Annotated in this window: 50 protein-coding genes and 2 tRNA genes (1 of these 52 running past the window's edge); 28 read left to right on the top strand and 24 right to left on the bottom strand. The window is 47.1% G+C overall.

Going from position 1 to position 57,671, the window contains the following annotated elements:
• Nucleotide 1: a 1-nt sliver of a small ribosomal subunit biogenesis GTPase RsgA gene (rsgA, locus tag LJ740_RS20715; RefSeq protein ID WP_229531042.1), read on the bottom strand. It extends 1,037 nt beyond the left edge of the window; only 1 of the gene's 1,038 nt is visible here; its start codon straddles the left edge of the window (only 1 of its three bases is visible, at nt 1); its stop codon lies off the left edge, out of view.
• Between the two features lie 155 nt (nt 2–156).
• On the opposite strand from rsgA, the gene orn reads away from it, so the two are divergent.
• The 8 genes from orn (at nt 157) to LJ740_RS20675 (ending at nt 8,870) form a co-directional block, all read left to right on the top strand.
• Nucleotides 157–702, top strand: coding sequence for an oligoribonuclease (orn, locus tag LJ740_RS20710; RefSeq protein ID WP_229531041.1), 546 nt, complete (start codon nt 157–159; stop codon nt 700–702).
• A 124-nt stretch (nt 703–826) separates the two neighbouring features.
• Nucleotides 827–902 (top strand) — tRNA-Gly (locus tag LJ740_RS20705).
• A 175-nt stretch (nt 903–1,077) separates the two neighbouring features.
• Nucleotides 1,078–1,153, top strand: a tRNA-Gly gene (locus LJ740_RS20700).
• A 612-nt stretch (nt 1,154–1,765) separates the two neighbouring features.
• Nucleotides 1,766–5,170, top strand: a complete 3,405-nt coding sequence (locus LJ740_RS20695; RefSeq protein ID WP_229531040.1) for a TonB-dependent receptor domain-containing protein — start codon at nt 1,766–1,768, stop codon at nt 5,168–5,170.
• 198 nt (nt 5,171–5,368) lie between these two features.
• Nucleotides 5,369–5,749 carry a DUF413 domain-containing protein gene (gene maoP, locus LJ740_RS20690; protein WP_229531039.1) on the top strand — a complete coding sequence of 127 codons (381 nt, stop codon included), beginning with the start codon at nt 5,369–5,371 and terminating at the stop codon, nt 5,747–5,749.
• Nucleotides 5,750–5,950: 201 nt separating this feature from the next.
• Entirely contained in the window at nt 5,951–7,663 is a 1,713-nt protein-coding gene (locus LJ740_RS20685; protein ID WP_229531038.1) for an acetolactate synthase 3 large subunit, read from the top strand.
• Nucleotides 7,664–8,161, top strand: a complete 498-nt coding sequence (gene ilvN / locus LJ740_RS20680; RefSeq protein ID WP_229531037.1) for an acetolactate synthase small subunit — start codon at nt 7,664–7,666, stop codon at nt 8,159–8,161. It begins immediately after the preceding gene.
• 379 nt (nt 8,162–8,540) lie between these two features.
• Nucleotides 8,541–8,870 (top strand): hypothetical protein, encoded by a 330-nt coding sequence (locus tag LJ740_RS20675; protein WP_229531036.1) that lies wholly within the window; start codon nt 8,541–8,543, stop codon nt 8,868–8,870.
• Nucleotides 8,871–8,956: 86 nt separating this feature from the next.
• Here LJ740_RS20675 and LJ740_RS20670 read toward each other — a convergent pair whose 3' ends face one another.
• Entirely contained in the window at nt 8,957–10,096 is a 1,140-nt protein-coding gene (locus LJ740_RS20670; protein ID WP_229531035.1) for an esterase-like activity of phytase family protein, read from the bottom strand.
• Between the two features lie 168 nt (nt 10,097–10,264).
• Here LJ740_RS20670 and LJ740_RS20665 point away from each other — a divergent pair, with 168 nt between their 5' ends.
• The 3 genes from LJ740_RS20665 to LJ740_RS20655 all read left to right on the top strand — a co-directional run bounded on the left by LJ740_RS20665 (nt 10,265) and on the right by LJ740_RS20655 (nt 14,410).
• The gene (locus LJ740_RS20665) at nt 10,265–11,599 is read left to right on the top strand and encodes a DUF2252 family protein (protein WP_229531034.1); all 1,335 of its coding nucleotides are present in this window, start codon (nt 10,265–10,267) and stop codon (nt 11,597–11,599) included.
• Nucleotides 11,592–13,475 (top strand): metallophosphoesterase family protein, encoded by a 1,884-nt coding sequence (locus LJ740_RS20660; RefSeq protein WP_229531033.1) that lies wholly within the window; start codon nt 11,592–11,594, stop codon nt 13,473–13,475. The genes LJ740_RS20665 and LJ740_RS20660 overlap by 8 nt, the downstream gene beginning before the upstream one ends.
• Nucleotides 13,476–13,558: 83 nt before the next feature.
• A complete protein-coding gene (locus tag LJ740_RS20655; RefSeq protein ID WP_229531032.1) occupies nt 13,559–14,410 on the top strand; it encodes a sensor histidine kinase in 852 nt (283 codons plus the stop codon).
• Here the strand turns inward: LJ740_RS20655 and LJ740_RS20650 are convergent.
• From LJ740_RS20650 to LJ740_RS20640, 3 genes are read right to left on the bottom strand one after another with little or no spacing between them, the layout of a single operon-like run.
• Nucleotides 14,382–14,780: a VOC family protein gene (locus LJ740_RS20650; RefSeq protein WP_229531031.1), complete on the bottom strand. Its 399-nt coding sequence runs from the start codon at nt 14,778–14,780 to the stop codon at nt 14,382–14,384. The two genes, LJ740_RS20655 and LJ740_RS20650, sit on opposite strands and share 29 nt — an antisense overlap.
• A 38-nt stretch (nt 14,781–14,818) precedes the next feature.
• The gene (locus LJ740_RS20645; RefSeq protein ID WP_229531030.1) at nt 14,819–15,337 is read right to left on the bottom strand and encodes a GNAT family N-acetyltransferase; all 519 of its coding nucleotides are present in this window, start codon (nt 15,335–15,337) and stop codon (nt 14,819–14,821) included.
• Nucleotides 15,337–15,978, bottom strand: coding sequence for a hypothetical protein (locus LJ740_RS20640; protein WP_229531029.1), 642 nt, complete (start codon nt 15,976–15,978; stop codon nt 15,337–15,339). The genes LJ740_RS20645 and LJ740_RS20640 overlap by 1 nt, the downstream gene beginning before the upstream one ends.
• Nucleotides 15,979–16,041: 63 nt before the next feature.
• Between LJ740_RS20640 and prmA the strand changes: the two genes are divergently transcribed.
• From prmA to purH, 4 genes are all read left to right on the top strand, one after another.
• Entirely contained in the window at nt 16,042–16,920 is an 879-nt protein-coding gene (gene prmA / locus LJ740_RS20635) for a 50S ribosomal protein L11 methyltransferase (RefSeq protein WP_229531028.1), read from the top strand.
• A gap of 143 nt (nt 16,921–17,063) precedes the next feature.
• Nucleotides 17,064–18,074: a tRNA dihydrouridine synthase DusB gene (gene dusB, locus LJ740_RS20630; protein ID WP_229531027.1), complete on the top strand. Its 1,011-nt coding sequence runs from the start codon at nt 17,064–17,066 to the stop codon at nt 18,072–18,074.
• A 28-nt stretch (nt 18,075–18,102) separates the two neighbouring features.
• Nucleotides 18,103–18,396, top strand: coding sequence for a DNA-binding transcriptional regulator Fis (fis, locus tag LJ740_RS20625; RefSeq protein ID WP_229531026.1), 294 nt, complete (start codon nt 18,103–18,105; stop codon nt 18,394–18,396).
• 113 nt (nt 18,397–18,509) lie between these two features.
• Nucleotides 18,510–20,087: a bifunctional phosphoribosylaminoimidazolecarboxamide formyltransferase/IMP cyclohydrolase gene (gene purH / locus LJ740_RS20620; protein WP_229531025.1), complete on the top strand. Its 1,578-nt coding sequence runs from the start codon at nt 18,510–18,512 to the stop codon at nt 20,085–20,087.
• 72 nt (nt 20,088–20,159) lie between these two features.
• Here purH and LJ740_RS20615 read toward each other — a convergent pair whose 3' ends face one another.
• Nucleotides 20,160–20,375: a hypothetical protein gene (locus tag LJ740_RS20615; protein ID WP_229531024.1), complete on the bottom strand. Its 216-nt coding sequence runs from the start codon at nt 20,373–20,375 to the stop codon at nt 20,160–20,162.
• An 83-nt stretch (nt 20,376–20,458) separates the two neighbouring features.
• Nucleotides 20,459–21,130 carry an alpha/beta hydrolase gene (locus LJ740_RS20610; RefSeq protein ID WP_229531023.1) on the bottom strand — a complete coding sequence of 224 codons (672 nt, stop codon included), beginning with the start codon at nt 21,128–21,130 and terminating at the stop codon, nt 20,459–20,461.
• A 178-nt stretch (nt 21,131–21,308) separates the two neighbouring features.
• Between LJ740_RS20610 and gmk the strand changes: the two genes are divergently transcribed.
• The 5 genes from gmk (at nt 21,309) to trmH (ending at nt 25,784) form a co-directional block, all read left to right on the top strand.
• Complete coding sequence (gmk, locus tag LJ740_RS20605; RefSeq protein WP_229531022.1) at nt 21,309–21,950, top strand: guanylate kinase; 642 nt, start codon at nt 21,309–21,311, stop codon at nt 21,948–21,950.
• 158 nt (nt 21,951–22,108) lie between these two features.
• Nucleotides 22,109–22,384 (top strand): DNA-directed RNA polymerase subunit omega, encoded by a 276-nt coding sequence (gene rpoZ / locus LJ740_RS20600; RefSeq protein WP_229531021.1) that lies wholly within the window; start codon nt 22,109–22,111, stop codon nt 22,382–22,384.
• 109 nt (nt 22,385–22,493) lie between these two features.
• Nucleotides 22,494–24,620 (top strand): bifunctional GTP diphosphokinase/guanosine-3',5'-bis pyrophosphate 3'-pyrophosphohydrolase, encoded by a 2,127-nt coding sequence (gene spoT / locus LJ740_RS20595; RefSeq protein WP_229531020.1) that lies wholly within the window; start codon nt 22,494–22,496, stop codon nt 24,618–24,620.
• A gap of 14 nt (nt 24,621–24,634) precedes the next feature.
• The gene (locus tag LJ740_RS20590; protein WP_229531019.1) at nt 24,635–25,021 is read left to right on the top strand and encodes a RidA family protein; all 387 of its coding nucleotides are present in this window, start codon (nt 24,635–24,637) and stop codon (nt 25,019–25,021) included.
• Between the two features lie 13 nt (nt 25,022–25,034).
• On the top strand, nt 25,035–25,784 hold the full coding sequence (gene trmH, locus LJ740_RS20585; protein ID WP_229531018.1) for a tRNA (guanosine(18)-2'-O)-methyltransferase TrmH: 750 nt from the start codon (nt 25,035–25,037) through the stop codon (nt 25,782–25,784).
• 50 nt (nt 25,785–25,834) lie between these two features.
• Here trmH and LJ740_RS20580 read toward each other — a convergent pair whose 3' ends face one another.
• Nucleotides 25,835–26,659 carry a DUF4437 domain-containing protein gene (locus LJ740_RS20580; RefSeq protein ID WP_377307015.1) on the bottom strand — a complete coding sequence of 275 codons (825 nt, stop codon included), beginning with the start codon at nt 26,657–26,659 and terminating at the stop codon, nt 25,835–25,837.
• Between the two features lie 195 nt (nt 26,660–26,854).
• Here LJ740_RS20580 and LJ740_RS20575 point away from each other — a divergent pair, with 195 nt between their 5' ends.
• Complete coding sequence (locus LJ740_RS20575) at nt 26,855–27,493, top strand: peroxiredoxin-like family protein (RefSeq protein WP_229531017.1); 639 nt, start codon at nt 26,855–26,857, stop codon at nt 27,491–27,493.
• A gap of 12 nt (nt 27,494–27,505) precedes the next feature.
• Here LJ740_RS20575 and LJ740_RS20570 read toward each other — a convergent pair whose 3' ends face one another.
• A complete protein-coding gene (locus tag LJ740_RS20570) occupies nt 27,506–28,300 on the bottom strand; it encodes a substrate-binding periplasmic protein (protein WP_229531016.1) in 795 nt (264 codons plus the stop codon).
• A gap of 172 nt (nt 28,301–28,472) precedes the next feature.
• On the opposite strand from LJ740_RS20570, the gene recG reads away from it, so the two are divergent.
• From recG to LJ740_RS20545, 5 genes are all read left to right on the top strand, one after another.
• Nucleotides 28,473–30,548 (top strand): ATP-dependent DNA helicase RecG, encoded by a 2,076-nt coding sequence (gene recG, locus LJ740_RS20565; RefSeq protein ID WP_229531015.1) that lies wholly within the window; start codon nt 28,473–28,475, stop codon nt 30,546–30,548.
• Between the two features lie 69 nt (nt 30,549–30,617).
• The gene (locus tag LJ740_RS20560; protein WP_229531014.1) at nt 30,618–31,364 is read left to right on the top strand and encodes a class I SAM-dependent methyltransferase; all 747 of its coding nucleotides are present in this window, start codon (nt 30,618–30,620) and stop codon (nt 31,362–31,364) included.
• Nucleotides 31,365–31,527: 163 nt separating this feature from the next.
• The gene (locus tag LJ740_RS20555; RefSeq protein WP_229531013.1) at nt 31,528–31,854 is read left to right on the top strand and encodes a hypothetical protein; all 327 of its coding nucleotides are present in this window, start codon (nt 31,528–31,530) and stop codon (nt 31,852–31,854) included.
• A gap of 61 nt (nt 31,855–31,915) precedes the next feature.
• Complete coding sequence (locus LJ740_RS20550; protein ID WP_229531012.1) at nt 31,916–32,485, top strand: CBS domain-containing protein; 570 nt, start codon at nt 31,916–31,918, stop codon at nt 32,483–32,485.
• Between the two features lie 153 nt (nt 32,486–32,638).
• Nucleotides 32,639–33,412, top strand: coding sequence for a substrate-binding periplasmic protein (locus LJ740_RS20545; RefSeq protein WP_229531011.1), 774 nt, complete (start codon nt 32,639–32,641; stop codon nt 33,410–33,412).
• Between the two features lie 6 nt (nt 33,413–33,418).
• Here the strand turns inward: LJ740_RS20545 and LJ740_RS20540 are convergent, their stop codons facing one another.
• On the bottom strand, nt 33,419–37,102 hold the full coding sequence (locus LJ740_RS20540) for a chromate transporter (RefSeq protein ID WP_229531010.1): 3,684 nt from the start codon (nt 37,100–37,102) through the stop codon (nt 33,419–33,421).
• A 94-nt stretch (nt 37,103–37,196) separates the two neighbouring features.
• Nucleotides 37,197–38,423, bottom strand: a complete 1,227-nt coding sequence (locus tag LJ740_RS20535; RefSeq protein WP_229531009.1) for a hypothetical protein — start codon at nt 38,421–38,423, stop codon at nt 37,197–37,199.
• Nucleotides 38,424–38,649: 226 nt separating this feature from the next.
• Here LJ740_RS20535 and LJ740_RS20530 point away from each other — a divergent pair, with 226 nt between their 5' ends.
• Nucleotides 38,650–39,123, top strand: coding sequence for a peroxiredoxin (locus tag LJ740_RS20530; protein ID WP_229531008.1), 474 nt, complete (start codon nt 38,650–38,652; stop codon nt 39,121–39,123).
• Between the two features lie 42 nt (nt 39,124–39,165).
• Here the strand turns inward: LJ740_RS20530 and LJ740_RS20525 are convergent, their stop codons facing one another.
• Complete coding sequence (locus LJ740_RS20525) at nt 39,166–40,263, bottom strand: RNA polymerase sigma factor (protein ID WP_229531007.1); 1,098 nt, start codon at nt 40,261–40,263, stop codon at nt 39,166–39,168.
• A gap of 113 nt (nt 40,264–40,376) precedes the next feature.
• Between LJ740_RS20525 and LJ740_RS20520 the strand changes: the two genes are divergently transcribed.
• Nucleotides 40,377–41,558 (top strand): BaiN/RdsA family NAD(P)/FAD-dependent oxidoreductase, encoded by a 1,182-nt coding sequence (locus tag LJ740_RS20520; RefSeq protein ID WP_229531006.1) that lies wholly within the window; start codon nt 40,377–40,379, stop codon nt 41,556–41,558.
• Nucleotides 41,559–41,817: 259 nt separating this feature from the next.
• On the opposite strand, the gene LJ740_RS20515 is transcribed toward LJ740_RS20520, so the two are convergent.
• The 12 genes from LJ740_RS20515 to LJ740_RS20460 all read right to left on the bottom strand — a co-directional run bounded on the left by LJ740_RS20515 (nt 41,818) and on the right by LJ740_RS20460 (nt 57,654).
• Nucleotides 41,818–43,227: a hypothetical protein gene (locus LJ740_RS20515; protein WP_229531005.1), complete on the bottom strand. Its 1,410-nt coding sequence runs from the start codon at nt 43,225–43,227 to the stop codon at nt 41,818–41,820.
• A 126-nt stretch (nt 43,228–43,353) separates the two neighbouring features.
• Nucleotides 43,354–44,088: a thioesterase II family protein gene (locus LJ740_RS20510; protein ID WP_229531004.1), complete on the bottom strand. Its 735-nt coding sequence runs from the start codon at nt 44,086–44,088 to the stop codon at nt 43,354–43,356.
• Nucleotides 44,089–44,122: 34 nt separating this feature from the next.
• Nucleotides 44,123–44,839 (bottom strand): efflux RND transporter periplasmic adaptor subunit, encoded by a 717-nt coding sequence (locus tag LJ740_RS20505; protein ID WP_229531003.1) that lies wholly within the window; start codon nt 44,837–44,839, stop codon nt 44,123–44,125.
• Entirely contained in the window at nt 44,840–45,376 is a 537-nt protein-coding gene (locus LJ740_RS20500; protein ID WP_229531002.1) for an efflux RND transporter periplasmic adaptor subunit, read from the bottom strand.
• Between the two features lie 98 nt (nt 45,377–45,474).
• The gene (locus LJ740_RS20495) at nt 45,475–46,233 is read right to left on the bottom strand and encodes a hypothetical protein (RefSeq protein ID WP_229531001.1); all 759 of its coding nucleotides are present in this window, start codon (nt 46,231–46,233) and stop codon (nt 45,475–45,477) included.
• A gap of 8 nt (nt 46,234–46,241) precedes the next feature.
• The gene (locus LJ740_RS20490; protein WP_229531000.1) at nt 46,242–47,021 is read right to left on the bottom strand and encodes a hypothetical protein; all 780 of its coding nucleotides are present in this window, start codon (nt 47,019–47,021) and stop codon (nt 46,242–46,244) included.
• Nucleotides 47,014–47,562, bottom strand: coding sequence for an RNA polymerase sigma factor (locus LJ740_RS20485; protein WP_229530999.1), 549 nt, complete (start codon nt 47,560–47,562; stop codon nt 47,014–47,016). Before LJ740_RS20485 ends, LJ740_RS20490 begins: the two co-directional genes overlap by 8 nt.
• 47 nt (nt 47,563–47,609) lie before the next feature.
• Nucleotides 47,610–48,500 (bottom strand): hypothetical protein, encoded by an 891-nt coding sequence (locus tag LJ740_RS20480; protein ID WP_229530998.1) that lies wholly within the window; start codon nt 48,498–48,500, stop codon nt 47,610–47,612.
• Between the two features lie 156 nt (nt 48,501–48,656).
• Nucleotides 48,657–49,289, bottom strand: a complete 633-nt coding sequence (locus LJ740_RS20475; RefSeq protein ID WP_229530997.1) for a 2OG-Fe dioxygenase family protein — start codon at nt 49,287–49,289, stop codon at nt 48,657–48,659.
• A 105-nt stretch (nt 49,290–49,394) separates the two neighbouring features.
• Complete coding sequence (locus tag LJ740_RS20470) at nt 49,395–51,779, bottom strand: ABC transporter permease (RefSeq protein WP_229530996.1); 2,385 nt, start codon at nt 51,777–51,779, stop codon at nt 49,395–49,397.
• A gap of 35 nt (nt 51,780–51,814) precedes the next feature.
• A complete protein-coding gene (locus LJ740_RS20465) occupies nt 51,815–52,522 on the bottom strand; it encodes an ABC transporter ATP-binding protein (protein WP_229531127.1) in 708 nt (235 codons plus the stop codon).
• Nucleotides 52,523–52,812: 290 nt separating this feature from the next.
• The gene (locus LJ740_RS20460) at nt 52,813–57,654 is read right to left on the bottom strand and encodes a non-ribosomal peptide synthetase (RefSeq protein WP_229530995.1); all 4,842 of its coding nucleotides are present in this window, start codon (nt 57,652–57,654) and stop codon (nt 52,813–52,815) included.
• Nucleotides 57,655–57,671 lie beyond the last annotated feature (17 nt).

Below are 57,671 nucleotides of genomic sequence, written 5' to 3'. Positions count from 1 at the left end.
CTTTGCTGCTAAATTAAGTATAGTAAACGGGTATTTGCTTTATCATATAAGCAAAACTGGGTTTGAATTTAGTTGTCACAATCAACATAGTACCGATTGCATTTAGGGAAAGACACCATAAATTGCAGTAATTGTGTGAATCTTGGCGGGTAGTGCATGTCATATAGCGAAAATAATTTAGTCTGGATGGATCTGGAAATGACGGGGTTAGATCCTGACATCTGCAAGGTATTGGAAATTGCCACTATCGTGACAGACTCACAGCTCAATGTGATTGCAGAAGGGCCTGTTATGGCCATCCATCAATCCAATGAATTGCTGGACGGCATGGACGAGTGGTGTGTAAAAACCCACGGTGAATCCGGCCTGACAGAACGTTGCCGCCAAAGTGATATCAGCGAAGACATTGCGGTACAACGCACCATTGAATTCTTAAGCCAGTACGTGCCAAAAGGGGTTTCACCTTTGTGCGGCAACAGCATCAGTCAGGACCGACGCTTCTTACAAAAGCATATGCTTGAACTGGAAAAGTTCTTTCACTATCGCATTATCGACGTCAGCAGCGTTAAAGAGCTGGTCAGACGCTGGAAGCCCGAAGTACTGAACGGATTCCACAAAAAAGGCACGCACCTCGCCATAGATGACATTCGCGAATCTATTGCAGAACTGCAATATTACCGGCAGCACATTTTTAACATCTGACGGTTATTCAATCAGTAACGACAGTTTTTTTCGAATTATTGTCACAAAGCACTTGCACACCCCTATTTTTTTTGTAAAATGCGCACCCGCTTTTGAAGGAAAGCGGTTGATGTAAAATGGTTACGCGGGAATAGCTCAGCTGGTAGAGCACAACCTTGCCAAGGTTGGGGTCGCGAGTTCGAATCTCGTTTCCCGCTCCAATTTTCATCTGAAACCATACCAAATACGCGGGACCAATTTGACAGGAACAAATTGGAACGGCCGACAGGCTGGCCCGAAGGGCAAACTACAGGAAGTAGTTTGTAATAGCGAAGCGAAAACGCTCCGCCGCAAATCGAATCAGTCCAGAATCGATTTTAAAGGAAGTCTCAATACGCGGGAATAGCTCAGCTGGTAGAGCACAACCTTGCCAAGGTTGGGGTCGCGAGTTCGAATCTCGTTTCCCGCTCCAAATTCTCTTTTTTCACTCCAATTCTAAATCGACACAGGATAAGCCCTGCAACGCCTAAAAACCGTTTTTTAAGCAACACGGGTAATAATTAACTGTCACCCGGGCGTGCCGGATCACATTTTCGCCTTTTCGCTTAATTAGTCAAACCATCAAAATAAGCATCTGCTTTCACATCTGGTAACAAATTAGCAAGACATTCAGTCAAAATTTAAAATAAATGACAAAAAATTTGAATAATTGACGAAATGCATAATTATTTAATATACGGGTTCACTAATTTAGCGCACAGAGCACCATTGTGATGCAACCGCTATCAGGCAAGGCGTTTGAAAACAGCACGGCATTAATCCAACGTTCCATTTTGGTGCAGGGCAATATTTGCCATGAATAATCCTTCATCAAATCCCGGCACAAACAGAATAAATATTCGAATAATTCCCCATATACGCAATAAACACACTAATTCTGGACTTGATCAAGGCCCCAAAAATGCTAATTATCCTTTAGTGGGAATAAAGAAACTTAAAATAACAACAATAAGAATAACGCAGCATTTGTAACAAAATGTTGCTTTTAGCAATTGAAGACACGACACACTCTCAGGAGCACACCATGAAAAAATTTGCCTTGTCCCGGCTAAATACCGCCATTGTGAAAGGGCTATGCTATAGCTCAATGGCAGCAACCCTGGCGATAGCCCCCAACGCCCTTGCCCAGGAAGAAGAAAACGACGAAATCGCCAGTGTAGAACGCGTGATGGTGACAGGTTCACGTATAGCACGCGATCCTAACCTGGCCAGCCCTTCACCGGTGCAGGCAATTGACGGCAAGGATATCCGTAACTCCGGTGAATTCTCTATCACCGATGTAGTCAATGACATTCCGGCACTATTTAGCTCCACCAATTCAGAAAGTGGTAATGATGGCGATACCGCCTTCGAAGAAGGGGCAAATATTCTGAACCTGCGAGGTTTGGGCTCCAGAAGAACATTAGTCTTAGTGAACGGACGGCGCCATGTTGGTGGTTCCGGAGGGAGTGCAGCGGTAGACGTTGGTTCCATCCCTACCAAATTAGTGGACAGCGTTGAAGTACTGACCGGCGGCGCGTCGGCTATCTACGGTGCAGACGCGGTAACCGGTGTTGTAAACTTTATTCTGAAAAAGGACTTTGAAGGTTTCGACTTCGACGTGCAGCAAGGTATCTCTTCAGAGGGCGATTCAGAACAACTGCAACTTTCAGCAACCTATGGCCTTAATTTCGATAATGATAAGGGTAATGTCGCAATCAGTGTGGAATATGCCGACAGTCAAGGCCTAAGAGCCAAAGAACGTGACAATGGCGTATTTGTGGGCTCAGGACGAGACTGGGGAAATCCGGCAAAAAGATTTCAGATTGGCCAGATAGATGCTGCCACTATGCCAAATTTCGCCCAGTTTTATAATCCGAACAACGGCTTTGTTAATTATGGCCACGCCATTCCCTCTGCTGAAGACTTTATCGACTTTTATTCAAATTTATATGGCAGCGCTCCCAACCTGACCGATGCCGAAATGGCATTGATAGCCGCTGCTGCGGCGGCTCCCAGCCGCGCAATTTTACCGGGGCGTACCTTTCCCTTCACTTCGGGTTATGGCTATATTGTGCCAGGAAACGGCAATACCTTTGCCGGCTTTGACGAATTTACCAACGTTGACCTGAACAACAATGGTGTACCGGACTGCCTTGATACCTGGTCAGGATTTAACAGTTCCAACACAGCTTATGACGCCCCGCTCGGTGACAGTTTTGGTAACATTGGTGGTTGTTGGGTGGTGGACCCCAATGGATCATACCGCGTGATTCAGGATGGCCTGGTAGCCGGTGGCTCGGGAACAGAAGGTTTTGGTGGCGATTCATTCAATACCATACAGCAGTTCGACAGTTTCCTGTTGACCCCAGAAGAAAAAATTAACGTTAACCTGATAGGAAATTATGAGCTGGGTTCTTCATCAGAGCTCACCTGGGAATTGAAACATGCCCATCAGGAAACACAAAGTACCACGCAACCCACTTCTTTCTGGGATCTGTTGCGCGGCGCGCCGGACAACCCGTTTTTGCCGGAATTCATTCGTCCTGTCGCTCAGGAAATTGGTGGTGTGGCAATTACTATCGATCCCATTGGTATAGGGTCCGGTATTCAGACCCATGAGAGAACAACAACCCGTGCAGTACTGGGAATCAATGGTGAATTTGAGAACGGCTGGACTTATGACGCCAGTATCGTTTGGGGTAAATTCGAACGCGAAAGTGAAATAGAAAATGCAGTTATCGTGGACCGTTTCATGGCGGCGATTGATGCTGTAACCGATCCGACTACCGGGGATGCCACATGCCGTGTCAATGTCGATGCCGACGCCCCAGCTCAGGGCACGCCGTTTAATATTCCGGACTATGACCCAGGCTACTACACCTTTACACCGGGCGATGGCAGTTGTGTACCGTTAAACATCTGGGCAGGTGCTAGCGGTATTACCCAAGGGGCGGTAGATTGGGTCACTACCACAGAGCGCGATATGATCGAGCTGGAACAAACCGTTTATTCGGCATCAATCTCCGGTGATTTCTCAGATTGGTTCGAGTTACCGGCTGGCCCAGTCGTATTCGCTGCGGGTGCTGAATACCGCGAAGAAGAATCATCTGTAAGTTATGATGACTGGCAATTGGGTAACCTGCCTGCCGGTAACCCCTATGGCACAGGAGTGAATGTTTCTGAGGTATCAGGCAACACCAAACTCACCTTCCGCCCGAAAACAACTACCCGCAATGAAGTCGGTGAATACGACGTTTACGACCTTTTCATGGAAGTTTCGGTTCCGCTACTGGAAGGTAAAACCTTTGCCGAGGAACTGACCGTTGACGCCGCGATACGCTATTCCGATTATTCCACCATTGGCTCTTCCAGTACCTGGAAAACCAACTTACGTTGGGCACCCTATGAAGATTTAACCTTCCGTGTCAGTATTTCTGAAGCGGTGCGTGCGCCTAACATTACCGAACTCTATGGGCCTGAAATTGGTACCACCTTCCGCCCTGCCGATCCCTGCGCCAGAGCACAAATTGATGCACTGCGCGAAGGTGGACAAACGACCCTGGCAGACCAGACACAAGCCAACTGTGTCACCTACTTTAATGGCATTGGACTGGACCCTTTCGATGACGAAGGCAATTATACCTTTGACGATCCGTTATCGGCGGCGTTTGGTGGTGTAACCGGGGGCAATGAAGAATTGCAGGAAGAAACGGCAGACACCAAGACCATCGGTTTTGTGTTCCGTCCGGAATTTCTGGATGGGTTCAACATGACTTTTGACTATTGGAGTATCGAAATAGAAGATGCGATTTCCGAAGTGAGCGGAGACGACATTGCCAGAGGCTGTTTTGAAGGTCCTGCACTGAATCAAAATTTCTGTGAGTTACTGGGCAGAAACGATGACGAAAATTCCATATTCTTTGGTGGCTTTAACTTTATGAGAGCCACATCGATTAACTTCGCCAAGTTGGAAACCGACGGCTACGACTTTTCATTCGGCTATGACTTCACCTACGGTGAGCATGAATTTGATCTGACCCTGGCTGGAACCAAGGTGAATGAACTGAATCAGTTCAACGATCCGCTCAATCCAGAGGCAGTGGATGTGGAGCTGGGGGAAGTACAACGTCCTGAGTGGGCAGGTAACTTTAACCTGGAATGGACAACAGGAGATCTGACAGTGGGTTGGCAAACCCAGTATCAGGGCGAGCAGTTAGTTAACTTTGTGGAAATCGACACAGCAATGTCTCGTTATGGCAGCGCCGTGTTTATGGATGAAGTTTACCTGCATGACGTAAACTTTTCCTATCAGTTAAGCGATGAGCTATTGGTTTACGGTGGGGTTAACAACCTGACGGATGAAGAACCTTTTATTACCTCATATGCGACACCCGTCAGCATCAGAGGTCGGTACTTCTTCCTGGGATTAAACTTCAGCATTGAGTAATTAAAATCACCTCGATTAACAATCAAAGCCCCGCCCAATCCGGCGGGGCTTTTTGTTTAGATACAAACCATTCTGCATCGCTTTAAACTGTCAAAAAAAGTTCTAAAAAAAAGCGCCTTTTGGGGTTTGACTCTTGCCCGTTTTCGGCCTAAAAATTCACTGTACTTTGACAACATATATTTATCAGGAATTTGCATTATGGCTAAGGCAACCCGTTCTGATTTATTAACTCGCGCATACCATGATCCGAAGAATTACCCCTACGGTTTTTCCCGCTCCGGCGATTTCTCTATCTCTGAAGCGAAAGCCCTGAGTCACTATGGTACGCTGATAAACGCGTTGCTTTCCGGCTCGTTAAATCCGGAGAACGATGAAGATTTCAATCTGATTGCGGTGGCCAGCGGCCAAAAAGAACCCGCTAATACCACGGAAAAAGCCTGGGTTAAATATATGGCTCGCATTGGTCGACCTCGCACGGCCAGTATTTATGGCAAGCGGGCCAATGTGGAAGACAATGATGAAGATAGCGTTAGTCTGGGCGCCGATGAGGACATCGACATCGACACTAACGAAGAATAACCAGCCTAACTTTCATCAAAAGCTTAGGACCGCAACCTAAAATTCAGGATTACAAAGGGGTGAAATAGGACATTCATCCCATTTATACTGAATATTAGGATACAAATCTCACTTTTATTCCTTTCCAGGTTTCTTATTCAAACTCAGTCCCGTAAGATCCGCCCAAACCCTAAATAATTACCTTATCAGGAGAGAGTATCCGTGGAAATGATGTCCGGTGCCGAGATGGTCGTAAGGGCACTAAAAGATGTTGGTGTTGAATATGTTTTTGGTTACCCAGGTGGTGCCGTACTTGACATATATGACGCCCTCTTTGCTCAGGACGATGTTAAACACATTCTGGTTCGCCACGAGCAGGCTGCTGCTCACATGGCCGACGGTTATGCCCGTTCAACAGGAAAAACCGGTACCGTACTGGTTACTTCCGGTCCGGGTGCCACCAATACCATTACCGGTATTGCGACGGCCTACATGGACTCTATCCCCATGGTGGTGCTGTCCGGTCAGGTTCCTTCGCAGCATATTGGTGAAGATGCGTTCCAGGAAACAGATATGGTGGGCTGTTCTCGTCCCATCGTGAAACACAGCTTCCTGGTAAAAAAAGCGGAAGATATTCCGGTAGCGATCGCCAAAGCCTATTACATTGCGAATTCTGGTCGTCCTGGTCCGGTGGTTATCGATTTACCAAAAGACATCGTCAATATTCAGGAATCTCACCCGTACGAATACCCTGAAGATTTCTCAATTCGCTCCTATAACCCCACAGAAAAAGGGCACAACAAGCAGATCAAAAAAGCGGTTGAAGCCATTAAAGCGGCAAAACGCCCGGTGGTTTACGCCGGTGGTGGTGCCCTGGGGGCCAGCAGAAAACTGATCAAACTGGCCGAAATGCTCAATGCCCCGGTAACGAATACCCTGATGGGCCTGGGCGCGTTCCCCGGTACCCATGAACAATTTGTAGGTATGTTAGGCATGCACGGCACCCTGGAAGCCAACAAAACCATGCACAACGCCGATTGCATTATTGCACTGGGTGCCCGTTTTGATGACCGGGTTACCAATAATGTTGAGAAATTCTGCCCTTACGCCAGAATTGTGCATGTGGATATAGATCCCACCTCTATTTCGAAAACGGTCAACGCCCATATTCCCATTGTCGGTGCGGTAGACAAAGTCCTGAGTCAGTTTTTTGATCACCTCAAAGACATTGACCAGGACACGCAAAAAGAGAAATTGCAGGATTGGTGGAAACAGATACGCCAGTGGCAATCCAGAAAGTGCCTGAACTACGCCACCGCTTCCGAGGTAATTAAACCCCAGGAAGTCATTCAGTCTTTGTATAAGCATACCGATGGCAAAGCCTATGTCAGTTCCGATGTGGGTCAGCATCAGATGTTTGCCGCCCTGTATTACCCCTTTGATAAACCACGCCAGTGGATTAATTCCGGCGGTTTGGGCACCATGGGGTTTGGTCTGCCAGCGGCAATGGGCGTGCAGTTTGCACATCCTGATGCCATATCCGCCGTGGTAACCGGTGATGGCAGTATCCAGATGAATATTCAGGAGCTATCTACCTGTCTGCAATATAATTTGCCCATCAAGATCATTTCTCTGAACAATCGCGCGCTGGGCATGGTGCGTCAATGGCAGGACATGATTTACAAAGGGCGTCATTCTCATTCTTACATGGAATCAATGCCGGATTTTGTGAAGCTTGCCGAAGCCTATGGCCACGTAGGTATGCGCGTAGACCACCCCAGTGAACTGGACGATGCCATGGCACGCTGTATGGCCATCAAAGACAAACTGGTGTTTATGGACATTCGGGTGGACCAAAACGAACACGTATATCCCATGCAAATTAAATTCGGTGCCATGGATGACATGCGCTTGAGCAAAACGGAGCGTACCTAAATGAGACGTATAATTTCGGTATTATTGGAAAACGAACCCGGCGCGCTATCCCGCATTGTAGGCCTGTTCTCACAGCGTGGATTCAATGTTGACTCCTTATGTGTCACCACCACCACGGATCCAACGCTGTCCAGGATCACTATCACCACCCATGGCGATGACAAAGTGATCGAGCAGATCACCAAGCAAATCAATAAACTGGTGGATGTATTTAAGGTTATGGACCTGACAGAGGGCAGCCATCTGGAACGGGAGTTAATGTTGATCAAGGTGGCCACACCCAACGAACACATTCGCGCAGAAGTAAAACGTATGGCAGATATCTTTCGTGGCAACATCGTCGATGTCAGCGCCCGTAACTATACCATTCAGTTAACGGGCCCCAGTGACAAGCTGGATGCCTTTATTACCACAGCCACTGAACTTACCGATGTGTTAGAAGCAGCCCGCACCGGGGTTTGTGGTCTGTCACGCGGCGACAAAGCGCTGAAAATCTGATTTATGAGGGGGCTTGTCCCCTCATACCTTCCTCTGCCAGCAGGCATATATCACAAATATTCGTAACAGGCTTGTAAACAGACATCAATTTCAGCGCGTTTTAGGATGTTTATCCTAACAATTACCCCGCTTTAATAGATGAATTATGCATATTAAAGTTACTTTTAATTCCAATAAGAAATATAAAAACTGGTAATATCGCTAATTATCAAAGACTTAGCTGCTTTTACAAGCACTTAACAGTTCATTTTTTATTTTGTTAACCAAATCAATACAGTAATACAACAACATTCCTCATAAAAATCATTAAGTTATAAATCGTGTTCGGACAACATCCAACACATTCACACTAGCTAACTAACTCATTATGAGGTGTAACATGAAAAAACTAACTTTGGCTCTGGCCACTACTTTAGCGTTAAGTTCTGCGGTTTCTGCTACTGAATCACACGACACAAAGTTTGAATTCCGTGGTGACAAATCTTTTGCCAGCTTTTGTCGCGCAGTAACACAGGATAACGTTCGTTTGATCCACAACAGCTTTAAAAACAAAATCGGTGTTGTTGCAATGTCGAAAAAAGATGTTTATCGCAAATTGTTGGATTCGCAAAATCTGAGCTGTAACGGTAAAGATTTAGTTGAGTTTTCTAAAGAGTTTAAAGCCGACGAAGTACTGGCCTATCTGGAAAAAGCTGCAGCTACTCTGTAAAAGCATGAGTGGTTCAATTTGCAAGAACTCAAACAATAAGTCAGGCCTGCCTGCATTGGCAGGCCTTTAGACTTAGCAAAATAACCCTAAGGATTGGTAAACAACGTTTCAATGGGTATCTGAGACAGCAAAGGCGCCATCGCGTCGTAGCGGTTCTTATCAGCCTGACACTGTATATTCTTCTGATAATTTTCCTTCCAGGGATCATTAACCAACCACAACACCCCATTGCCACCGGCAAGCCCTTCTATGGAATAATTATTCATCGCTGTAAATTCAGCACATTGTTGTTTGGTATCACTGGTTTTCGCCAGAAAACTCAGTTTGATTCTGCGGGTCGAATTTTTCTTTTCGGGGTCCACCAGCCACAACTCATTGTCGTTTCTTGCAGCTGCAACTAGCCAGCCATTATCCCCCTGCTGCACGTAAGTCAGCGCATTTATCGGGTGCGGGATCTGGTCGCTAAAAACTGGTAACAGCAACTGTTCGTCGGTTACTCTGGCAAACTCAACACTATTCCAAAACTTGCTATTGAGTTCCACGGAAAATATACGCGGCTGAAACAAAGCATCTTTTTCCAGCCCTAAATACAAAGTACGTCCGGAGCCAAAACTCATGCCCTCTATGCCGTCATTGGGATGATTACCCACCTGCATCGCCGCACTGTATTGCAGGGGTCTGACGTGGGTAACAGTTACCTGTTCAGCCACATCGTCCAGCGCCAGGCGCACCAACAAGGTGGGATATTCCGTTGAGCCTGTTTGGCGGTACTTTTCTGCACACGCCGGGCTAAGACTATATCTGGAAGCATCCTCTGTGACGGTATAAAAAACCCGGTCATCATCGGGGTCCACCACCAGCGCTTCCAGGTCGGGTCGCTTGCTCATATACTCAGCAAAACAACCTTGCAAAATCTCCGGGGCCACCACCATGGGGTACTTTTTCTCAACCTGAAATTGCTGTGCGTCCAGCACAATCAGCCTCAACACCTGAGATTCGTGCGCGCTGCCATCGGCGATTGTCACCAGCCGTCCGTTGCGCCACAACGTCAGGCCGGATGTCTGAGGGTCCAACATAACCCCACCTGCAGACTCGGTTAACCAGTAGCTTTCAACTGGCAAAGGGTTAGCGGCTGTGCCCATCAAAGGATCGGTTTTGGTGGAATGACAGGCTCCCAGTATCAAAGTCAAACACCAGGGTAACAACAATTTATATCTGAACAACATGCAACTTCCCGCAGCAATTAATTTCCGGTCTGCTGGTTTTATAAAGGTGCAGCATGAGCGGGTCAAGTTACAAATATCAGAAATCCGCTATTTGTCGCTTTCCAGGTTTTCAAATTTGAGACTTTTAGTTTAAGGTTTGACAGAGGTTAAATTTAGGTACACAGCATCATGAATCGGGAAGAACAACTCTTATTTGCGCTGCAAAAAGCCGATGGGATCTGTCCGGAAAAAGGTAACGCCATTGAGAAGCATCTCAAGATGGCAGCCAACCCGTTTCGTTTTTTTCGCGGATCTGCCGGATTGTTTTATGACGACATCGCCAGTGGATTGTTGTCGATCCCCAATGAGATTCAAACCTCAATCCCGTTAACTATGGTGCAGGGCGACTGTCATCTGTCCAATTTTGGCTTGCTCACTGAAGAAGGCTCGCACGGCGATACTGTTATTTTTGCACCCAATGATTTTGATGACGCCTGCCTGGGCCACAGCAGTTGGGATCTGGTGCGCTTTTGTATCAGCATCTTGCTGGCCCAACAATATTGTGACGGTATCAAAACCGGTCAGTTTAGCTCCGAGGAACTCACGGGAACCAACCTGCCAGCCTGCGCCAGTGTCGAAGGTGCTATCCTGGCAATTCAGGCATTTTTGGCAACTTATGTTCAACACTGTAAGGCACTGGCAGAAGATGGCAGCCTGCGCAATGCCGTGCTCAACGACTTCGACAAACAACATGTGCTGCGCCGCTTTTACAAAAAAGCGCAAAAGCGCGCATCAGGTGGTAAACAGTTTTACAGCAAAAGTGCCATTGCCAAAGCCGTGGATTGCAGCGGGTTTGTGCCGGTTTTTAACCTGGAAAACACCAAATTTGCCGCTATTGACGAATCACTGTACCGGGAGTTAAGTGAAGTATTCTCGCCTTATGTAGACGACTGTATTTTAGACATCGTTAAACGCCTTGGTGCTGGCACGGGCAGCATTAATATGGATCGCTATTATCTGCTGGTTGGCCCGAAAGACTACGTCGACCAGGAAGATCTCAAACTGTGCCATATCGTCGAGGTGAAAGAGCAACGCATTGCTGCGCCGTTGACTCACTTTGAAACCCTGTCGCCAGTCAATCGACTCAATCCAGCCCATCTGACGGTGTGTTGTCAGCGGCGCATGCAAAGACGCCCTGATTTGGTGTTGGATGAAGTTGAATGGCGTGCCGCTCACTGGCTGGTTCGATCCCGGCATCACGCTAAAGTGGGGATTGCCCCGGAAGACGTCTGTTTTCACGCAGATACCCCCGATGAAGCGCTGCTGCAATACACCCAAACCTGTGCTCAGGCGTTAGCCAAAGCCCACAGTCGCGGCGACCGGCGCTCGATTCGATTCGAAGAAGCCGTTGCTGAACACTTGCCCGAGTATCTGGATGAACTGCTGGAAGTGTGCCTGAGTTATGCTGTTCAGGTTCAGGAAGATACCCAATTATTAAGAGAACTCACCGGATTACATGACTGATTCACAAGCGCCTTTTACCCTTATTGCCGGTCCCATTGTCAGAAAGCTGGACAGCCACCAATTAGTACTCTGGTATGTCAGTAATTATCAGGTGCCGGTTCATGCTGCTTTAAGCAATGCCCGACAGCAATCCGCAACACCTGAATACCAACAAAGACAACTGTGCCATCAGGTGGGAAATAAAGCTTTTGTATTTCACCACATTATTGATTTCAGTCAGCCACTTCCCCCTGATACTGGCCTGGATTACGATCTGATTTTTGAGTTTCAGAATACTCAGTTGCACCTGGCCGATGTCGCGCCGGATCTCTGTTACCCGGGCTTTGACAAGCCCAGGGTGTATTGGCAAGCGACACTGCGAAAGGTACTGCACGGCTCCTGTCGCAAACCCCACCATGACGAAGGCGATGCACTGATTCGCGTCGATCAACACCTGGCGGAGTGCCTGAGCCAAAACCAACTGCCGGCATCACTGCTGATGATGTCCGGTGACCAGGTCTACGTGGATGACGTGGCCGGTCCATTTTTACAGGCTATTCATCAGGTTATTGCCCGTTATGAGTTGTTTTCGGAAACGTTTTCCGGGGCCAAAGTCAGCAACTACGAAGAATTATTGCAGCACGAAGATTGTTTTTACAAAAGAACCGAACTCCTGCCCCACAGTGATGAAAACGAAGAAGTGCAGGAAACCTTTTTCGGCGCCAAGCGCAAACCTATTTTCACCTCGGTCAACGCCAAAAACCATTTGATCACCTTGTCAGAAGTGATGGCAATGTACTTTATGGTCTGGTCTGAAACCTGCTGGCAGGATATCCACTTTGACAGCAGCAAAATGCCCGAATCTGAAAGGCAAAATTTCGAGCAGGAACAACAATCACTGTTGCAATTTATTCAGACCCTGCCGCAGATCCGCCGGGCACTGGCCCATATCCCGGTGTACATGATGTTTGACGATCACGACGTCACCGATGACTGGAACCTGACCCGGGAATGGGAAGAGTTAGCCTATGGCAACCCCTTCTCTAAACGCATTATCGGTAATGCCTTGTTTGGCTATATGCTCTGCCAGGGACTCGGTAATAACCCGGAGCAATTCGAATTTTTACTGAAAGAAGTGGAACCTCATATCACCAGTGCCGGCATCACCGAACACAACAAGGTCATTGATGCCTTGTTCGAATGGGATGACTGGCATTATCAAATTGCCACTCAGCCCAAAATCGTTGTGCTGGATACCCGCACCCATCGCTGGCGTTCCGAGGAAAACGCGGCTCAACCCTCAGGTTTGCTGGATTGGGAGCGGCTCCGGGAACTGCGGCAACAGGTTACCGGTGAGCAGTCCGTCGTGATTGTCTCCCCCGCCCCCATATTTGGCGTGAAAGTCATAGAAGCCATTCAGAAGATTTTCACTTTTTTTGGTCAGGCTCTGACCGTGGATGCGGAAAACTGGATGGCGCATCAGGGTACCGCCAGAGTGTTGCTGGATATTTTTAAAGAGCCCGAAACCGCACAACAGTTTGTGATCCTCTCCGGAGACGTGCATTATTCCTTTGTCTACGATATCCGTTTGCGTTTTAAAGACTCCAGCCCCAGCATTCATCAGATTACAACCAGTGGCTTTTGCAACCAGTTTCCGGTAACCCTACTGAGTAAGTTAGACGCCATGAATCAATGGCTCTACGGGCATCACTCGCCACTGAACTGGTTCACCAAGCGCCGCCGATTAAAAATCAGCACCCGCTACCCCGATCGGAAAAATAAACGCAGCTCCCTGGTGAGTAAAAGCGCAGTCGGTCTGGTGGATTTCAGCAACGAGCGCAAACGCCCTGAGGCCAGGCTGTTGACCTGGGACGGCGAGGATATTGATTTTAGGTAATTCTCCCTATTTGCATATTTGCCTTTAAATACTAATCTGGATCATAAGCCATCAGTTTTAATTTCGGTCAACGGAGCCCTGGCATGCAGGATCATCATATCAGCGAGTTTATTGCTAAAGCCAGCAATGCTCCGGCAGAGCAAAGTGCGGCTTTGTTACAGGAAGCATTAACGCTGCTGGCTGAGTGTGAACAGTTGCAATCACGTCCTGAAAGACCCAGTCAGATACCGCCCAGTAAAAAAGCCGTTGAAAAGGTTTGCCGGGGCATTGGCCATGACTTCAACGGTATCCTGGCGAATATCCGAGGCATGGTTGAGATAACTCAGATGATGACCACCGATGCCCCTGAACAGGTTAAATCAGTCTTTGAGAAAATCCTGGGCATGGTGGAGCGGGGACACCACGCGTCCGAGATGATTCGTTGCTACGGCAAGGTACACGATTGTCAGAAAACCCAGTTTGAATTAAGCGGATTGTTAAAACGCGCACTGAACGACGTCAGGATACAACTGCAAATCCCGTTTCATTTAATCTGCGAACGTCCTGACAACCTGCAGGTAACAATGGACGCGACACAGCTGGAACTGCTGTTGCTGCAGTTAGTTAACAACGCACTGGAGGCAATGAAAGATACCTCAGTTCCGATGTCGGCCTCAGATCTTGCCATCGAGTTTAGCCAAACTGACAACCAGGAACTAAAAATTACCGTGCAAAACAAGGGTAAGGCCATTGCCGGTGATATCGGTGACAAGGTCTTTGAACCTTTTTATACCACCAAAAAAGCGGGCAAAGGCATTGGCCTTGGGCTTAGCATCGCAAAACAAATCGTGATGAATCACGATGGTGCGATTAGCTACAACAGTTCAGTGGCTGAGGGCACCTGCTTTACCTGCGTGATGCCGGTGATTACCCCTGGCTCTGGCGTTTCTCAATGAGATCCCACTTGTTGCCAAAGCAATCCTGGAATACCGCGACAATACCGTAAGGTTCTTCACGCGGCGTTTCTAAAAACACCACCCCATTCGCCAGCATAGCCGCGTGATCCCGGTAAAAATCATCGGTTTGCAAAAACAGCCAGACGCGATCGGCAGCTTGCTGACCCACTAATGCTTTTTGTGCCTCATTACCCGGTTGTGCCAGTACGATCTGGGTTTCAGAAGCCCCTTTGGGGCGCACAGTGACCCAGCGTTTGCTGCCCTGATCAATGTCCTCCAGCAATTCAAAGTTCAATTTCTGGCAGTAAAATTCAATTGCCTCATCGTAATCCGGAACAATGATACTGACGGCTGACAAGCATTGTTGCATAGTTAAATTCTCTTTCGGTATAGGGTGGGATAATTTTATTATAACGTGAGTCGATACAGATCGGTGTCTTTGTTGGGGTCAAAGTCAGGCAGATTTTTTAGATACTGAAAACCGAGTTTTTTCAGCAACGCTATAGACGCGGCGTTTTCCGGAGTTACCAACGCCTCAATATGTGGCCATTGCGCCTGTTGCCTGACACTGTGCAATAAACCCGCACAGGCCTCAAAGGCATATCCTTTGCCACGCGCGATGGGTAAAAAGGCAAAACCGATATCCGGCGAGGCCAGATTGTCTCTTTTCAGCAAACCACAGGTGCCCAAAAACTCCCCCGTTTCGGCTTCCCGTACCGCCAAAACCCCAAACCCAAACTCCCGATACATGCGGGCCGGGCCATTTTTAATGTAACCTCTGGCACTGGCGAGATCAAAAACCCCCCGATCACCAATGTATTTTTTCCAGTCGGGGTCCAGGTTCAAAGCCAGAATGCCCGGCGCGTCCTGTTCTGTCAGTGGCCTAACCTGCAAACGCTCGGTGTCAAAGTGCGTATAGTGGCTCATCATCCCTCCTTGCGCAGCGCTAAAATACCGGCGGATTGCAGCAGGCCATCAATACGGTGCTGCATCTCGAGGTCGATGTTCGCCAGTCGCGGGTAGCGGGGTGCGTGTCGATCATTAACCCAGTGTTCCGCCCAGCCCAGGGTTTTTTCAATAAATTCGAACGCAAACTCTTCGCTGACATGCTCCAGACAACCGGACAGACAGGTATCGACATAGGTTTGATAAATCGGATGTGACTGGCTGGCAGCGGCAGGTTCACTGACCTGACAAATCCAGATAACCGCATCATTTAAACTCGCCATGATGTCGTTTTGAGCGGCCACACCATGATACTGAAGCTGTTGCTGATCTATCTGTACAAAATGATAGCTTTGCTCCCGTTGTCGCAACTGAGGGGTAATTTCCGCCACAGGCACCAGCATACCATTCACCGCCTGAGTCTCAGTACCGGGTATCACACCTACACAGGTATAACTGTTGTCCGGGCAACACATATTCCAGGCACGCTGCCAACCCCTCACCTGCACGGGAATGGCGTCCGCATCAATCTGACTGTAGCGAAAGCGGCTGTCATGGCTCATCAGGCTGCCATAGCCCACCACATAATGCTGGGCATGACTGGTATTTTTCTGCTTCGACAAAAGGTTATCCAGGCTAATCAATGTATAATAGCAATTAGTTTAAACATAAGGATTGAAGAATTCATGCCCTGGATTCAATTAAAAATCGACGTCACTGAAAAAGATGCCGAAGCGGTCTCTTCTCTGATGAGCGGCAACGGCGCACAGGCCGTTACCTATACCGACGCCAAAGACAGCCCCCTGTTTGAACCCAAGCCGGGTGAGCTGGTGCTCTGGCCCAATACCACTGTCATCGGTTTGTTTGAGGCAGATCATGATATGCAAGGGGTTATTCAAAGAATGACTCAAAGCAAGGTACTGGGTGAGGAATTCAGTTACACCCTGGATCAGTTGGAAGACAAAGACTGGGAAAGAGAATGGATGGACAACTTCAAGCCCATGCAGTTTGGAGACAAATTATGGATCTGTCCCAGCTGGTGTGACATTCCCGATCCCAATGCGGTAAATATTATGCTGGATCCCGGTCTTGCCTTTGGCACCGGTACTCACCCTACGACTTCCCTGTGTCTGCAATGGCTGGATAAACAGGACTTATCCGACAAAACCGTACTGGATTTTGGCTGCGGCTCCGGCATTTTAGGCATCGCGGCTATCAAACTCGGGGCCAAACGGGTAATTGGTGTGGATATCGATCCCCAGGCGCTACAAGCCACGCAGGAAAATGCCAGACGCAATCAATGCGAACAGGACTTTGAACTTTACCTACCCGAAGACCAACCAGACGAACCCGTTGATGTGGTACTGGCTAATATACTGGCCGGTCCGCTGCGGGAGTTGCGGGAATTAATCAGTGGTCAGTGTAAATCCGGCGGTCAGCTTGTGTTGTCTGGCATACTGGAAAGTCAGGCAGCAGAACTGAACACACTTTACAGTGAGTTTTTTGACATGGATGACCCCCAATTCCTGGACGAATGGTCAAGATTAAGCGGCAAAAAGCGATAAAAAGCGCTGTCAACCCGCTTGACGTCAAAAAAAAGTACAATTTGTTTAAAATCTAGCCTTTTCAAACGAGAAAAAAGTCCGTACACTTAGCGCCCTTTTGAGGACTTGGGTATTTTTTACACAGTTTTGTACAAGAGTCGGGAATGCAAATAGCACAATTTAAACTCGCTAGTAATGTGTTGCTTGCCCCGATGGCTGGCGTAACTGACCGCCCTTTCAGACAGCTTTGTCATCGTCTGGGGGCCGGGTTGGTGGTTTCAGAAATGTTATCCAGCAACCCCGATGTGTGGAAATCTCAAAAGTCCCAACAACGCATGAACCACGAGGGTGAAACTGGCATACGATCTGTACAGATCGCAGGCTCAGAACCTCACCTGATGGCTCAGGCGGCACAATTTAACGTGCAAAACGGTGCCCAGATTATTGATATCAATATGGGGTGTCCGGCCAAAAAAGTGAATAAAAAACTGGCGGGGTCCGCTTTACTGCAATACCCCACACTGGTGGAAGAAATCATTAGTGCTGTCGTTGCTGCTGTGTCAGTGCCGGTAACATTAAAAATTCGCACCGGTTGGAATACCGAAAATCGTAATGCTGTAGACATCGCCAAAATTGCTGAACGCAATGGCATTCAGTCACTGGCGGTACATGGTCGCACCAAGGCCTGCATGTACAAAGGTGACGCAGAATACGACACAATCAAAGCAGTAAAGCAGGAAATATCCATTCCAGTGGTGGCAAACGGTGATATTAACTCACCGGAAAAAGCCAAATACGTTCTGGATTACACCGGGGCAGACGGAGTAATGATTGGGCGAGGTGCCCAGGGCAATCCCTGGATATTCAACGCTATCAATCATTACCTGGCAACAGGCAATCAACTTCCCGCGCCTGCACTGTCCGAAGTAAGGGATGTGCTAATCGAGCACATTCAGAACGTTCACCAATTTTACGGTGAACTGATGGGAGCAAGAATTGCCCGCAAACATGTGGGTTGGTATTTAGCGGAGCATGATTCCAAATCATTCCGCCGGGCTTTCAATGCCATTGATGATGCACATCATCAAATTGCGGCATTGCAGGCATTTTTTGAAGAGCTGGCGATTGAACAGTCAGAAACCAACCTGGTTTCAGCTGATTCAGCGGCAGCATAAATTAACCAGGAAAAGAGCAAGACGGTATATGTTCGATCAAAACGTTACATCTCCATTCACAACTACAGTAACTACGCCTTCTCAAACACAGGCTCAAAAGCCTCTGCGTGATTCTGTAAAACAGGCTGTTAACAAATATCTTAAGCAATTAGACAACACTGACATCGACAACTTGTACGATTTAGTATTGGCTGAGGTTGAAGCGCCTTTGTTGGAAGAGATCATGACTTACACTCGTGGTAACCAGACTCGTGCAGCACTTATGATGGGTATCAACCGTGGTACTCTGCGCAAAAAATTAAAGCAATACGGCATGAACTAAGCCGAATTGACTATACTATTGAAAAGAGCACCTTAGGGTGCTCTTTTAGTTTATCCTCCACTATTCCTGACTATTTAGTCAAAACCAACTGAGTCATTAAGGTAGCTGTTTAAATGGAAACACCTAAACCTATTCGTCGCGCCCTGTTGAGCGTTTCAGACAAAACCGGAATCGTAGCATTTGCCAAAGCACTGGCTGAGCGTGATGTCGCCATCCTGTCCACCGGTGGTACAGCGAAATTGCTTGCTGAAAACGGCCTGCAGGTCACCGAAGTATCCGAATACACCGGTCACCCGGAAATCATGGCGGGCCGGGTTAAAACCCTGCACCCTAAAGTACACGGCGGCATCCTGGGTCGTCGCGGACAAGACGAAGCGGTCATGACAGAGCACGGTATCGATGCGATTGATATGGTTGTTGTGAATCTGTATCCCTTTGCTCAAACAGTAGCAAACGACGATTGCACGTTAGAAGATGCCATTGAGAACATTGATATCGGCGGTCCGACTATGGTGCGTGCAGCAGCAAAAAACCATAAAGATGTTGCCATTGTGGTCAATGCGGCCAGATACAACGACATCATCGCAGAAATGGACAACAATCAGGGTTCGCTCAGTTATAACACCCGTTTTGATTTAGCTATTGCGGCTTTTGAGCATACAGCGCAATACGACGGCATGATTGCTAACTATTTTGGTACTGCGGTATACGGTGAAGACAGCACCACGCAATTTCCACGTACTTACAATCAGCAGTTTATTAAAAAGCAGGATCTTCGCTACGGTGAAAACAGCCATCAGGAAGCGGCGTTTTATGTTGAAACCGACATTCAGGAAGCGTCCGTTGCCACAGCACAGCAACTACAAGGCAAAGAACTGTCTTACAACAACATTGCAGATACGGATGCCGCACTGGAATGTGTTAAAGAGTTCGAACAACCGGCTTGTGTGATCGTGAAACACGCTAATCCATGTGGTGTAGCCCTGGGCGACAACATTTTAGAAGCCTATGACCGCGCTTTTAAAACCGACCCCACTTCGGCCTTTGGTGGCATTATTGCCTTTAACAAGACTCTGGATAAAGACACAGCTCAGGCCATTATCGATCGTCAGTTTGTGGAAGTGATTATCGCACCTGTCGTATCTGATGATGCCAAAGCGGTACTGGCTGCCAAGCAAAACGTACGGGTTCTGGAGTGTGGTGATTGGCAAGGCCAGTTAACCGACGAGCATGACATCAAGCGCGTAAACGGCGGCTTGTTAGTGCAGGAACGCGATTTTGGTATGGTGGAAAAAGACGACCTGCAGGTCGTATCCAAGGTGCAACCCACCGAAGAACAACTGGATGATTTGTTGTTTGCCTGGAAAGTAGCGAAATACGTTAAATCCAATGCTATCGTTTACTGCAAAGATAAAATGACGATTGGTGTGGGTGCCGGCCAGATGAGCCGGGTTTATTCCGCCAAGATTGCCGGTATTAAGGCTGCGGATGAAAATCTGCAAGTCGCAGGTTCAGTAATGGCCTCTGATGCTTTCTTCCCGTTCCGTGACGGTATTGATGCCGCTGCCGAAGCAGGTATCAAAGCGGTTATTCAGCCCGGTGGCTCTATGCGTGATGAGGAAGTGATTGCTGCAGCTGATGAACACGGTATCGCCATGGTATTTACCGGTATGCGTCACTTCAGACATTAATTTGTTCGCAAGTTATCGCAATCATTAATCATTGCGATCAGTAAGAAATGTTTAGCCGGTCAAACTGGCCGGCTATTGTTCTATCGACGCTCTTTGCTCCTGCAGAGTGGCATCAAATAGCTTCAGTATTAAAATCGCCATTACCCAGGCCACGGCGAAACAACCCATGTCCAGGACAATATTGTCCAGTGACAGTTCACGCCAGTCGCGAAACAGCTCGAACCCGGTCAGGGATTCAAAAACAAAGATAATCAGCAGTGCAATAATTGCCTTCGCTAAAACTCTCATGACATTGCCCGTTAGTTGCAATGCAGCAAGTTTAGCACAAGGTGGCAATTATGGTAAATTTTATAACCTTAAAAAATCGAACGTTATTTCAGTACGTCCTGTAACCAGGCAGAAATGTCCTGCAACTGCTGTCCATGTACATTGTGTTGCATAGGGTATTGTTCGAAACGGGCATTAAAACCGGCTTCTTTTAAATTCAGATAGGCGGATTTACCCAGTGCCATCGGCACCATTTCATCGTAGGCCCCATGGGAAGCAAAAAACGGGGTATCTTTGTTGCTGTCCTGCCAGTCTTTACGACTCTGATCCGCATCACACATATAGGTGGAAAGGGTTAAGACCCCCGCCAGCTTTTGCTGCTGACGCAAACTTACATAATAAGCAATGACACCGCCCTGAGAAAATCCGGCCATTACCACCCGCTCCGGAGCGATACCGTTGGCAATCTCACGGTGGAGCAGTTGCTCTACCTGAGCGGCAGACCGCTCAACCCCCACCATGTCGGCCCGGTCTTCAAAGGATAAGGTTTTGATATCATACCAGGCGCGCATTTCCATACCATTGTTAATGGTAACCGGGATCACCGGCGCATGAGGAAATACAAATCGCACCGCCATATCTGACGGCAATCCCAGTTGTGGCACTATCGGCGCAAAACCATTACCGGAATCACCCAATCCGTGCAACCAGATCACCACCGCATCAGCGGTTTGGCTTGGGTTAACTTCAACATAGGGTAAAAGTTCGTCTGACATAGTATTTTCCTGTTGCTTGTGCCTGGGCATTTCCGGCGCTTTATTGTTATTATGAGTGTTATTACCTGGACCACTTCAACGCGCCGAGTTTGCGCTGAAGAAACTGTGCGGCAAATTATGCTAAGATTGTACAGCTGTGACCAGCCTGAAACCCTATTTTTTTAAGAAATTTCGACTTATGTCTAATACACCCGGTAATTTATACATCGTTGCAGCGCCGTCAGGTGCTGGAAAATCCAGCCTGATAAAAGCCTTCCTGGAGAATCACGCCGACGAGCGCCATCCGGTACAGGTGTCGGTTTCTCATACCACCCGCAATCCCAGACCCGGAGAAGAGAACGGCAAGCACTACCACTTTGTCAGCAAAGAGGCGTTCCAGCAATTGATCAAGGAAGAAGCTTTTTTTGAATGGGCCCAGGCCTTTGACAATTACTATGGCACTGCCAAACGCAACATTACTGAGACCTTGCAGCACGGTGTGGATGTGTTTTTAGATATCGAATGGCAGGGCGCCCGCCAGGTCAAAGCCTTACTGCCGGATACCAAAACCATATTTATCGCCCCACCGTCGCGGGAAGAACTGCGCAAACGGCTCAAAGCCAGAGGGCAGGATTCAGACGAAGTGATCGAAAAACGCATGGCCAAAGCCGTGTCGGAAATTTCCCACTACCACGAGTTTGATTACATCATAGTCAACGATGATTTTGATACTGCATTGGCAGAACTGGAAGCCATTGTATGCGCCAACCGCTTACGTAAAGAAAAACAGGTTTTGCGTTATCAGGCGTTATTTTCTTCGTTGCTGGACGAATCCCAATAAAAAGTGCTTAACAATTGAGCTTTATGCTTGGCAAAAGCCCGCCAAGTCAGTAAACTACGCAACCTTTTTCAAAAGCACAGCTGACTTAGCTTGATTTTGAAAAAACAAGTATTCATTATTTCCGTATCACATTACGGTAACCCGACTCGGAGAAACAGATGGCACGTGTAACTGTAGAAGATGCAGTAGATAAAGTAGGCAGTCGCTTTGACCTGGTGTTAGTTGCGGCACGTCGTGCGCGTCAATTAGCAACTGAAGGTAAAGAGCCACTGGTACCCGCCAGCAATGACAAACCTACGGTTCTTGCTTTACGCGAAATTGAAAAAGGTTTGATCAATTCTGAGCGCATGGATCAGGCTGAAATTCAGGAACAACAGGAAGCAGAGCAAGCGGAATTCGCCTCTGTTGCCAGCATTCTTGCCGATCAGCCGTAAGCGATCAACCAACTTTGCCTAAATGCTGAGCAGCTTCAGCATTTAGGCTTTGCATCCTGCTAAAATCCTCGTATTCTGTCACTATGTATCACTAAAAGACCGCGTTCAGTTGTACTTATTCGAGGGACTAAAACTAAAAATAGCCAATTATCTACCGCCCGAAGAGGTTGAACTGGTAGAACAGGCTTATATTGCTGCAAGGGATGCCCATGACGGGCAACAGCGCTCCAGCGGCGATCCGTATATTACCCACCCCGTTGCTGTCACCGGCATTCTGGCCGACATGCACATGGATCACGAAACCCTGATGGGCGCGTTACTGCACGATGTGATCGAAGATACCTATCACGATAAGCAAAGCCTGACCAATAGATTTGGTGAAACGGTTGCCGAACTGGTGGAAGGGGTTTCCAAGCTGGATAAATTCAAGTTCAGCAGCAAAGAAGAAGCCCAGGCAGAAAACTTCCGCAAAATGATGATGGCCATGGTGGAAGATATCCGCATCATCCTGATCAAACTGGCAGATCGCACCCATAATATGCGCACCCTCGGAGCGTTGCGTCCTGATAAACGCCGCCGTATCGCCAGAGAAACCCTGGAAATCTATGTGCCCATTGCCAATCGCCTGGGTATCCACGAAATTAAAAATGAACTGGAAGATTTAGGTTTTCAGGCCATGTATCCCATGCGTTACCGGGCGTTGAAATCGGCTGTTAAGCAAGCCCGCGGTAACCGCAGCGAAATCATTGAAAATACCCGCCAGGAAATTATCAGTCGTCTGGCGGAAAAGCAGATACAAGCCGAAGTCAGCGGACGGGAAAAGCACCTTTACTCGATTTATCGCAAGATGAAGAGCAAAGAGTTGATGTTCAACCAGATCATGGACATCTACGCGTTTCGGGTCATCGTTAACACCGTTGATGATTGTTACCGGGTGCTGGGCAGCGTGCATGGTTTGTACAAGCCAATCGAAAACAGATTCAAAGATTACGTTGCAATCCCCCGTACCAATGGTTACCAGTCGTTACACACCTCGTTAATTGGTCCCCACGGCATTCCGGTGGAAATTCAGATCCGAACCCGCGATATGGATGAAATGGCCGACAAAGGCGTGGCAGCCCATTGGATGTATAAAGATCAGGGTAAAGCCACTAAGAGCACCGCTCAGGCCCGTGCCAGAAAATGGATGCAGTCACTGCTGGAATTGCAGCAAAGTGCCAGCAGCTCCTTTGAGTTTATCGAGCACGTAAAAGCAGATTTGTTCCCGGACGAAATTTATGTGTTTACCCCGGATGGCCGTATTATCGAACTGCCGATGCAGGCCACGGCGGTGGATTTTGCCTATGCGGTACACACCGACGTGGGCAACTCCTGTGTCGGTGTACGGGTGGACCGAAAAACCTATTCGCTGAACAAACCGCTGATGAACGGTCAGACGATTGAGATAATCACCTCGCCCAGAGCCAATCCCAATGCCAATTGGCTTAACTTTGTGGTCACCGCCAAAGCCCGAACGCAAATTCGCCAGTACCTCAAGCGGCAACACGCCGAAGAAGCAATCCAGATGGGCAACCGTTTGTTGCGCCATGCGTTGGGTAAAATCAAGCTGGATGAAATCCCGGAAGAAGACAAAAACCGGGTGGTACAGGAAACCCAGCACGACAACTTTACTTCGCTGCTGGAAGACATAGGTCTGGGTAACGAACTGAGTGCCATTATCGCCCGCCGCCTTATCGGTGATTCGCAGGACAGTGATATGCTCAGTGATAAACACAAGAATATTGCGATCAAAGGCACCGAAGGGTTACTGGTCAGCTATTCTCAGTGCTGTCACCCCATACCCGGAGATGAAATTCTGGCGGTACTCAGTCCCGGTAAAGGCATATTGATCCACCAGATCGGCTGTCGCAATATCCGCAAATTGCGCAAAGAAGAGCCGCAACGGGTGCTGCCGATGCAATGGGAAGAAAACACCAGCGGCGAATTTAAAGCCTCGGTGCGCATTGAGCTGATAAACCGACAAGGTACGCTGGCAACCCTGACCAATACCGTGTCTTCTACAGATTCCAACATCATCAGCTTACAGACCGAAGAAAAAGAAAGTAATATCTATTACATTGATTTGGAGCTGACCTGTCGCAACCGCATTCATCTGGCCAATATTTTGCGTAAAATCCGCAATATGCCGGAAGTGCAATCGGTATCCCGACACAGCAAAACGAAAAGCACAACTTAAGAGAAACACCACGCATGTCCAGAGAGATCATTCATACCGAAAACGCCCCCAAAGCCATTGGCACTTATAGCCAGGCGGTCAAAGTGGGTACCACTGTGTATTTGTCGGGTCAAATTCCGCTGGTGCCTGAAACCATGGAAATGGTGTCCGATGATTTTGCCGAACAGGCACAACAGGTATTTAAAAACCTGACGGCAGTGTGTGAAGCGGCCGGTGGCTCGCTTCAACAAATGGCGAAAGTGAATATCTTTCTGACCGACCTGGGTAAATTTGCTATCGTCAACGACATTATGAGCCAGCACTTCGAACAGCCTTACCCGGCCCGCGCCGCTATAGAAGTAGCCGGATTACCCAAGGGCTCACAAATTGAAATTGACGGCGTACTGGAGCTGGTAGACTAAGCCAGCTCGTTTCGTGATTCAGGAAAGATTCCAACGCATCAAATCCGTACTGCAAAAGCGCCAGACGGATTTGACTCTGTGTCTGGAGCATATTCACAAACCCCAAAATGTCTCTGCCATTCTGCGCACCTGTGATGCGGTGGGCATTCACGAAGTCAATATTGTCTGGAACGAACACACCTATTTCAGAAAGGGCACCGCCATGGGTACCCAGCGTTGGCTCAGACACCTGAAACATCAAAGTATCGACACGGCCCATCAGCACTTTAAACAGCAAGACATGCAGGTGTTGGTCACCAACCTGTCAGATAACTCAGTGGATTTCAGAGACATTGACTATACCCGCCCCACCGCAATTGTGATGGGTCAGGAAAAGCACGGCGCCAGTGCAGAAGCCATCGCATTGGCCGATCAGGAAATTGTTATTCCCATGATGGGTATGGTGCAGTCATTGAATGTTTCGGTGGCCGCTGCACTCATTTTGTATGAGGCACAGCAACAACGACAAAAAGCCGGTTTATACGATAAAGTCCGTATCTCCGATGAAGATCTCAATGCCCTGCTGTTTGAGGGTTGTCACCCCGCGCTTTTTGCGCAAGCTAAAGCCAAACACCTGCCGATACCACAACTGGATGAAAACGGTGAGGTACAGGCCTCTGAACAGTGGTGGCAGGCCATGCAACTCAGTCAAACTTCAGACTCAGCCAGGCCAGACACCAGCGGGAAAACGGCAACCGATGACGACCTGTTCTCCAATATCTGACCGTTTCCTCTGATATCCAGATATCTCAGCCTGAGATCCAAATACCACTGTCAGTCTGTTGTGGCAAGGCTGACCCCGGCACGACTGCGAAGATACAATACCAAAGGCTCCTGCGGGTCCACTTTAACGGGGTGCGTATATTCAGCTTCGGAAGCAAAATACCCTCCCATCGTCAGGGCCTTTTGTAATCCTCCATCGGGCATGAGGTAGGTTAAACCGCCAGAAACCACAACGGCGCGAAGTGTACCGGAGTCAGATTGCAGCGCCCCATTGAATCCGGCGGGCAAACGCAGCAATGCTCCGCGCAGCCTGCCCGGCTGAGTGTCGCCCCACAAATAAGCTATTTCAGCATCCTCATGCTCAGGTAACGCCTGCCATACCAGATTATCACGATGCAGGTTTACCGGCCTTTCACCATTGTCAAAGCCTTCACTACTGGGTTTAACCAGGTAGGGGCCCGCTTCAATTTCCAGATAAATCAGATTGTCCTCAGCATTCGCCGCCGTAATATGATTTTCACCTGCAGGCTGGGTCCAAAATGACATAGTTGGCATCCACATCGTCTCAGCGTGTGGGTCGTCATTGTGCATAGCACCAGCAAGCACTACTCCCCGGTAACTAATATTGTGAATATGTGGCGGCGATGAAAATCCTTTGCGAAACCGTACCAGCATACCTGTAGCCTTATCCTGACTGCGATCACCCCATAAGTTGGCTGCAGCCGGGCTTTTGTCGCCACGTAAGGGATTCAGGTACCCCCATTGCACTTCATCTGCGCTCACCACCACTGGATTTTGCCCGGATTGCGCTGCCATTACCTGCCAGTTAATGAGCACTCCCAGAGCGACAAACCGCCAGCACCTTGTTAATTTCATATTGCATCCTGTTCAATGTTACAAAAATTGCTCTCAGTGGGGATATTAAACCTTTAATAAATACAGGATAATCGACAATATTCCTGATGCAGTTTCAATTTTTTATTGATAATAATAAATAATATCGCTTCTCTGAAAGCAAACCGGATTATTCCAGGTCAATGGGAGGTAACTATGGTTTTAAGAAGTAATACGATGAAAAAACTCTCACTATTTGCACTACTTTGTTTTATTAATTTTACGGCACTGGCTACCGGCCCGGAAAACATCGCGGCAACGGCGGATGAAGTGCGCCCGGTGCTCAATGGTCAGTCATTACCTGATGTCACCCTGTACGATCTCGACGACAAACCAGTAAAATTACAAGCACTGCTCAAACAACAACCTACCGTTCTGATTTTTTACCGTGGTGGTTGGTGCCCATACTGCAACGCGCAGCTCGCCGGTCTGAAGGACATCGAAAGCAAAGTCATGGATTTGGGTTATCAAATCGTGGCCATTTCACCTGATTCACCCGCCAGGTTAAAGGAGCAAGCTGTGGACAGCGACTTCAAAGTTAAACTGCTGTCCGATAAAGATTTTTCAGTGAGCAGCGCATTGGGTATAGGATTCTTCTTACCGGATGATGTCGCCAACCGCTATCGCAATAAAATGGGTATTGAGTTTGTCGCCCTGGATGGCACCAGCAAAGTGGCATTGCCAGTACCTGCGGTTTACATTGCAGACCAACAGGGACTTGTGCATTTTAACTATGTTAACCCCAATTTCCGGGTGCGCATTTCACCGGAATTATTGTATCAGGCCGCAAAAACGCTGGACCTGCAACAGCAATAAGTAGTCAGGTTGTTACAGACGGCGGTTAATAATCTGATCAACCTTTCCGGCTTGTTTTAACGCCACAATGGACTGGTTGATCAGCTGCAACAATTGCGGGTTAACCTGTTTGTGAAACGCGATACTGGTGGGCAGTTCCGCCAAATTCAGCTGGATCTTAATTTGCTGTTTAGGGCCCTGTAACTGTTGCAGTTGATATCTGATGATATCCACCGAATAAGCAATCGCATCAACGCGCTGTTTGAGCAACATTTGCAATAATTCTTTGGAACTGAGCACATGGGTCAGATGGATTTCATCTGGCCCTAAATCCTTGAGTAACCTCTCACCAATATCATCCCGCACCACGCCTATCACATACTGGTTAATTTGCCCTAAATCGGTCAATGTAAGGTCACTGTCTTTTAAGGTGATCAGCGCTATTTGCTCGGTAAATAAAGGCTCACTCAAGGCGAACAAGTTATCGCGTTCAGGGGTGTAGGCCATGGTCAGCAAGGCGGCTTGTGGATTATTGCTGATCTCTTTAACGGCCCTTGCCCAGGGGAAAACCAGGACTTGTTTGTGGCTATTGAAGGGCACCTTGTGAGCCTCAAAAATTTGCTCAAGAATTTCCACCGCAATGCCTTTGACCTGGTTATCCTCACGATAATGGTAAGGTGGATATTGCTCGGTTATCCATAACATCTGATTCACGGTATCGCTCATTAGCGGTTTTAAAGGCTCTTCCCCATTGGCACCCCAACTCAACAACAGCAACGACATCAAACAACAAAACAAACGACAGGGGAAACAAACCTTAGAAATCAACCGGACAACCTTTTTTTATTCTTAATGAAAAGACCTACTATATACAATTGTGGGCGGGCTTGTCCGGTTTTAAGCTGCACAGCTGTTTTTTAACAAACAACTGGTTTTTTATTCAGTATTATTAGACACTTAAACGATTGAATAAGTATTGAAGGGAATATACGCTGTTCATATGCAATCACTTTCGATAAAACCCGTATCGGAGTTAAAAGGCGTCGGCGCCAAAGTGGCAGAGAAACTCAATGGTATGGGCCTGAAAACCGTTCAGGACGTGCTGTTTCACTTGCCGCTGCGCTATGAAGATCGTACCCGTATTTACCCTGTTGCCGATCTGAAACCCGGTGTCTCCGCTGCAATTGTTGCCGAAGTTAAACGCGCCAATATCAGTTATGGCCGAAAACGTACCCTGTTGGTAAACGTGGCCGATCAATCCGGCTCTGTCACCCTGCGCTTTTTTTATTTTTCGGCGGCCCAGGCCAAAAACATGACCGAAGGCACACAGCTGCGCTGTTTTGGGGAGGCCCGCCCTGGTAAACACGGGCTGGAAATGGTGCACCCTGAATATCGCATCCTGAACAGTGAATCAGAACAACAGGTAGAAGAAACCCTGACCCCGGTATACCCCACCACAGAAGGTATAAAACAACTGACCTTGCGCAATCTCACCGAGGCTGCACTAAAGCTGCTGGACAAAGGCGGCTTGGCGGAGTTATTACCCGACGGGCTATATCCCAAACAGTTAAGCATGAAACAGGCACTGCGGGTGGCTCACCGTCCCACGCCGGATATTGCAGTAACCGAACTGCTGGAAGGTAAACACCCGGCACAGGAAAGGTTGATCCTGGAAGAGTTGCTGGCTCATCACCTCAGCGTGCTGAAAGTAAAACACCAAACCCAGGCCGACCCGGCTATCAGTATCCCGCCATCTCAGCAGCTGCGCTCCAGGTTTTTACAGAGCCTGCCCTTTAAGCCCACCGGCGCACAGCAGCGGGTGAGCGCCGAAATAGAACGAGATTTGCTGCTCAATCGCCCTATGATGCGTCTGGTGCAGGGTGATGTGGGTTCGGGCAAAACCCTGGTGGCCGCCCTAGCCGCCCTACACGCCATTGAACAGGGCTTACAGGTGGCCTTAATGGCCCCAACCGAAATACTGGCAGAACAACACTTTATCAATTTCAGCCAATGGTTTGAGCCACTGGGTATTTCCTGCTCCTGGCTGGCCGGTAAACTCAAAACCAAAGAGAAAAATCAGGCATTGCAGCAGATTGCCGATGGCAGCGCGCAATTGATTGTGGGAACCCATGCCCTGTTTCAGGAGCAGGTGACCTATCAAAAACTGGCGCTGGTGATCGTAGACGAACAACACCGCTTTGGCGTGCACCAAAGACTGGCACTGCGGGAAAAAGGTGAGGTGTATGGCTACTTCCCTCATCAGTTGATCATGACCGCCACCCCCATTCCCAGAACACTAGCCATGACCGCCTACGCCGACCTGGAAACCTCGGTTATTGACGAATTACCGCCCGGACGCACCCCGGTAAAAACCGTGGTACTGCCCGACTCACGACGGGGTGATATCATTGAGCGGATTCGCTCGGTATGCCATGAACAAAAACGCCAGGTGTACTGGGTATGCACCCTGATTGAAGAATCTGAAACCCTGCAATGCCAGGCAGCTGAAGACACCAAAGTGATACTGCAAACTGCCCTGCCGGAACTGAATATTGGCCTGGTACACGGCCGTCTCAAGCCGGATGAAAAACAGGCGCTCATGCAGGCCTTTAAACAGGGTGAGTTAGATTTACTGGTGGCCACCACCGTGATCGAAGTGGGTGTCGATGTGCCCAACGCCAGCCTGATGATTATCGAAAATGCGGAACGCCTGGGCCTGGCGCAACTCCACCAGTTGCGGGGACGTGTAGGGCGCGGAGGTGTCGAAAGCCATTGTGTGCTGATGTATGCCAGCCCCTTGTCGAAAACTGCGCAACAACGCCTTGCGGTATTGCGGGAAAGCAACGACGGCTTTGTCATAGCGCAAAAAGACCTGGAAATCCGTGGCCCCGGAGAGTTGCTGGGCACCAAACAGACCGGTCTGGCCAATATGAAAATCGCCGATCTGGTGCGGGATGCCTGGCTTATTCCGCAGGTACAGAAAATTGCCACTCATCTGTGGCAACATCACCCGGCCAATGCCAATGCTATCATTAACCGCTGGCTGCCCTACAAAGAGAAATACGGTAATGCCTGACGTATCGCCTGAGCAACACATAAAACAATTTTGCCGGAAAGATTTCCGCTCATCCAATCGGGCAGCCCTATGACCCATCACCTTCCTTTGTTTTGCCAATCCAATTCGTTACCTGAATTTTTATACAACGCCGGGTTTGATATCGTCAACACGACCCCCGATGGACTGGCGCTGGTTTTTGACGATGGCAAACTGGGCTTAAAAGATTTCGCGCAGCCCAAAGTGGGCGCGGTCATTGTGGATTTTACTGCCGATGCCATCGCCTGGCGGGCCAGCCGTAGCAGTATTAAAAACGAAGCCATCGCCAAAGCGATGGGACTTAAAGGGAATACCGCCAGTCGCATTGTCGATGCAACAGCCGGGCTGGGACGCGACAGCTTTATGCTGATGACGCTGGGCGCCAATGTCACCATGCTAGAGCGCTCTCCGGTGGTGGCAGCTCTGTTGCAGGATGGCCTGCGCCGGGCTGAACACTCCGGACAATTTGGCAGCGACTTTGCCACCCGATTGCAGTTTATCCCCGGGCAGGCAACAGAGTTATTACACAACTGGCAGACTGAGAAGCCCGACGCCATCTATTTAGATCCTATGTTTCCCCACAAGAAAAAGTCGGCGTTAGTTAAAAAGGAAATGCGGGTTTTCCAGCAATTACTGGGGCATGATGATGACGCAGACAAGCTGCTGGCACCGGCACTGAAACTGGCGAGCAAACGGGTCGTTGTCAAACGGCCAGATTACGCCCCTTATTTAGCAGATACCCCGCCCAGTATGCAGATAAAAAGTAAAAAACACCGCTTTGATGTGTATCTGGTTTAGTCGCTGTCTGCACAATTCGATTATTGCCGCGAGTTACAAATGTAGCTCGGGTATGAGACCAACACAGTGATTTTTACGATAAAACGCCCATTAGTGACTGGCACAAACATCCTGTTAAGCGCATACTGAAATTGAACAGGTAAGCAGGCAGTACTGATACACCATGAACTCAGAAACCCAAAAAAGCAGTGTTAACCACTTTATGCAATTGAGCATAGTGGTATGGCTGACCTTGTGTTTGGGGTTTATCAGCAGTGCCAGTTCGGCCAATCAGTTCGCTGACAGCGGCATTTATTCAGAGTCCGCAGTCTGGCAACTGGCTATTTTGCCGGCGGACGCCAGCCCGGAAACAGACGCCGATGATGACAGCATTATCAGCACCCGTTTGCCGCTGGCGTTGCAGCCAGGCTACCCACCCTTAAAACACCCAAGCCGCTTAGCAGTCCATGAGGCAAGTCACGCCTTTTACGCCAGAGGACCACCTCTTTAACCTCGTTAAAAAAACACCCGGCCTTGTGCCCGATTAGTTAATTTTTATTGAGGTAAAGATCATGAACTCCATCGTGACCAACAGTTATCCCGCAGTTGCTGTATCTGATCAAAAAAGCAGCCTGAGAACCATTACCCTGAATACCCTGGTCAGTGAATTAATCGCTGATCTGGAAAGCTTCCCCTACATTGTAGTTAACGCCGATACGCTGGCGACCGATGCCAGGAAGTTCCTGAAACAAAATCGCTCATCCCTGATGGCCGTTATCAACCAAAATAAACAGTTTTTGGGCATTCTGGACAGTCGCGATTTTGACCAACAGGAAATCGTAAAAAGGATGTCACAGGGTTATGCACTCAGCGAAATTCAGGTCTCTGATTTACTGCATCCGCGTGAGATTCTGCACTCCGTTAACGAGCATGAGATTAGTCATCAAACGCTAATGTCACTGGTGCGTCAAATGCGTTACAGCGATGACAAGGTGTTGCTGGTACTTACCGAGTCCACCGGTGCCTTATCCGGTATATTGAGCGCGGCGCATATTGCTCAGCAATTGCAACTTCCGCCTCATGAAAGTGAGACATTGTCATTCCGTCGTCTGTATAACATGCTGGCCAACGAGGAAGCGTAACAACCAGCATGCCCATAGCAGAGCGCCACTAAAGCAAGTGTTCAAAGCACTTCCCAAAGAAGTGCTTTTTCTTTTTTAAAACCAGCGTGTTATTGGCATTTCCTGACTATACTAAGCGTATATCTTTGCTGAAATTTTGTGCAGGTTCAAACTATGTTGCTGAGCGCCTTACAACAGGGTTTGCGATTGCTGATCATTTTGATGTACCTGAGTCACCAGACCCAGGCTCAGGAATCTCCCTTTTTGAATTTGCAATTAGCCACTGAAGACTATGCCCCCATGAACTACTTTGAAGGCGGTCGCTTCAAAGGGATATCCATTGATTTGCTGACCCTCATCTGGCAACGGGAAGGCATAAAAACAGCGCCGGAAATTGTGCTGTACCCCTGGGCACGGGCGTACTTTGAATTGCAAAATCGCCCCAATTTTATGCTGTTCGCAGTAGCCAGGATCCCGTCCCGGGAAAGCTTGTTCCAATGGGCCTGCCCAATTGTAGACACCCACTATATTCTTCTGGCAAAAAAATCCAGTCAGATCAAAATCTATTCTGCCGCGGATCTGGAACACTACACCATAGGCACAGTGCGCTCTGATGTCAGCGAACAGGCTCTGCTATCTATTCTGAATAAACCCTTCAATATACTCAGCAACACCAGCATGCGCCCCAATCTGGAGCTGATGGACAAAGGCCGGGTGCAACTGATTGCCTATGATGAATTAGGAGCTAATCAGATGCTGAGCAATGCCGAGCGCAATCCCGACGACTTTGAAAGTGTGTTTACCGTTGCAGATTCTCAAACCTGTTTCGCGTTTAACCCAAATGTTCCGGAACACACTGTTGCTCGCTTTCAGGCACATCTGCGCTCCATCGTGGCATCAGGTGAGTATCAGGCAATACTGAACCGCTACTACAGCGCAAATAACTGATAGCAATCAGGATTGGGTAGCCAGCTTGATAATTCCGCCGGCTAACCCGGTGATCCCGGAGCCATACCCGGAGATGATATCCACGCCTAACAACACAACCAGCAAAATCTCTCCTGCGCCGTATGCAGAATCTAGTAAGGGTACACAGGGCGGAATAAATGAAAAGAAGCACGGAATGGTCGCAAAAAACGACCCCAATTGATCCAGCGCATCAGCTGACGTCATCCAGCCATCTTTGGTGATTACGCCATTGTATATGAGCGCTGCAATGGTCATTACTGCAACTAAACCCGTAAAAGCCGCTTCCGCAACATCCACAAACACAGTAACCACCAGAGCTGGCATGGGCGCAATCAAGGCAAATATCGTTAATCCCAATCCGATAACTGTAGCAATGCCGGCGCAAATCGACATGGCATAAGGCAGTTTACTGGGCTTTTTGGGTGAATCCGACTTTGGCAACAATACCCCGGTAACGGCAATCAGGATTCCGGCTAACGTGATTAACTTCGAAGGAATTGATATGGCAAACCGGATAATCTTAAACAGATAGGCGATAATCTTGAAAACCGTGCCCGCTTTGCCGGTAATCTCTTTACTGTCCACGGCGTGCTTCAACGCCATTACATGGCCATAGGCAAAATCACTCACTGCGGTGAACAGGCCCAGTATCAATGACGGAACTTTCATTACGTCGATATAGGATTGAGCCGCATCTTTTAAGTCCTGTGAGATCTTGATATTTTGCTCTTTTTCAGCCGTGCAGGCCCGGCCGATAAAACTGAATAAATTTTTCCAGTTAGCCTTTTGTGCCCGCATGTCTTCCAGCTGGCGTTGCGTGAATGGCGCAGTTAGTTTGTGCAGTAACTTGTGCACCAGATTCATGGGAATTGCAATCGCCAGACTCACCAGATCCAGCAATGTCGTGCTGGTTCCCCGTGTCATCAGCACAAACTCTGACACCCCATTCAGGTACACTTCCGTGTTGAGCAGCGCCCCGATGAGCTGGAACATACGACCAACGCATTTCAGCGCCAGCGCCATTAATTCTTCACCGACATCAATAGCAAACAACAACAAAGGTTTCATGGTGCGGAAGGTGCGAAGCACACCTCCGGAGAAAAAGGCCGCCGGCGAATCGGGTTTAAAATCGGCGAAAATGGCCAGCACTTCATCATTCATGCGGTGTTTAAATCGGGTTTCAATATTTTGCGCAAATTCCAAAAATATTGCATCTTGCGGATCGCTGCCGGGCTCAAAGCTGCGATGAATCGCCTCACCCTTACGCTGCAGCTTATTACTTACCATACGTCCAGCGACCTTGTTGTTCTGCAGAGCACTGACCATGGCAGAGGTTTGCCCGGTTCCATCGGCAGCAGCAAATTGTTGAGTCTGCATCGGATCCATCGCGCCAAGCACCGCTTCCACCTGATTGAATGCATCATCGATTGCGGATTTCAGGTGATCCGCTTTTTTGCGGCCCCAGTCCACCAGATCACGCTCAAATGTTTGCTGAGCGCTTTCCAGCGCCTGATGGACATTCAGTTTGATTACCTCGTTAGTAATCAACACATCCTGCCAACCCAATAATGCCGTTACAAATTTAACCAGCTTCAGCGCAAGATTAGCGGTAGCCTCGCCGACCTTTTTAAAGAATCCAGCGATGGTATGAAACAACGCCTCTGCCGTTTTGGCGATTCCCTGCGCGGTATCCACCACAAATTTCACCACTTTATTGCCGACCGTTACCACAAGCTCAGCAAACTGCTTACCCACGGTAATCACAGCATTTTTAAATTCTTCCCAGGCATGTTTTATTAAGTTGATCACATCTCCTAATATTGGTATCCCCTGCGGACGTTCTTCAGGTTTATCCGCCAGGCTTTGCACCGTTACAGCAGATGCATCGGGTGGCGACACGTTAACCGTTTTTGAATGGTTACCTTGCTGGTCAATCTTCATGCGCAACGCCGCGCCGGAGGAATTATTCTCTGGCGAAGCGCCCTCAGCTTTGCCCAGCTGTCGAACCATATCTGCCACCGCATTTGCCTGAGGCCCGGGCATATTTTCAGGAATAAGCCCGGCAGCGCGCAAGCTGCGGGTTTCTATTTTCACTCTTGCATCTTTGCCCGCCAGCCGCTCACTGACTCTGGCGTTAGGGTTAACCTGAAACTCCTTTCCTGTGGCTTTGACACGGAAAAACAAGGTTGGTGCGTGAATGCTCTCTGCGGGTATTACCAGGTTTAACTTGCCGGACGCATCGGTGCTGAGGGGCTTCCACTGCCGGGCATTCAATTTCATCCCGATATCGTTCGCAGACACATGGCAGGCATAACTACTGCGGATCTCAAGTGCCGCAAGCGTTACCAGCTGACTATTGTCGTCACGTGACTCCACTTCGACTGCATGGCACGGCATAACTTCTGATTTGGCATGTTCAGCTTCGGCAGCGGAAGTGCAGTTTACTTCCAGGTTGCTCCACAAGGTCGTTTCGCGATCCTGACACATATGTTCCAGCGCACGATTTTCACTGTTCACCAAAAACAACTCAGCGCCATCTAACATGGCACGTGGACAGGCAATCGCATTGGCACGATTTCCCAGACAAACCCAGTCACCAAAGTCGATATCGCCCTGCTCAGTAAAGCCTTGCTGACGCAAAACCCACAACCGGGAATCAACTGCCGACAAGGCAAATACCACGGCCCGATTTTGGTCATCCCGTCCCAGGCATACCTGTGCCACACTGGCAGGCTGGGTATCATTCACGCCTGTCAGCGCATAGCTAGTGAGCTTATTTTGCCCGTAGCCAGCCACAAAATGCAGGGCATTATCATCGGTCAGCAACAACAAATTTTGCGACCCGATAATGCTGGGAAAGGGCAACACATTGTCTGCTACCAGTTCACCAAATCCGGCATTACAGCGGGCAACATCTTTGCCCCATTCAAAATAGTATTCGTCTTCCTCGTCATCGTAGCCGAACTCAAAGTCTTTCAGCACCAGATCCTCACCCTCAATACGCAAACAGGCATGACCACTGTCTCCGCTGGCGAGTAACCGGTAGGTCGCATCCGTATCGGGACGGCGTTCGTAAACCGCTTCCAGTCGTCCATTGGGGTTTTGAAAAACGATAAAAAACTGTGGCGTCTCAAATGCCGTGCTTACCCCGTAAAAAAAATGCTGTCCCTGAGCCGTCCGGTACACTTCCGTTTGTGTAGTGCGATACAGACAATTGGCAACATTGCCCCGAATATCCAGCTCTTGCCAGCCTCGCTCTGGCGTAAAACTCATGGGCAATATTATATGGTGCTCGCCCTCTTCATAATGCAACAGCGCAATGATTTCGCCGTTTTGGTAATAGGCGTCAATTTTCACCACATCGCCCTGCAGCGTGCGGCGGTCGCCCCGCATAGCGGGCAAAGTGATAAGGCTGGCCTCCCAACCTGTCTGGCTATGAGCCGAGGGCCGGAGATGTAAAAGTTGATTATCGGGCGATACAGACAGCAACTCCACTTCGGTCTGCTCGGCACCGAGTAGATCGATATCTTTACCGGCCTGATCTACCGGACGCTGCACCACAGCAAAACGTCGCTCCACACCGGCAGCCAGTGGCGGTAACGCTGCTGAAAAAATCTGTTCAATGGTATCGGTAGAAAATTCCAGGCGAGTGGCAATGGCAGCATTCATGAGTGTTTCCTCCGGTGTTGTTGCCCTGTATTCCTGATTGTTCAGGGCTGGCGGTTCGGGTGGTAATAGCGACGTCCATTTCAATCGTATTGACTTATCGGCTGGCGTCTCTGGCGGCCTGCGTTACTGTGCAATTACGCATTTGTACGTATGGATAAGTACTGATCGTCGGTACGGCCTCGCCGTCCATGGTATAGGTGCCGCTTTGTGCATAACCGCTGGCACCGGAACCACTGGCCCCGCCAATGTAATTTGACGGTAAAGTGATATCCATTCTGATTTTATGGTTGTGGGTGCGGATCTCTTTGGAATTAAGTGGTTCACCGCCAAAAGAGGTGCCGCTCAACGCTGTATCTCCTGCTGGTAACCCCACCAGGAAACGGCCATTGGAGTGAGGACTACGCCCCCATTTGTTAGGGCAATCCTCTGCCGCGATAAAACTGAACAAATCTAAAGGTAAGCGGCTGGTTCTGGCACGCCCTGCCGTTTTCTGACAGACCATCAGATTAATATAAGGTACCGCGTCTGGTGACGATGCTTCTGTACGGAAAAACTGATCTTTAAACGTAGCTTTTCCAAAACCCGTGTTTTGTTTGAAGAACAAAAAAGACTTAGCAAGAACCACGGAGTGATCAATCACCGGCAAATGCACCACATTGTCGCTTTTAGCATCCGACACATACACATGGTGATCATGCGTTATCTGGTTTCCCGGCCAATCCCCCACCTGCAGGTTGTATTCATCAGCTTTTGCATCAGCCGGAATAGGAACAATAAAACGATGGTGCAATTTGTCATATTTTTCCCAGTTATCCGGGCAACTTCGGTCATTAAAAAAGTTCACCATTTCCCTGGGAAAATAATCATGTAGTGGCTCTTTAATACGCTCACCATCTTGGTCCACTCCCACGTACTCGCATAACAGCATTTGCATGTAAGGCATGTTGCCATCAGAGCTTGAAGTGCGACCAGTAACTGTGCGTTTTATACCAGAATGAGTCAGGTTAGGATTGCCACCGCTATTGGCTACCACAGGTTCATAGTCCAGGGTGACGCCCAGAGTAATCTCATGATCGTGTTTTGGCGGGGTCTTATCCGGCATTGGTTGACCATTGACTCGCCCCACCTCGTCACCGTTTGTTGTGCCCCGGAGCATCCGTCCTTTAGCCTCGCTTAGCTCTTGCCATCCTGTGGGACAGCCATCGCGAGCATCTTTCACATCAAAAAACGCCACCAGGCCAGCGTTAGCTGCGCCGTAAAATAGCGCACAGCAAAACAGGCAGACGCGTAATACAATCCCTTGTCGTTGTTTTTTCATCATTGATATTTACCGTGTTGTTGGAGCCTGTTGATGTTGCTTGACATGATTTAGCAACAACCAGCTGTCAGTGTAGATAATTACTCGCTGGAAAAAGCGTAGACTCTGCTTACAAAATCAGCAAGAAAATACTCTGATTAGTATCTCTGATGCGCTAAGCACCGATTGAGAATTATACCCACCAGCAGTAACATAGTGCTGTTTACTATTCATTAGAGAGGAAAAATTGATGATTTCTGTAGGCGATACCTTACCCGGCCACACGTTTATGCTACGTGAACGCGGCGAAAGTTCACAACCCACAACAGAGGATTTGTTTGCCAATAAAAAAGTGGTGATGTTTGCCGTGCCCGGTGCATTCACTCCTACCTGCTCGCAGGCCCATCTGCCTGGTTTTGTGGTGAATGCCGATGATATTAAAGCAAAGGGTGTAGACAGTATTATCTGTATTTCGGTAAACGATGCGTTTGTCATGGAAGCCTGGGGCAATGCCAGCAATGCCGAAAACCTGACCATGCTGGCCGACGGAGACGGTGAGTTTAGCGACGCTATTGGTCTGGCTAAACAAACCGGCAAATTTGGTGGTATTCGCAGTTTGCGTTACGCCATGATAGTCGACAACAAAGTGGTAACACACCTAGCGGTTGAAGAGGCCGGGCAGTTTGAAGTCAGCAGCGCCGAAGCCATATTGGCAGCACTGTAAGTGTTTACCGAATAACTGAAAGTTGGCACACGCCAACTTTCATCAAAGCACCAGTCTGCCGCTGTTAATCAGCCCCATCACCATGGCAATAAAGCCAATTCCGCCGCCCAGCATTAAACCAATCCAACCGGCAACAAAATGCGCTGTTTTACATTGTATAACCGCGTCTTTTATCAACCTCATTAACGAGCGTTGTTGCACCCATAACCCTATCATCAACACACTGTAAACAAGCACCGGGGCAACCCAGCCATCGTCAAGCACATACGCCAGCGCAAACAAGACGCTACACAGCATTACCCAGATTGCCTGACCACGAGCATGTTTCTTGAGTAGCCGCTTTTGTTCGTCATCGGTTAAATTTCGTTGCGTTAAAAGGGCGGCAAAAATAATTGCCGCCACCGCCACCAATCCACCGAGCAGCGCACCGCTTCCCAATACCAGTATTTTTGCGATACCGGAATATTGAGAAAAGCCGCCAGAGGCTATGCTTGCCGCAGCCGGTAAACTGGTGGTGATTGAAGACGTTACCAGGGTTGTAAACCCCACCGCAGGCAATGTGGAAAACAGGTACTCACCCAGCGTCTCCAGTAATTCAGATTTAACCTGCCCGCGTATCCGCTTGAGCTTTTGCCTGACGTTGGCCTCCGTCAAATCCAGCAACTGCGCCACCTGACGACTGTTTTGCTGCTCCCGGTAATACAGGATCAGAATGTCCCGACTTTCGGCTGGTAATTCTGCCACCACATTCATCACGATTCGGTGAATCTGGGCAGTTTCCAGCTTGTTCAGATCACCCTGTTGAGCATCGCCATGCTCATTCTCTTCCGGCAGTTCCGCAATCGTTTCTTCCCGGCTAACCTTATTGTCCCGCAGGTAATTTTTCGCCTTGTTGCGGGTAATTTGCCTGATCCAGGGGAGAAAGCTGTCAGGCGATTTTAACTCCTGAATTTGTTGCCACACGGCCACAAAGGTATTTTGCGCCACATCTTCACTGGCCTGAACATCCTGCACAATCGACAACGCTGTACTGGTAACCAGATTCTGTGTTTTTGATACCAGTTGAGTAAACGCCTCAATATCGCCTTTTTGTGCCAGTAGCACCTGTTCAAATAATTGTTGCTGTACTAATTCAGTCATGATTAATCTCCGGTTGCATGAGCCTACCACTAAAGGTCACCAACCACCGGCAAAGTGTGACAAATTTTTTTTGAAGCCGCTATAATCGCCGCGTTTACAGCTGGGGAATTATCTTGATTAAAACAGATGTTATTGTCATCGGTGCGGGTGCCGCCGGGTTATTTTGTGCCGCCGAAGCAGGTAAGCGCGGTCGCTCGGTATTGTTGTTGGATCACGCTAAAAAACCCGGCAGAAAGATCCTGATCTCCGGTGGCGGACGCTGTAATTTCACCAATATGTATGCCTCACCGGAAAACTTTTTATCGGACAATCCCCATTTTTGTAAATCAGCCCTGAGCCGCTATACCCAATGGGATTTTGTTGCCCTGGTGGAAAAGTACAATATCGCCTATCACGAAAAAACGCTGGGTCAGTGGTTTTGTGATGACTCAGCCAAAGATATTGTGGCCATGTTGATGGCAGAGTGTGAGCAGGGCAGTGTTAAACATCAGATGCAATGTGACATCCGCCACATCGAAAAAACCACAAGCGGTTTTATGCTGGATACCAGTCATGGCCCCTATCAGTGCGAAAGCCTAGTGATCGCCACCGGCGGCCTGAGTATGCCCAAATTAGGCGCGACGCCTTTTGGCTATCAGGTAGCCGAACAGTTTGGTTTAACCATTCGCCCCACCCGAGCAGGTCTGGTGCCCTTTACCCTGCACGACAAAGACAAACAGGTATTGGCCGAACTTTCCGGTATTTCTGTTAATGCCAGCGCCAGCTGCAATAACACCTGTTTTAACGAGAATATTCTGTTTACCCACCGGGGTCTCAGCGGCCCGGCTGTACTGCAAATTTCCAGTTTCTGGGAACCCGGCCAAAAGGTGGAATTCAACCTGTATCCCAACGGCGATTTACAACAAATTCTGGAAGAAAAACAGCAATCCAATACGGATGCGCAACTGGCTACCGCACTGGCGCAAATCTATCCCAAACGTTTTGTCCAGGCAGCAATCCCTTATTTCAGTTTAGCCAACAAACCATTAAAACAGTTTCAGGGTAAGCAACTGGAACAGGTTGCCCAGGCCTTTGAACAATGGCTGTTACAACCCAACGGCACAGAAGGTTATCGCACCGCCGAAGTCACGCTGGGAGGAGTTGATACCAAACACCTGTCCAGCAAAACCATGATGGCCAAGGACGTTGAAGGCTTATACTTTATCGGCGAAGTAGTAGACGTCACCGGTTGGCTGGGGGGTTACAACTTCCAGTGGGCCTGGAGCAGTGCCTGGGTGGCGGGGCAAGAGGTTTAGAACTGTTTTCGCATAATAAAGTTTGTACATTAATCTATATTGGTTAAACAAAGATACAGTGGAACCAGCAACCTGCCTCGCTTCAGAGAAATAAAAACGTTCAAAGATTTCCCACCTTTTCCACCTTAGGATTGCCGTTTCGGGTAAAACAAATGGAATCATGACCTCAATGTTCATGATGCTTTGCGTATGACTTGAATAATGATGTTCTGTTAAAGAATAGTATCTCGTAAAGGAATGATTGATACGTTTTTTATTTCTAAATGCTTATTCTTTTTTTACTTTCGCATACTAAATTCAGAATAGCTCCCTGTGCGGCGTTGACTATGTAAGATTCAGATTGAGCAGGGATACTTCTGGCAAACATGCCACCAAATCGTGTACCGAAGTTAAACGATGCCCAAACCGGTATACAACTTTTAACCTGACCACATGACATTGCAGCTTCAATAACATCAGCAGAGCAATACTCCTGCATGAGCCACTCACCGTTACCCACCAACTCATTCACTTTCCGGGACCAGTTTTGCACGCTCATTTCGTTCCCGATGTAAACGTCATTGCCTTTCAGAGATACTCCCTTTTTCAATACAAATCTTGTTTGATTTTCCACAAGCAGGGTTTTTAGCGACACAGTAGTTTTCTGATATCGCGCGATTGGGTTTTTCAGGCTCATTGTCCAGGGAACATACCGGTGGATCCACTCAACTTCTGATGTTTCTAAGCGTTCATGTATCAGTGGCTCACAAAATAACGCCAAAAACAGCTTATTGCCAAAGCACTCATTAGTATAATTGTCTGGATAAACAAGGTTTCCTGCTAAATAAGCATCCTGAAACGCCTGCTCCTTTTTGGACTGAGAATAGTAATCAGCCATGATAATTGCATCTACACTTTTTTCCTTAAAAAACAAAATGTTGTCTTTGGTGAACGTCAGTTCATCAGGGTTGTTACAAATGTAGATGTCACCACTGACATAGTCACTGCAAGCTTGGTAAATCTCTCTGAGATGGTGCTCTATGAAATTGGAAAAATTATCCTTGCTTCCTGCAATATGGAAAACGATATTTCCTGTTTTTTGCGATTTACTTAATTGTTTTATTCTGCTTGCGATACATTCCACTAAGACCTTCAATGTTGGATGATAACGGAGTACTATATTACGTGTATTTGGCAAGTTGTTTAACGCTTGAATCAAAGTTGAATGAATAAAATCAAGCTCCCAGCCACCGATACTTGAACCAGAATTTATCTCCAAAAGTTTTATTTGACCGTCTGATAAAATGAAATCTACCCTGCCCATAAAATCTTCAACTGAAAATTTGTCGCAGTGGCACTTAGTCAATTCGGTCAAAAACATGCCGTATTTTTGGCGAAACTCGCTGTCTGTTATTTCAGATATAATAGCGATTACTTTGTAACAAATTGACGTCAAAATATCATTAAACACCAAAACTTCATTAATTTCTGAGCTTTCCATTAAAATGGGATAACACCCTACCTTGAAGCCAAATGTATTTTCTGCATCCGATTTAGAGGTCAGTACCTCAGAATTCTGGAATAGTGATGATTGATGATGTTGAATAATGTTTGCCAACATCGCCTTGTGAAGCGACAAGCGGTCTGTCAATTGCGATTTACTATTTACCGCGTTCTCAGTAATTTTCATTTTTTAACTACACTTGTAAATTAGAAGCCGTCACCAGGCTCTAGCACGTCTTATGAATTGTGACTTTACTGCGCTATATACGACCGGTATCGGGATATTGACCACAAAGTACCAAAGTGAAACTATTCAAAGCCCCATGACGGTATTTACACTATCTATGACTTGGCTACTTAGTTCATTGATAAAAAAGTGATCACCATCAAAATAGTGGTAGTCTAATGACCTTGACGTTAATGATTGCCATCCGTTTAATTGTATCTCTGATATTTCTTGATCTTCGCGACCATGGAAAACAGAAATAGGCAAAGGCAGATTCTTTTGCTGGCCGAGGTAACACTCTGCCACTTTAAAGTCAGCTCTTAGCAGAGGAGTCAGGAATTCCATTAATTCGCGATTTTCCAAAATTTCTGACGGAGTACCATTGAGCTCTCCCAACTTGGCGAAAAACTGCGCTTCTGGCAAGTGATGGATCGGTGGTTTTTTCCTTGGTACGTGTGGTGCTCCACTACCTGAAGCTATCAGGTGAAGCGGCAGTTTACCGCCACTTTCAGCGATATTAAGCGCTAATTCCCAAGCAACACGAGCCCCCAAACTATGCCCAAACAAAACATAGGGCTTACTGGTAATGTAATCTTGCTGCGTGAGTAGCTCCCGGATGATGTCATCCATACTCGTGTAGGCAGCCTCTCTGATGCGTTCACCTCTTCCCGGTAACTGCACCAATACCAATTCTACGTCGGCATGTATGTGATTCGCCCATGACATATATGTTGCAGGGGAACCTCCAGCATATGAGAAACAAAACAACCTTAACTTAGCCAGAGGTTTAGCTTTCGGCACAATAAATAGTTTTTTTGCCACTTCAAATCTCCTTATTTGTTAACACCCGACGAGGTCAGTTAACAGCAAGCCGGGTGATTTTGTCACCCACTCGCGACAAGTCGTTTAGCACAAGTTTGCTTTGCTCAGGAACGCCTGAGGTAACTTGAATGAACATCCCAGCCTCTTGTCCAAACTGCATGGCAACCAGTTCAGCTTCATTGCCACCTTCATTGAGCACAAAAATGTTTTTATAGGTGTTGGCCTTAACATTGGATGGCCGCTTAACGTATAAAGTATCATGCAGCACATCAATTATTATTTTGCCATCAATAGATAGTTGCGGTCTTACAGAATCTGGCAGATCACCGGGCAGTGCAACTTCAACCAGGACGGTGTTTTCCGTTACCACAGGATCAATACGGGCAACTGTCCCTTCCATAGTTGTACTACGGGTATCAATGAGAACCTTTTGACCAACCCTGATCAACTCAGCTTTACTTTGAGGCACTTTAACCTCGGCGTTTAGATGATCTACACTGCCAATCAGGGCCACTTCTTGCCCCGCATCAACGGCTTGTCCAATCTCAACAGCAACACGCTGAACAACCCCCGCTATCCCGGCTTTTATTTCCAACGCATCAACACGTTGCTGTGCTATTTCAAGGTTGCTTTGCAACTGGTTAACCTTTTCATTTTCAATATTTAAAGCTTCTTTGTTAACCGCTTTAAGTTTTTCAATACGCTGCTTAAGAAAGCCCAGCTCATTGAGTAGCTGCTTTTCATGTAACACCTACTCTTTGTAATCGAGCTGAGAGATAATGCCAGCCTTGACCAGTTTTGACTGAGCCTCAGTTTTGAGCGCAGCTAACTCTATCTTACCTTCCAATTTTTTTAGTTCAGCGCTTTGATTCAGATCTTCAATTTTTTGATTTACTTTTAATTGTCTGATGTTGGCCAGTTGTTCATTAAGTGCCTGTCGGGATTTTTGCACGGCTTGCTCCAACTCCGGATTGGTTAACACTGCGATTACGGAGTCGGCAGTCACTACTGCACCCGCTCTGAGTTTGATCGTTTTTACATTGGCGGCAGTCAGTGCCGGTACCAGTTGTAGCTCTGCTGACTCTAATTGACCGTAGCCGTCAACACTGATCACTAAATCGCCTTTTTCTACTGTGGCCAGTAAAAGCGTATTCGCATCTATATTGTGAACATCTCCGGTTGATTTCTGCCATAGTGAATACCCCAAAGCAGCAATGACCAGAGCACTACCCGCGAGCCATTTTATTTTTTTTGTTTTAGTATCTTTTTTGGGCTTTAACCTATCCATACCAATTTCCTGTCGTCCTCTAGCCTTTTAGAGTTTTTTATTTATCCGGATTAACCTGGAAGCCTGGTTGCGTAAGAGCTTTAAAAGAGAAAGGATTTTCACTCTTCAATTTTATTTAAATTAATATCACCATAAAAACTGTTCAACATAAGCTTTGAAATCCCCTTATTTATAACACCACTGGTTGAAAAGTACGTGTTTTCACTCACGCTGCCCGGCGCAACACCCTGTAGTGGTGAGATTTCAAAATCAGAAGATAACTGCCCTTGATGGTTAATAATTTCCAGTAATACATCTGCAAACTTACTCATATTAACATCGATATCTCCTTGACCCAATGTAAAAGAGTAAATATTTTCTCTTTTAAAATGCGTTAAATTTGCAACGATTCTGCCATTACTCACTGTGGCAACAACCGAACCTTTAATATCACTAACTCGAAGCTTTCCGGTTTTTGCACTTATCTCGACATTGCTTTCTAGCCCGGCAATCGAAAGCTGTTTTGCATCCAATGCGCGAAGCGTCAATTGTGTTTGATGAGGTACTTGCACGACGAGTGAATAAAAAACCTCGTCTTTCTTTGTACTTAGTTCGATAAACCTGTTGTTTTGTCTGACATTAAACATCGATTCCCAGCTGCTGGCGCGATCACTTTTTTGCTCTGGGAAATTAGCAGTAATATTTATGCTATTGCCATCGTACCCGACAATAGAAATATCCCCACGCGTTAGATTAACTATAAAATGTGATGTGCTGGTTGCGGGTGTCAGGCTATGCGAAAGATCAGCTTCAGATGCTGTCACTGAATAGCTAAATAAAACAACATAAGCCATGATAACGTGGGTTAGAATTCTCATGATTAAACCTATATTACATTTACCTGTTTATCGCGTTTCAAAATAATGGCGTCATTTAACAGATTCGCATCAATATTTTGCATTTCACTTATCTTATTAGCTTCCTCTGCACTGAGAGGGCTGTGGTGCATCAGCACGTTTATTATGGTCATTTGTACCAGTACGCTGTTCTGGTAACGCAAGGCTTCAATAAGTTCCTTTCTGGCATAAGGCAACGCTCCCGCAAGGTGCTTCAACACAGCGAGACGAACACCATCAGATTCATCATTTTTCAACACCTCAAGCAAATGCCCGGTCAGCTCAGAATCATAACTTAGCTTGCTATCTATAAAATTGAAGGCCGTAAGTCTCTCCGGAGCAGACGATTGATTTAGCAATGCCACTACCAACAAATTTTTTAGGGACTGTTGCTCAGCGTCTATTGCCGATGGACCCTGTAGCGCTCTATCCACCACCACGCCGCTTGTGAACGCAATAACAATGGTCAGTAATTGGGGAGCAAAATTCACATTAGTGGTAGTGAAAAATTGGGCAACACTGCCCAACATGCGCTTCATTTTCGCAATCAACCCCTGATGACTGTCTGTCTTCGGGTAGTTGCTCAACTCTTGATAGAATCTTTGTTTTAACTGAGTACCTGGTTGTACTTCTACGTCTAAGGTACCTTCAGCAAAAAATGCCTCCATAAATGCATCGTGTGATTGCATTTCAGCCGATGTGGCAGCATTTTCAGCACATGCCTCTTCAATAAATGCCTTATTGACGACGTTTTTATGTGATTTAACCATGGTTATCTCCACTCAATTCATCATATTGCCGCTTTAGTGAGTTAATTGCGGCCCTGATACGAGCCTTGAGCGTATTGACATTGCAATCCAGCAACCTGGCAATCTCTTGATAGGGAAGTTGTTGATATCTGCTCAATACGATAATCTCGCGATGCTCAAAAGACAGTTGACTCAGAGCCAGTTTAAACCTGGATTGTTGCTCTTGATAATCCGACTCCTGACCATGACTGGAGCCTACTGCAATGTCATCATCCCAGTCGCAAAATCCAACCGAGTTATCAGGTTTCTTAAAATAATCCGACACTATATTTCTGGCAATTTTGTAGCACCAGGCCGAGAACGAACCTTTATCATCGTAGCTGTCTCTGTACTTGATAACACGAATGAAGGTTTCCTGTACCAGATCTTCCGCAGCACTTTTTGATACGCCGAGGCGCAGGAAGAAATTAAAAATGGGGAGGTGGTAACGTTCGAATAAAACGCCTACCAGCTTCACCTCGCCCTTTTTAATTTCCTGCATCAACTGCTTTTCTTCAAGCATACTTTTATCATTATTATTAATCAGGTAACTCGCAATCTCAGCGCTTCTCAGAGTTTTACTTCAGTCTGATTTAGCGCCATTTGGCTGCCATTATGTAGTTTCATTATCAGTCTGTAAAAAGTTTCAAAAAATTCACCATTAAACTGTTGCTCAATTGAAACATGATCATAGAAAAACGTTTTTGTATCAAAACTTGAAACATCGAGCTCTTTTATTTTGTTTAACATCGTCGAATCCAACGTCAGATATTGCAATGCCACAAGTTCATCAATGTGGTCGATTTTTACACCTAAAGCCTGAAACCGCTCAATGATGCTGTCGCTAAGATGGAATATTTTAATCTTGAGGGCGTCTTGTGTCTGGTCCATTGCAAGACCCAGTTTTCTGAAGGGACTAAGTTGTTCTTCGGTAATTTCAAAGTGGTGTAATGCCAGGATATGACGGGCAGTTAAGTCCTTAAAGCCCATCGTATAGTATGCCTCAAGGTCTTCTTGCTCCAGTTTTCTGGCGGCAAATGCGAGAAGTGTTTCTTCATCTGCATCGGGTAACATAAGGCTGTCGAACCAATTCACATAAACTTCATCCACCCGCAAGTGTTTATACATCAGCACGGACTCGGTTGTATCAACGGTTAAGCCCATATTGCGGTATGCTGCTACATCTTTAGCATCGATACCCGCAATCTTAAAAGCGATAATGTGTGACAGGGATACGTCGGTGTCAAAAGCTGCAGCTATAACTCTGGCGTCGTCTAATGTTATTTTATGTACCTGCAATGCCGTTAAATTTTCAGCGCTAAGGTCTGTTATACCGACACCAGATAAGGCATCTTTCAGCGCTTCAACTTTAGTGCTGTTGTTGGCCAGCGCTACGTTACAAAGGCCAAACGTTAATAGTGCGCTGAGAGTTAAACCTTTTAAAAAACTGTGCTTAGTCATGGATATCATCCGTTTTAGTTATATTATTTCTTATCCACTAATACTTCTGATAACTAAAAAGGTTGTACCTGGCAAAAAATATTTTTAATTAAATGACCATCTGATGCCGAGAATTGATAAAAAGCAAAGACATCAGCTTTGTTGCCACTAACGTATCTACGCTTGTCTTTTCTGCATCGTAATAATGACCACATCCCTGAATGCCCTACCGTCTGACAACGGAGAAAATGGTGAAACAAAGTGTTCCAGGGCTCTGTCATCTAGTACTAATGTTGTATTTGCTTGCAGCGCATTGCTATAAATCTCTTCTTGCGTCGCCAATTCTCGTAACTTAGTGGTTGCACCACTAATGTTATGGTTATTGATACTGCTGATGGCTAAAAAATCAAAGCCATCCTGGTGATATCCCTCAGGTGTTGGAGAAACTTCTTCGCCTTGCTTTGCAGCAACCCGAATTTGGTGGCCAGCAACATCGTAATCGCCCTTGGGAACCAGTTCGAGGTTAACGAGCTGACTCACTGTACTTTGTATGAATTCTTTACAAGCTGCTTCAAGTGCCGGGTAATTTCTCTCCACTCCTCCCAGATAAACATTAATGCTATCGGGCTGAAAAAAAGGTTTCACCGCCTGGCTCCAATGCATTTGGTTTTTTATCCACTTTCCTGTCGAATATGAGCGAAATCTAAATTTGTGAGGCCCTTTCGTGTAATGGTCGTTTTTCAAATATTCAAAACTCTGTTTTAACTCTGCTGAATTAGCATGAACATTGTCAAACAGCTCGTACAACATCTCTCATTTACTCCTTGTCCAAACAAATCAAAGGGAAAAACACAAAACCAGCAAGTACCCCAGCGCAATACGCTGGGGCAAATAAACCATTTACAGTTAATGGGGTTATTGATTGTCTTGCAGGTTGGATATAACTGGCTTATACACCATAGCTCTGAGTGGCAGATAACACGCAATGAATGTCAAAACAGATATTACCAGCAAGGTAATAAACAAATCTAACACCATATCGCCGCCCAAAAACTCTGCGATGTCACCTGGGACATTCAGGTAAGCGAAGATCACAACCAACACGGCAAATCCCATTCCGAACCCGGCTACGGAGAAAGTGTTTTTCAGTATCATCTTAAGGATATCTGACACTTTTGCTCCTATCGCCATACGCGTACCTATTTCAGCGCGACGCATGTGCAGGTTGTAGCTCAAGACTCCATATAACCCAACACCAGCCAAAACAAATAAGAGACAAGCAAGAAAAGCTGTCACTACGGTGGTCATGGTTTGGGCAAAAAGTCTTTTCGCCACAATACTCTCAAGAGGATCGAAGTAGAACACTGCATAAAGCTTATCAATTTCACTTAGCACTTCTGCGACTTTTTCTTTGGATACATCCTGTCCAGGATTAAATTTTACCATCAAGCTAGTAAAACTCTCAGGTGCCGGACGGTAAGAACGGATTGGAATATCGCTTTCCCCCGGGATAGCGACGCCCTTAACAACACCGATAACCGTGTGAATATCATTATTGCCATAATCAAACTTTGTCCCCACTGCACTGCCTTCAGGCGCAAGCTCTCTGGCAAACTGTTCATTAATGACCACCACGCTGTTTCTGTCGCGAATATCGACATCGCTAAAGGTACGACCATCAATAAGCTCCTGGCCAATGAAACTGAAGTAGTTATCGCCTACCCACTTGTTTTGAGGTGTATAACGAGTAGATTCTCCGGCTAAAGTTGTTGCCAAGATTCTAAAGCCACTAAGTGGCGAAGCAGACTGGCTCACATCTTTCACTTCAGGCAAAGCCAATAACTCTGACTTAAGCTCGTCCATTACCGGGATAATTTCGTGTGGCATCGGAAACTCAGGAGCAGAGATAGATAGAATGAGATATTTCGTATCTTGATATTCAAAGCCCGTTGGTTTGTTCATCACTTCCATGGCATTCTTAAAAAGTGAGATATTGGCGAATATCAGAATGCTCACAACAGCGACTTGCAAGAACATCAATTGCGTTCTAACACCCTTAGATACTTGCACCCCTCGGCCTTTACCACTGGATTGCAACATAGTCTTCAGAGCACCGTAGTTGATCATTTTTACACTAAACAAGGCAAAAATACTGGTGAGAAGAACAGCAAGCAGTAACGCACAAACGATCGTTGTAAAGTTGATCTGCAGTTCCCCAGCACGAGGCAAAATATCAGCTAAATGATTTTGAATCAGGACAAAACCAAAATACGAAAGCAATAATGCAAATGTAATTGAAAAGCCGATGATAATGCCATATTCGATGAAATACTGGCGGAAGATATCTCTTGGCTTAGCGCCGAGTGATGCACTAATAGCCAGATTCTGGCCGTTATTGGCCGTTCTGGAGATAAACACGTTGGTGATATTGGCACAAGCGATGATTAACAGACCTACGGCACCAATAATCAACAGATAAATTATACTGCCGACGTCTCCGGTTACAACATCTGCTAATGGGGTTAATCGAGCGTCAATACTCCAGCCATTGTAATACTCAACATGAGCATTTTTCTCTTGCCATGTATCGTTAATATACATAGATACAGAACGCTCTATGGCTTTCACTCCTTGGTCTGATTCAGCAAGGCGACCAACATACATCAACATAGGATTAATGTTGCCCCACAAAAAGTGCATACCTGAGCTCAGGTTGTAATCCCATGGTAGCCAAATATCTACCTGCCTTCCGACTTCATATATTTCCGGCTCCACAAAAGTCTCGGGTAATACCCCAATCACCTTAAAATTTACACCGCTGAAAGAAACGGTTTTGTCGAGGATCTCAGAATCGCCACCATACACATCCATCCATGTTTTGTGTGTAAGCACTGCTTGTGGAATGAAGCTCTCAAGCCCCTCTTCTTCTGTGAATCCACGACCTAGAGCTAATGATGTTCCCAATAGTTGGAACCATTCTGGCGTTACATAGCCCGTGTTTAACGTTGGCTGCTCAGGCAGTGATGTCAATACATCTTTTCCATAGGTCACCATGGCACCAAGGCTAAACTCGGTCTGATTTTTGTAAAAATCAACCAAACCTGGATAGGTAAATGCATTGATCTCTGATTTGCCTTCGTGGTTTGTCAGGTGGTGATCAACGCGATAGAGCTTCTCCTGATCTGGGTAAGGTAAAGGCTCAACCAAAATCAGATATGCCAAAGTTAAAACACACAACAAGGCACTCAGGCTAAACCCCAAGGTGGTCACAACTACAGCGAGAAAGCTGCTGCTTTTCATGGCGTTATGCCATGCTCTGGTGAGAAGGAACTTCATCAAACTGCAACCTCTAGTTGACGTTCTGGTTCGGCGTTCTGCTCAACAATTTTTCCATCCAGCAAATGCAGCTGAGTTTTTGCGTATCTGGCATAGGTAGTATCGTGAGTCACCATGCAAATCGTCGAACCGTTCTTGTTTAATTCGTCCAACAACTTCATGATGGTATCACCACTTTTCGAATCGAGGTTACCAGTCGGTTCGTCGACTAATAATATGGACGGCGAATTAACCAACGCTCGAGCTATCGCAACGCGCTGCTGCTGTCCCCCGGATAGCTGATTGGGTTTGTGCATTGCTCGATGTTCCAGACCAACAAGGGAAAGATAGTGCTGCACTTTTTCACTTACCTGCTGTTCAGTTAGTTCTTCTGAACTGTATCTCAGAGGTAAGGCGACGTTATCGTGAACTGACATGTCGTCTATCAGATTGAAAGACTGGAAAATAAACCCAATATTCTTGTTTCGAAATTCAGCTTCACGGTTCACAGAAAGTGTAGTGACATCTTCACCATCGAGAATGTAACTTCCCTCGGTTGGACTGTCTAACAACCCTATGATGGACAACAAGGTTGACTTTCCGCACCCAGAAGGCCCTGAGATCGATACATAGTCTCCCTCATAGATAGTTAAGTCTAGTGAGTCCAATGCATGAGTCTCCATGAATTCGGTCTCAAACTTCTTAGAAATACCAGTTAGTTTTATTATTTCCTTCACATCTTTCTCCCGATGTTTTGATTATAATTACATCAATTTTTATGTATGTGTTTTACTAAATCGGTCTTGTTGTCACCTCAATAAATAACGCTTACCTGGTGACGGCGGTTTCAATGCCAAATTCTAACTAGCCAAATTATTAACAATCCAAATTCGGCACATCAGTGTCGCTCTCTGTAGGAGCGACACCTTGGCAGAATCTATAATGCCTGGTACTCAATACCCGATTATCGGCACTTCAACCTTGTGGGCACATTAATCGTTTTTTAATTGCTTGCAGCTCATTCAACTGACTGAACTGCATCTGCTGGCAATTCAGTTGTTGAGGCTATTAACCGACGAAGCGTCTTCATCAATAGTTCTCCAAAGTGCTGCATTGTCTCAGGCTTGAATTGCTCATCACTGTAATCAAGTCTGAAATTCAACTCACCATTGTTGATGCTACCTTGCAAGCTCAGGAGATAAGGTCGATGCATCAATTCACCGTTAATGGTATCCCCCATGGGTTGATCAACTTGTTTAAACTCACTCTGCGAAGTAAAGGTTTGATCAAATTGCCCCAAATAGTTAAATACAAACTGTGACGGAGAGTTGCTATCAAATACGGAAATTTCATCGTGACCAGCTAGATACCTGAGCACGCCATAGCTAATCCCATTAGACGGAATCTCTTTGTATTGCTGTTTGATGGTATCCATGATAGCAGCTAAATCTAAGCTGTCGCAGCTGAGTATATATGGATAGCTGGCCAAAAACCAGCCTAAGGTTTGTGATAAATCGACGTCATCAAAAAGCGCTTCTCGCCCGTGACTTTCCATTTGAAGAAGGACTCGATTATCGCCCGTCCACTCGGCTATGGCGGCATAAACGCAGGTTAAAAGCAGTTCGTTTATCTGTACATCATAGCTGGCCAGAGAAGACTGCAACAGGTGCGTAGTTTCTTCCTTACTTAGTGACGCTGACAAATAACGGGTACTCGCCACTAAGGCTTTAGGTACAGGGTAGTCCTTTGCTATCGGTTTAACATCACTACCCGCTACTTTTAACCAATACTCCAGATCGCTGTTGAAAGTTCCGCTGTTTGCCAATTCCGCGAGCTGTTTCGCCCATTTCTGATATGAACTGCTTGGACCAGGCAATTGCACTGACTGACTAGCCCGCAATTGACGATAAGCCACCTCCAGATCGTTAACCATGATTCGCCACGAGTAGCTGTCCATAATCGCGTGATGAACCAGGATAAATAGCCTTCGGTAATGTTCTCCTGAAAAATACACCATTCTGAACAGTGGCCCATTTTCCAAATCCATCTCGGCCTGCATACGTTGGCACTCCAGACTGACGAATTCCTCATTGCATTGCACCTCACTCAACTGCAGCGTTTCAACACTACTGTTAACCAGCTCATCGGTCAGTGCACAATAACTCGCCCGCAACCCTGCTCCCTCATCAGAAAATCTTATGCGCAAGGCGTCGTGCTTCACGTATAAGGCATTCACTATAGGCAGCAAATGCTTCTGCTCGAATTCTTTCGGTGGCTCAAACATCAACGACATGTTGAATTGTTGTACTGCCTCAAATGAGGGCACAGCCATACGATCGTAATGAACAGGTAACAAAGGCATTTCTCCCGAGACCTCTTCAAACTCGTTGTCCGCACCGCCGTCTTCGCGGTATTCAACTCTACCGGCCAACTCACGGACAGTATTCAAGTCGTACATAATACTCGGTGGTACGTATAAGTTTTTACTTTGACACCTGGACACCAACATAATGGCTAAAATTGAATCACCGCCCAGTGCAAAAAAGTTGTCGTCAATACCCACCTGCTCAACGCCAAGCAAGTCCTTCCATATCTCACACAACAATTGCTGCACCTCAGTCTCAGGCTGTTGCACAGCAGTGCGCACAAGTGCCTCATCCAGCTCAGGCAGTTGCGTTCGATTAATTTTTCCGGCGGGAGTATAAGCAAAGTGCTCAACATTAACCACGTGATTAGGCACCATGAAGTTGGGCAACTCACGTGTGAGTCGTTTGCGCATTTTCTCAGCACTCAGGGGCTCTTCACTTGTGTGTACATAGGCTACCAGGGTTGGTACTGAAAACGATTCCGTGTTCAAAATAACCACCGCGCGCTCAACCCCTGAAATCCGCTCCAGTGCCGCTTCTATCTCTCCTAATTCGATTCTATAGCCTCTGAGCTTCACTTGATTGTCATTGCGTCCAAGAAACTCGATTTGGCCAGCCTTATTAATCCTGACCAGATCTCCTGTTTTATACATTTTTCCGTTGGCTTGTCGGCTAAAAGGGTCATCAGAAAAACGCTCAGAGGTTAATTCAGGTCTATTCAAATACCCATTTGCCACACCGTGACCACCAATATACAGCTCACCAATCACCCCCTGAGGAGCCAATTGCAAATACTGATTTAAGACATAAAATGAAGTGTTATCAATAGGTTGCCCAACAGGCTTAGTTTTTAACTGACAGTTATCAACCACTTTTGATACTCCAGACCAAATCGTCGTTTCCGTTGGCCCATAGAGATTCCATAGTTCCGAAACACTACTGAGTAATTTATCAGCAAGAGCTTTAGTTAAGGGTTCCCCGCCGCTCAAAGCCTTCAGATTAGTGTTACCACGCCATCCTGATTCCATGAGCATTTGCCACCTTGATGGCGTTGCCTGCATCATTGAAATGTCATGTTGCTCCAGTAAATCCGCAATTTGCACAGGGTCTGTGTGTTGCCTGTCGCTCGCCAGAACAACAGTCGCGCCATTTACTAAGGGTAAAAAAAGTTCCAACACGGAAATATCAAATGACACTGTGGTCAGAGACAACAGTCTGTCATCTCCACTTATTCCCGGTGTGTGACTCATGGAGTTCAAGAAATTAACCACCCCACTGAGCGGCACTTCTACACCTTTAGGCAGACCGGTAGAGCCAGAAGTATAAATAACGTAACAAACGGCATCTGGCCTTACTGGCAACGCGAGGTTTTCATCCATTAACGCATTGTTGTCCTCGGATAAGGGCATCAATAGTGTGCGATGGTTAGCAAATGTGGCGTGATGCGCATTGTCAGTGATAGTGAGTACTGGACGTGCATCCTCAATCATATGGGTAATTCTGTCTGCTGGATATGAAGGGTCCAGAGGCAGATATGAGGCACCGACTTTCATGACAGCAAGCAAGCTCACTAACAATTCTGAAGAACGTTCAAGAGCAACGGCTACAATATCATTGTGACCTACTTCAAATTGGTTTTTCAGTTTATGTGCGAGTTGGTTAGCTCTTAGATTTAACGTTTTGTAAGTTAATGATTGTTGTTCATAGACCAGTGCGATCTTATCAGGGTGTTGCTCAACCTGCTCTTCAAACCAACCATGTACACTGTTGGCGTTTACCTTGCACTCTTCACCTGATGACAATGATGATAGTATCCTGTCACTCTGTACTGTTGGTACTATGCACTGTTCAACGAGAGGTTTGCTACTATCAGAACTTACAAGCTGAGCAATGACTTGCAGCGCATTGATCATGTACTCCATTAAATCATTGGCCTGAATATCAGAAGCTACCTGAAGCTCCAAGGCGTAGTCATCGCCAAGTTTGTCAACCGCCATATAAATAGGATAGCTTGTTCGTTCATGACCACTAATCGGCAGAACGCCTTCATCCGAAGTTGCTTCAGCGTCCTGTTTTTCCCCGTGACGGTAATTCAAAATCGCAGTAAAAAGCGGGCTTTCCGCAGGCGTCATGGCACACTTTTTCACCACCGATAACGGGGTTTGCTCATGGTTCAACAGCGATAACAATGCCTGATTTACCGTTCGCAACAGTGCAGCACCGCTTTGCCCATCAAAACTGACCCTGACAGGCAGTGTATTGATACAAACCCCCACCATAGTGTCTGAGGCTTCAAACCCTTGAAGTCGCCCGGATAGAACAGTTCCAAAAAGGGCTTCATTACGGCCACAACACGCCGCCACCACCCAGCCAAATGCCAGGTGAAAAACAGCAGCACTACTCATCTGTAACGACTGTGCAAGCGCATTTATTTTATCTGACAAATCAATGGGTAACGTTTGTTTAAGCTCGGTGATAGTAGCGACATCCACTTTGGTATTTAATACGCCAAATGGTGCCGTTATTTCACTGAAATCATCCAGCATCTGAGTAAAGTAGGTACTCGCTTTTTCAGCATCGTAATTTGCCAGAACTTGAGCAATAAAATTTCTATATGGCACAGGGTGCGGGAGTGCATCTTGTTGCCCGGCAAAATATGAGGTCAATTCTCTCTTAATGACTTCAATACCCATGTGATCTGTTGCTATGTGATGAAACTGCAATACGACATACACAAAGTCAGATGAGTCATTGGTGATAAGATGAACCTTAACCAACGGTGGAAGTGTCAATTCAACATGCTGATTTTCGGGCGCAGCCAGGTGAGATACGTAATGCTGACTTTGTTCCATTGAATCAAAACATTTGCGCTCTACACTGAGCTTGATGGAATTCAACACCACCTGCACCGGCTTTGACAACCCTTGCCACAAAATTGCGCTGCGCAACGTATCGTGGCGGTCCACCACAAATTGCATAGCGTCAATAAAACTGTTGGCCATTTGTTGGTTGTCTAATCTGAAAACATGGGGAATAACATAAGGATCACTCTCAGGATTGAGGATATGGTGATACAAGATGCCTTCCTGTAAAGGACCTAACGGATAAATATCCTGAATATTCGTTGTGCTACCACCAACACTATCCACAATGACCTGGATGTCTTGTTCAGACAGATCGACTAAGGTTAGCATTTCCGGTGTCAGTTTCTGCCCATCTGTGCTTATCAGGTTCTCTGGGACAATATATTCTTGGTGCTGTTCCGGAGCACTGAGGTCAATCAATTGAACCAGTTCAGCAATAGTGGGATGTGTGAATAATGCCGCAGGATTGATATCGATGCCTTGGTTCTTCAGTTTGGAAACCACCTGAACGACAATCAGGGAGTGCCCGCCCAGCGCAAAGAAATTGTCCTCTACCCCAACCTGGTCGACACCCAGCACCTCGGACCAAATCTCGCACAGCAGCTTTTCCGTGTCCGTGCGGGGGGCCACATACTGATTCGCAACCA

It is taken from the genome of Planctobacterium marinum (genome assembly GCF_020687805.1).
GTDB lineage: Bacteria > Pseudomonadota > Gammaproteobacteria > Enterobacterales > Alteromonadaceae > Planctobacterium > Planctobacterium marinum.
This window is presented reverse-complemented; position numbering and strand designations above follow the sequence as displayed.

Bases quoted from the DNA above. Each gene is read 5' to 3' on its own strand.
- recG (WP_229531015.1), top strand. From the start codon at position 28,473: ATGCAATCACTTTCGATAAAACCCGTATCGGAGTTAAAAGGCGTCGGC.
- LJ740_RS20485 (WP_229530999.1), bottom strand. From the start codon at position 47,562: ATGCTTGAAGAAAAGCAGTTGATGCAGGAAATTAAAAAGGGCGAGGTG.
- LJ740_RS20670 (WP_229531035.1), bottom strand. From the start codon at position 10,096: ATGTTGTTCAGATATAAATTGTTGTTACCCTGGTGTTTGACTTTGATA.
- LJ740_RS20540 (WP_229531010.1), bottom strand. From the start codon at position 37,102: ATGAATGCTGCCATTGCCACTCGCCTGGAATTTTCTACCGATACCATT.
- LJ740_RS20615 (WP_229531024.1), bottom strand. From the start codon at position 20,375: ATGAGAGTTTTAGCGAAGGCAATTATTGCACTGCTGATTATCTTTGTT.
- LJ740_RS20665 (WP_229531034.1), top strand. From the start codon at position 10,265: ATGAATCGGGAAGAACAACTCTTATTTGCGCTGCAAAAAGCCGATGGG.
- orn (WP_229531041.1), top strand. From the start codon at position 157: ATGTCATATAGCGAAAATAATTTAGTCTGGATGGATCTGGAAATGACG.
- LJ740_RS20525 (WP_229531007.1), bottom strand. From the start codon at position 40,263: ATGACTGAATTAGTACAGCAACAATTATTTGAACAGGTGCTACTGGCA.
- fis (WP_229531026.1), top strand. From the start codon at position 18,103: ATGTTCGATCAAAACGTTACATCTCCATTCACAACTACAGTAACTACG.
- LJ740_RS20645 (WP_229531030.1), bottom strand. From the start codon at position 15,337: ATGAGCCACTATACGCACTTTGACACCGAGCGTTTGCAGGTTAGGCCA.
- LJ740_RS20500 (WP_229531002.1), bottom strand. From the start codon at position 45,376: ATGGATAGGTTAAAGCCCAAAAAAGATACTAAAACAAAAAAAATAAAA.
- LJ740_RS20490 (WP_229531000.1), bottom strand. From the start codon at position 47,021: ATGGTTAAATCACATAAAAACGTCGTCAATAAGGCATTTATTGAAGAG.
- LJ740_RS20515 (WP_229531005.1), bottom strand. From the start codon at position 43,227: ATGAAAATTACTGAGAACGCGGTAAATAGTAAATCGCAATTGACAGAC.
- LJ740_RS20530 (WP_229531008.1), top strand. From the start codon at position 38,650: ATGATTTCTGTAGGCGATACCTTACCCGGCCACACGTTTATGCTACGT.
- LJ740_RS20480 (WP_229530998.1), bottom strand. From the start codon at position 48,500: ATGACTAAGCACAGTTTTTTAAAAGGTTTAACTCTCAGCGCACTATTA.
- LJ740_RS20650 (WP_229531031.1), bottom strand. From the start codon at position 14,780: ATGCAACAATGCTTGTCAGCCGTCAGTATCATTGTTCCGGATTACGAT.
- prmA (WP_229531028.1), top strand. From the start codon at position 16,042: ATGCCCTGGATTCAATTAAAAATCGACGTCACTGAAAAAGATGCCGAA.
- rpoZ (WP_229531021.1), top strand. From the start codon at position 22,109: ATGGCACGTGTAACTGTAGAAGATGCAGTAGATAAAGTAGGCAGTCGC.
- LJ740_RS20575 (WP_229531017.1), top strand. From the start codon at position 26,855: ATGAAAAAACTCTCACTATTTGCACTACTTTGTTTTATTAATTTTACG.
- ilvN (WP_229531037.1), top strand. From the start codon at position 7,664: ATGAGACGTATAATTTCGGTATTATTGGAAAACGAACCCGGCGCGCTA.
- gmk (WP_229531022.1), top strand. From the start codon at position 21,309: ATGTCTAATACACCCGGTAATTTATACATCGTTGCAGCGCCGTCAGGT.
- purH (WP_229531025.1), top strand. From the start codon at position 18,510: ATGGAAACACCTAAACCTATTCGTCGCGCCCTGTTGAGCGTTTCAGAC.
- LJ740_RS20660 (WP_229531033.1), top strand. From the start codon at position 11,592: ATGACTGATTCACAAGCGCCTTTTACCCTTATTGCCGGTCCCATTGTC.
- maoP (WP_229531039.1), top strand. From the start codon at position 5,369: ATGGCTAAGGCAACCCGTTCTGATTTATTAACTCGCGCATACCATGAT.
- LJ740_RS20655 (WP_229531032.1), top strand. From the start codon at position 13,559: ATGCAGGATCATCATATCAGCGAGTTTATTGCTAAAGCCAGCAATGCT.
- LJ740_RS20555 (WP_229531013.1), top strand. From the start codon at position 31,528: ATGAACTCAGAAACCCAAAAAAGCAGTGTTAACCACTTTATGCAATTG.
- LJ740_RS20545 (WP_229531011.1), top strand. From the start codon at position 32,639: ATGTTGCTGAGCGCCTTACAACAGGGTTTGCGATTGCTGATCATTTTG.
- LJ740_RS20695 (WP_229531040.1), top strand. From the start codon at position 1,766: ATGAAAAAATTTGCCTTGTCCCGGCTAAATACCGCCATTGTGAAAGGG.
- LJ740_RS20535 (WP_229531009.1), bottom strand. From the start codon at position 38,423: ATGATGAAAAAACAACGACAAGGGATTGTATTACGCGTCTGCCTGTTT.
- LJ740_RS20470 (WP_229530996.1), bottom strand. From the start codon at position 51,779: ATGAAAAGCAGCAGCTTTCTCGCTGTAGTTGTGACCACCTTGGGGTTT.
- LJ740_RS20560 (WP_229531014.1), top strand. From the start codon at position 30,618: ATGACCCATCACCTTCCTTTGTTTTGCCAATCCAATTCGTTACCTGAA.
- LJ740_RS20610 (WP_229531023.1), bottom strand. From the start codon at position 21,130: ATGTCAGACGAACTTTTACCCTATGTTGAAGTTAACCCAAGCCAAACC.
- dusB (WP_229531027.1), top strand. From the start codon at position 17,064: ATGCAAATAGCACAATTTAAACTCGCTAGTAATGTGTTGCTTGCCCCG.
- LJ740_RS20590 (WP_229531019.1), top strand. From the start codon at position 24,635: ATGTCCAGAGAGATCATTCATACCGAAAACGCCCCCAAAGCCATTGGC.
- LJ740_RS20495 (WP_229531001.1), bottom strand. From the start codon at position 46,233: ATGAGAATTCTAACCCACGTTATCATGGCTTATGTTGTTTTATTTAGC.
- LJ740_RS20475 (WP_229530997.1), bottom strand. From the start codon at position 49,289: ATGTTGTACGAGCTGTTTGACAATGTTCATGCTAATTCAGCAGAGTTA.
- LJ740_RS20675 (WP_229531036.1), top strand. From the start codon at position 8,541: ATGAAAAAACTAACTTTGGCTCTGGCCACTACTTTAGCGTTAAGTTCT.
- LJ740_RS20580 (WP_377307015.1), bottom strand. From the start codon at position 26,659: ATGAAATTAACAAGGTGCTGGCGGTTTGTCGCTCTGGGAGTGCTCATT.
- LJ740_RS20550 (WP_229531012.1), top strand. From the start codon at position 31,916: ATGAACTCCATCGTGACCAACAGTTATCCCGCAGTTGCTGTATCTGAT.